This is a genomic window from Mesorhizobium sp. M0910, assembly GCF_040319465.1.
In the GTDB taxonomy this organism is placed as follows: Bacteria; Pseudomonadota; Alphaproteobacteria; order Rhizobiales; family Rhizobiaceae; genus Mesorhizobium.
In genome coordinates, this window is the sequence record NZ_JAMYNZ010000018.1 from 1 (window position 1) to 57,186 (window position 57,186).

Below are 57,186 nucleotides of genomic sequence, written 5' to 3' on the forward strand. Positions count from 1 at the left end.
CGTGCCGCCGCTGGAACTGGCGGCAGGGGCGGCGCACCATGGGTCACGGTCGATACCCGCGCCATGTGGCTCGTGCTGGAAGCCCTCGGCCCAATGTCAGCTATACAGATGACGGGCACCGGAGAGCATTTGATGGGACTTATCCAAGCGTTGTGCCCGGGTGCGCGAATCGAAACCGCGCGGTCCGCGATCTGGCGGATGACCTTCGACAGCTTTCTGCCAGCATCGGAATTGTCGGCATGCTGACTGGCGCATTCATGGCCGCCAAACGACATGGCTTCGGACGCACCTTCGGATGCTGGCTCGCCGACGTCCTGCTGGCGCAGCGGTTGGGCTGGGCCCATGCGGTGCCGTTGCTGGGCGCGGAGGTGGCTTTGGGCTCAGGACCCGGCCGCTCCCGCCGCTCGACAATTGCCATTGCGGCAAGCACCGGGGATGAAGCCGATCGAGCGAAAGGACTGCTTGCCGCCCAGGCGCGCGCTGCGTTGCGCGCAATTGATCTTCACGCCGAACTCGGGCGCCGCGCGGACCGGCTGCTTGCCGTCGCCCCGAAACTCAGGGCCAAGGCGGCAGACGCCGTTGTCGGAAAGCTCCTGTCCGACGATGCGATCGTCGCGTCCGAAAAGATCGCCGGCATGAGTGATCGCGGCCTGCGCCGACTGTTCGACCGGCTGGTCGAACTCGGCGCCGTGCGTGAACTGTCCGGCCGCCCAACCTTCCGCATCTACGGACTGTGAAGACCATGGTGGAAGCGGCGCGCAGACGAGGGAAGGGCCGGTCAGATGACGGTCGATCAGGCGACCGCCTGTTTGATAAGGAACTGGATCACCTACCGCCGGAGGCGCGCTGGCGCGAATGGATGCACCGCGTCGAGGCGACCATTTTTGCGGCCAGCGAGCCGGTCAACCACGAAACGCTCGCCCGCATCGTCGGCAAAAGCTGCAGCATTGATCTCCTCATCGGCGACATCCGCGAAGAACTGCGCGGTCGGCCCTATGACCTCGTCGCCGTCGCCGGCGGCTGGAAGCATCTGACGCGGCCGGCCTATGCCGATGCCATCGCGCGGCAGACCTCACGCAGTCAGAGGTGCTCGTGCTGATGTGCATCGGCTACTTCCAGCCGATCACCCGCGCCGAGTTGTCTTCGTTCTTCGGCAAGGAGATCAGCCGCGATCTCATCGGTCATCTGCGCGGCGCGAAGCTGATTGCGTCCGGTCCGCGCAGCCCAACGCCCGGCGCGCCTTACACCTATGTCACGACCAAACAATTCCTACTGGAGTTCGGGCTCGACACACTGCGCGACCTGCCGGATTTCGAGGCGCTTGAGGGTGCAGGACTGCTAAGCAAGGAAAAGCTGCTGGCTGGCGATATCATGCCAGGGTTTGCCGATGACCGCGATCCTGGCGCTAGCGCCGTAGGGGACAAATAGTCCCCGCGCCAAGACAGGAGGGGCCGCCGTCAATCCGTCAGGCTTGTGCAACTCCAACGTTGTGGTGTGGCTTTGACGTGGTTCGATCGGCGACCACGCGCAGATAGGCCGTCAGCACGTCGGCGGGAGTCGGCGAAGCGAGCAATTAATTCATCATGGCCGCTCGCTGCCAGGATCACTCGGCGCCGTTGCGAGTGTGGGTGCCGTCGGTCCCTGTGGACCTGCGATGCGATACTTCCCAAAAGGGCGTGGGCTAGACCTGTTCGGTCGTGAGTATCCACCAAGACCACATCGATGCGTTTTGTTCATCGACCACGATGCGAACCAGGTCTCCTGCGTCGCCACAGCGGGATCGGTCGATCCGGCTCGTCGATTTTTCCTCGATGCCATATCCGCGACAGCAGATAGCGGCTTGCGGAAGCTTGTCCGGCTTCAGCAAGCGCGTCTACAGATGGAACGAGAGCGTTGTCGCGGCGAGTCGTATCCGCGACTATGGTGTCGACGATGGCGAAGGTGACCCAACGTGGCGCGCTCAATCTTATTGCCGATTTGGGGGTGCGGGAGATGACCGGGAGAGGGCGGTATCGAGCATGGGCAATTATCTGGACTCTCCCTCGTTTGACGATAGACCGAGAAATACTCGCCGCGTAAAGTTGCATTCAGTGGGGGATAATAAATGCCATCGTTGAAGACAAATCTCGTCAAAAGAATTGATCGGCTTCCCAAGCCGACCAACGCTGCAGACGCCATGCAACCACTTTCGAAGCGGTCAGTAATTCGATTCACAGCACACAGGACCGGTTCAAGGAAAACGTCGCAACCAAAGGGAAAATCATTGTCACCCTCACCATGGCGCGCCGACAGGCGCCCGCAAAGATTGTGGTCGAAGACAATGGCATGGGGCTCGACGGCAGAAACTATGACGCTTTCACCACTACCGATACGGACAATAAGATTGCGCGCGGAGGCAAGGGCGTAGGGCGTCTATTGTGGCTGGATTGCTTTGACGCGATCAGCGTGTCCAGCACTTCGGTAGAAGATGGCGACCCGAAGCGCCGGAAGTTTCGCTTTGTCCTATCGCAATCCGACCAGATTCAAGACTACGAAGAGAGCAAACTCGACGCCACGGCACCGGACACCGGGGTAATGGTCGAGTTTGATGGGCTCCGTGACAATGGCTATCGTGCCAAATTCCCGGGTCGCCCAGCGTACGTCTTTCAGCATTTCACGTCGCATTTCTTGCCGACCTTCATCGGGTCGCGCTCGCCTCGCATCACGGTGCACTGCGGTGACGAAACCCGCCACTATCCGGATGAGATCAATTCGATCATCTATCGTCGGGAGACCATCGAGGACATTCCAACCGCTGACTATGGGCCGCTCACACTCACGTTGATGGAGTGCGATAAGGTTGCGAGCGCGGATCTGCAGAGGTCGCACTTCGTCCATTTCATAGCGCACGACCGAACGGTTCATTCCCAAAAGATCGACGGCAAGCTCGGCCTAAAGTACTTTGGGGTAAACGAGGACCGGGTCTTTCACGCTGTGCTCACCGGCAAATTCCTGGACGACAACGTCAATCAGGATCGCACGAAGTTCCAGTTCGAGGACGCGATCCTCGATCGCATCATGAGCGATGTCTGCACACCACACATCGAGAAGGTCCTGGCAGAACCGCTGCAAGCACTGCGCCAGGATCAGCGAACCAGGGTCAAGGCAATTACCGAATCCCTACCCATCTGTTGCATTCGGCGACGTCGATGAACTGCAAGAAAAGCTCCCTTCGGGGGAGCTAAACGATGATGCGATCTTCGGACATCTGTCGCGTGAGCGCTATCGCCGGGATCAGCGCCAAGCGGAGAAAATTCGCGCGGTGCTGGAGCGATTGAAGGAGCCGTCCGTCGATGTCAATTCGTTTGCGAGCGCAATCGAGGCCGCCGGCAAGGCAATCGAAGAGGCGGAGCAGAAGAGTCTCACCGAGTACATCGTTCGCCGAAAGGTCGTGCTCGATTTCATCGAGATCCTGCTGGAGAAGGTCCGCGACGATACGCGTGACAGCAGCTATCAGCGCGAAGACATTTTGCACTCGTTCATCTGTCCTCTGCGGGTCAACACCCTAGCCGATGGCGCCAGAAAGGTAGTGCCGGCGGCGTCGCACGACCTCTGGATCATCGATGAGCGATTGACCTTCGCCCAGTATTTCAGCTCGGATGAGGAATTCCAGAATCTCTCTGATGCAGTCGCCAGCGACGAGCGGCCGGATGTTCTGATTTTCGATCACGTACACGGCCTGCGCCAGACCGAGGATCCCTCGCGCGTGCTGCTCGTTGAGTTCAAGCGCCCGGGACGAACCAGCTATGCCGCGGACGAGAACCCCCAGCATCAGGTCGAGCGCTATGTGCGCCGGCTGCTTGAAGGGGGGAAGCTTGACGTCAAGGGGCGCCCCATAAAGCTGAAGGAGGACACGGTTTTCTATTGCTTCATAGTTGCCGACATCGTGGGCAAAATGGACGACTGGACCTATTCGTGGGACCGCACTGCCGACGGGAGAGGGCGCTACTACCAGCCCCGTTCGGGTTTTAAAGGGTCGATCGAGCTCATCGGGTGGGACACACTCCTCAGTGACGCCAGAGAGCGGAATCAGGCATTCTTCGATCGCGCCGGCATTTCTGGAAAGAGCTTCTTTGTGGAAACGCAGGAAACATCCCATCAGCGTCTTCGGGCCGAGGACGAACACGCTGCAAACGCGATCTCACTAGCTGACGCGGCAACGGTTTGATCGTCGTCTCTCCACCGTGCTGCCAGATAGCTCGAGTCCGATGAACGCTGCGGGATTTTGTGTTTGAGGGAAGACAAGATGGGCTTGATGAATCTCAGTGACCGCGAGAAACAGGCTATTGGAGCCATCGACAGCGGGGCGCTTCACGACCTGGTTGACCAGGCCATCAGGTCAGAGCAACTCGGAAAACTCAGCAATCTACCGCTCTACAACTGCGGAGAATACGTGGCCACCAAGCTCCGATACTTCGATCAAGCGCTTGCGGCATACAGGATCGCGAAATCTGCGAAGAAGCGGGAAGGAATTCTACATTCTATTCGTAAAGCCGGCAGTGATCTGACTTTTGCATTCGGTCAGATGAAGCAGCGCTTGGAGGTCGAGGAACGCGAAAGCCAGTTGTTCTTCATCTACGATCCGACGATTGCTCCGTTTCGTCTGACCCAGGACATGCAGGTTCGTGTCAGCTACAAGTGGCGCCGAACGATCGAGGATGAGTGGACTTCCGGTTCCATCATCTTCAAACACAAGGTCCAGCCCCGTTTCGACTATCATACGATCGCTCAGCCCAAGTCTAAGCGCAAGCCGAGCGCCAGGGAAGCTTGCGGAGGACCGCGAGACCGACCTGCTACGCGAATGGGAGCACCTCGAGCAGCTGGCTCATTGGTCAGTGCGCGACTATTTTCGGGCGGGTCATGACAGGGGGGGTATCCCCGGTGAGTTTGAGGTCAGGCTCGGTGACGGTGACCACCTGAACAATTTCAGCGCTGATTTCTGGGGCGCAAAGCCAACACTTGAAGCTTAGTCAGCTCTCCATGGCCTTTTCTGCCGCAAATTTGCCAGCTCTCCACGTGTTGTGGACGAGCCAGTCTTCGGCAAGAAAGAACTCTCCACCCAGCACCTCAGCCCCCTCGGTCACGAGGCGCCGCTTCATTGCATCCTCGCCTACGATCGCCGTCTTGGCGTTAGAATACGGTGCGGCATCTGGGACGGGATGAGGGTACTTTATCACCCACTTGAATTGCCCCTGTGGGTATGCACTTTGGATCTGGTCGCGACGGGCCGCGGGGCTGCGGGAGAAACCGACCTTAATGATGGCGCGGCCATCAACGTCGGCGGGTGAACGCCCGAGATAGGCCGATGTATCGCCGCTGAGCTCCAATATGTAGAGATGCTTGGGGCCATCGGTTTCGCCAACCCAGTACGGTTCGGTCGCGGGTGGGATCGCGCGACTTGGCGACAAAGCGGACTCGAGCGTCTGGATTGTGCCGTTGACGCGGCTCCCTTGGCCATAGACGGGCACCTCATAGACATCGAGTTGCATGAGATGCTCGGCTTCAACTGCGTCAACCTGGACACCACTAGATCCGATGTATTCGGCGTGCGCGCTCGCATACGCGGCTGGAAACAACTGCTCGACAGGTTTCCAATCCTCCTGGACGATCCGCCATGCGCGGGTTGCCTGCACGGCGAACAGCCATTTGCCTCTCGAGGCAGGGTCCATTTCCTTCTCGGCCCAGCGGTCGCCGGCGATGAACTGACTGGCATGGCCGGCGTTGTGGGAAACCTCGAGGAGGCCCACGACCTTGCCCCGCATCTCCTCGGGCCCCTTGCCCTTGGTGACGTAGATCGCCACCAATGCATTGGGAGTGGATAATCTCAGATAGCGGTTGCGCTTGGCCTCGTCGGCAAAGCCGATGCAGCCCCAACTCGCGGGGTCAAACCCCCAAAAAGAGGTCAGCCAAATATCACGGCCGCTCGGAAGTCTGTCGACGTCAGGAGCCAGGTCTGGAATCGATCGCCAGTCGAAGGCGAAGACCTCACGTTGTGCGGCATCGATGTCGATATCGCCCAAGGCTCCGCGGATATACGCCATGGCGTCAGGCTCCGGATGCCTCTCGCCGCGCTTGACTAGAATCGTCGTGAGCGGCGGCAGTCCGCGATCATGCAAAGCGTGCAGGACGACCTCCAGATTCTTGCCCAGACCGCGACCTGTCGGATGGTTCCAACCGACGGCGTCCCCCACCTGCTGATATGTCGCACGCGTTTGCCGCACCGCTTTTTCCGCAAGGAAGCGTGCAATTTCGGCTTGCATAGAATCCATCGATCCCCCAATCGATCACTATGGTAAGTGTGCTTCAGGTGCCTACGTCCCGACGGCCAGCGGCTACTAAGCCTTGCCTATGCGTTCAACGCAATCTATATTCTGTTCAACACAGGAGGTTCTCATGGCTGCGCAGACACGGACGGCTGCAGAAAGCGAAGCAACGGTCGCATCGACCCGCAATAAGCTTGTACTCGAGCAAGCGAAAGCCGCCGGACTGCTCGGCGCGGCGAAGAATACCCGTCTTTCGGGGCGAGTGCCTTCGGAGTTGATCGAGGCGGCCAAGAAGCGCGCTCATGTCACCTCGGACACGGAGCTGTTGGAACTGGCGCTGTCGCGCCTGGCCCTCGAAGATGACTTTGGCGCCCGCCTGGTCGGACGTAAGGGCAGCATCCCGGCGGACATAGATCTTGGGGTTTGATCTTTCCGAAACCCTCCGATCGCTAAAGCCCCAAAAGCACAACGGAACGCTGAAGCGCAGGGCCGACGACGATCTCCCATGGGTTGCTGACGAACCTGCGATCGGGGGACCGCTGTTTCTGGATACGAGCGTCTATCTGGATGTCCTGCAGGGACGAGCACCGGTTGAAGTCGATACGCTGCTTACCTATCGCCGATGCCACCATTCCGCGGTCTGCCTTTCTGAGCTGACCCACGCCTTTGGCCGGCTCGACCCAAAGCATGCCTCCACAAAAGCTGTCCTCGAGACAATCAAAGCCACGGTGGAGGACATTCCGGACCACCGTCTTCATGACCCGGATGCAGCGATGTGGGGACAGGCCGGTGTGTTGGCTGGCTTGCTCTGCCGGCTGAGCAATCTGCCCAAGGGGGAGGGGCACGAGCGCCGCTTCGTAAATGACGCCCTCGTATTCCTGCAGGCGCGTCAGTTGGGGGCGGGCGTGCTGACCGGCAACGTCCGCGATTTTGATTTCCTTACCCAGATTCTGCCGACCGGACGGATCATTCTCTATCGAGCTCCGCCGGGACCGCAGACATCATGAACGTCACGGTCGGCCCTCCTGTCGATATTCTCCACGAACTGGAACAGCTGGGTCGGGCGCCGGCGACTGACGTTAATCACCTGCAGAACACTCCGGCGTTTCTGCGTTTTGCGGAGTTATGTCAAACTCGATACCCCCAGATTAGATCTGGCTCCATGCTGCGACTTTCGCTTGCCTCAGCATTGCGGCAGCTCGGCTTGGCCTGTCTCGTCGGTGGCCAGGGTTCTGGGTTGGCAGCGAGTGCGGCCGAAATATCGGATGGCCTCGACAAAGCCATCCGGAGCACGGCATCGAGGCGACTGCACCTGTGCCCGCTCGATCTGGCATCGCGCCTTCCGACGATCTCCTTCGGTCCAAATCAGGTGCGGTGCTTTTCGGCGACGGAGCTTGAGGAGCTTTTCGACGTTTTGCGTCTTCATCGGGCGAACCAGAACTGGTCGTTCGATAGCAAACGCTTCTCCGAGTTCAATTGGCTCGTCGTCGACGAGAAGGTTTCCCACGACGACATGGGTCCCGACGGGAGAACACTGCCCGGCCTGTTCGTGAATCTTAGCCAGGATTTTGGACGAATCGAACCGCACAAAACTAGCCTCCCTTCATCTGTCGAAGCTGCGCTTTTTGGACTCCTCACAATCCCCTGGGAGCAGATCGCTGAATACAAGGACATGGAATGGCGTGGTTTTAGAGTTCCTTGGGTCTACACCGTCGACTCTGACGTGTTTGCTCGTCGGGTTCCGCCACCTTCTCCAGACAGCCTGAGCTGGGAGCCTGCATGGCAGTTCGATGTCAATGGCGACGAGCATGAATATGAAGCGCCGGTCGCCTATCCGCTAAATGATGACAGCGACAGCGCAATTACCTGGCTGACCGACGACGCGTGGAGTGACATTGTAGCGGCGCGCCGGACGACGTTGTTCGACCGTCCTGTTGCGCACTTCTTTGTCCGTGGATTTCAATCAGAAGCCATCGACGAGTTTCTTGCCCATATTTCAACGATCGAGGCGGCGCTCGGCTTGCCTTTGGACCATGACCCACGCGCCCGAAAAAAGATCGAAGGAAAGAATCCCGGCGCGACGCGCCGGGCCACGCTTCGCATTTCCGGACTGCTCAACGATGGTTCGTTTGGGAACGCCTATTCCAAGCTTTTCGGGCTTAGGAGCGATTTCCTACACGGGAGGCCGATGGCGGACATATCCGGGAACGATAGACGAAGTGCCAGAGAACTCGCTCGCAAGGTGGTGTGCGGGCTTATTGGCGCCGTATCGTCGGATCCGATGGTGAACCGCGAACAACTCCTTGATGGCTTCCTGGATAGGGGGAGCCAGCTAAGCCAGCACGGCGGACCGCCCGCAAGTGAGGCTGCCCATGGCCATTAGCGTCTTGCCCCCGAGCCGCCAGGGCGTGCAGAGTTTTGCAACAAAGTTCGCGCTGCAGCAGGACAGATGGAACGATTTTTCCTTCATGACGCTGTATCACCTCTACTATCAGGTCGAGGGAAGCCCTCCTACTTTGATCGGGCCGGTCAAGATTCTACGGCGAGGCCAAACCACGCAAGACGGCATCCTGATCACCGAACCATTCGACCGGCTTCCGCCTGACTTCGGCTCTGTTGGCAGCTCACTCGACTATTACCAGCGGCTCAATGAGATTGCTGGGGAGGACCGAGATGAGATTCTGGGCTCGTTGAACGACGTCGTTGCCAACTCGCAACTAGAGCCGCTATTCAGCCAGGAGGAAGGCTGGCGAATATCTCTGTTCCGCGACAATCCGGAACCCGAGGGCTTCCTTTCCGATGCTAGACAGATTCACTCTCGCAATGCCAGCGAGGTTCCAGACCTCCATCTGTCGTTCACATTCCATCCGGCCGGATGGGCGGCGCCGATCCAGCTCTATTTCGATGCGCCGAGCCCACTGTTTTATTTCGGCCCGACACGCGAACTTGGCCCCAGCAAGCGCAAGGTCTTGCTCCCACGGCGAGTGATGGTGCTGATTGGACGCAACGGATCGGGCAAGAGCACCTTCCTATCGCGCATCGCACGGGTCGCGTTTGCGTCGCCATCGGACAGAACGTGGCCTCAGTTGACCGCCGTCGGCGTGTTCGATCCACCGTCAATTGGCTTCATGCGCATTATCGCGGTTTCGTACAGCGCGTTCGAGAACTTCTCCGTGCCCGGGTTGTATGAGACTGAGCTCGAGCAGATCGCATCGGACATGGAGAGGGGAGGCGGTCGCTACGTCTACGCCGGCCTTCGCGACGTCGTTGCCGAAGTGCGAGAGCAATTGTCATCCGCACGGGCCAAGCCGACGGACGTGGATGAAAGAACTGTCCTGGACATCGAGGATCGACGATCGAGTACGAAACTGAAGTCGCTCGAGCAGCTCGCTGACGAGTTTGTTCGCCTAATCGGGCAGATCGCGGAGCATGGAGATGATGCGCTGTTCGATGCTGCTCTTGCGCTGGTGCTCGCCGACGCCTCGTTTGCCGATGTTGCCGGGACGGATCGACAGGCTCTGCTTGGTGCCAATCCCCGTTCAAGCTTTCTCGGATGGAGCACAGGCCACAAAATCACGATGCATGCGATCGCCTCGCTGGTGGCACATACGACGAGAAAATCCCTCGTGCTCTTCGACGAGCCTGAGACACACCTTCATCCCCCGCTCATTGCAGCGGTCATGCACGCCTTGAGATTGGTACTGGAAGAAAAGAACGCGTTCGCAATCGTGGCAACGCATTCACCGGTGATCCTCCAGGAGACGTTGGCACTGCACGTGAGGGTCATAAGGCGGATCGGATCGGAATTTGAGGTCTTTATCCCGCCACGAGAGACATTCGGCGAGAACGTGGGAACCTTAACCCACGATACCTTCGGTCTGACTTCTGCCGCGACAGACTTTCATGGGATTCTTGATCTACTCATTCAGGCACACAATACAATCGAGGACGTGAACCAGCATTTTCGGCCGGGCCTTAGCGGGCAGGCGCTCGCATACGTGCTTGCGGGCCTCGCCCGGAAGGCTCGCCAGTGAGAACCCTGCCATGTCCTTCTCGCGAGGAGGCGCAAGCCTACCTCGTGCGCGCTATCGAGACCTACGTTCACGCCGGTATTGCGAAAGGCTATGCTGCGACCCAAGCTGAGATCGACAGCGTGATTGCCATCTACGACGCTTATGACGCGGGTTTGGGGGGCCCCGCGGAAATCCTAAAGGGCGGCGCGCTTCTTCAGCAGTTTCGCGACGCGATCTATAGCGGGTATGACTTCACCCAAGCGGGTGGCAAGTTAGCGTCGGTTCGAGCGTCGCTAATGGCAGGAATTGAGCTGTGCCCGATATGTGGAATTGCACCGCCGCGCCAACTGGATCACCATCTTCCGCGGTCAGATTACCGTCCGTTGGCTGTTTATCCTCGCAATTTGGTGCCCCTTTGCCAAGAGTGTAATCAGTCGAAGAGCAAATCGGCTGCCCTAGAGCCTGCCCAGCAGTTCTTTCACCCCTATTTCGAAGCGGTTCCGGATACGTCATTCTTGCGAGCCGGCGTCACAATTGAAGGGGGCGGCCTGGTTGCTACGTTTGACATTGATCCAGCCGCTCCAATCGAAGCGCTAGTTAGCTCGCGCCTCTCATTTGTCTTGCAGCGCCTGAAACTCAACGAACGCTATGCGCGGGAGATCAATATCTATCTGACCAGTCAGGCGACCGCAGTTAGAATCCTGTTTGATAGTGCTGGCGCTGAGGGTGTCCGCAGCTATCTTCTTGCACAGGCAGATGTGGAGAGCCGAGAGTTTCACCTCAATCACTGGCGGCCCGTTCTGCTCCGAGCACTTGCAGCCCATGTCGGGTTCTGCGGTGGGGAATTTGCAGAGGTATTGCCAGCTTGATCCAAACAGTTCCCTTTTCGATCATGTCCGGCTTCCCGCGACGGCTGACCAGATCAGTTAGCTCACGTGCCACCCGGCGATCGGAGATCGAGCGAACACTTCGGCTTCTGACGGCCGCAACGGCGAGGTCGGAGCGTGGCGCTTCTCTACCGTCCGACGACTTGGTGGTGTAAGATCAACGGGCGCAGTTCACCTCTCCTGTGATAGGTCTCTCGGCAATTGCTGTCATACGGCCGATTGGAAGATTGCTTCATCTCGCCCGGCGCATCCATGTCTAGGTCCGCGAGACGCGTTCCGATTGCAGCCGTGATCGCAGCGAATGCCGAAGCGAAGTTGCCATCAAATACGTATCCGAGCATACCGCCATGCTTGACGCGCTTGCCATACTGGCCCGTATGAATCGCATCATTCCCCGGGTGACTGCCAACCTTAAGCCTTAAGCCACACCTTCCCTCATAGGCACAGGAGCCGCCCCGGCACTTCTTGACGGGTGGCCCAGACAGGCCCCGGTGGCGGTAAGCGTCGAATTCCGATACGCCCGTTTCTGGCCTCTGCAATGAGACCGCCAGGCAAGTTGGATGAGGGGCTGACAAGGCCTTTGGCCAAATAAGGCTGCCTAAGCGAAATTCTCCAATTCTATCAGCCCCAAGCTGAGCATCTCGTCGACGATCACCGAACTGATTTGGAGTTGAGTCACGTCTAGTTTGCGCAACCAGTCCCGCGCGTGCTGGACGCTCAAATCGGAGTTTGGGAAATGAGGCTCAAGCGCAGCGGCAGCGATCCGCGAAAGTCCAAGTTCCATGAAAGACCAACCAGACCTCGTACATACACCGAGCTCAAGCGCCAGTGAGAAGTCAAAGATTTCTCTGATCCGCGCTTCGAATCCGCAGTGCCGCAATGCCAAGGCCAGGACATCAATGTAGGCTTTTCCGAGTTGCACATACCGGAAGCGGATGACGTCCTCAATGAGGTCGAACTCCTTACGGATCACATCATTGATGTCGATCGGTTTCGGCCGACGTTTGCGTGACTTCGCATTCGATGCAATTTCATCCTCATAGGCCTTGATCTTTTTCGCAAGGGTTCGCTCTTCGCGCCGGATAGCGTCGGCAAGAAGAACGGGGTAGGGCGTGCCCTGCATCCATTTGACCGCGACGCCGGCGACCAATGCGGGGAACCTGCTGGCGGACAGATTCACCAGCCTCTGTGCACGCATGAAAATCGACTCATACGCTTTACGCGCCGGTAGATAGTCGTGCGGGTTGACTGGGATCAATCCGTCGATTTCGCCGGCTACGATCTTGCTGACCAATTCATTGAACAGGCGTTTCAACCCGAAAGGATCTACGGTCCAGTTTGTGGACAGCAGCGTCGCGGGCAGGCCGATCCCATCGCTCGCAGCTTGGGCCGCGACGACTAGGGCGTCGCGATCTTTTGCCGCGAACGAGGACAGGGATCGTGACGCAAAAAGAGCCACGTCGCCTCTGGCGGCTCTTGCTATGAGCAGGCCCGCAGCGGCGCGAACCTTCCCCGCCACCTCATCGCCAGGTACCATCCTTGGCAGTTCGCCGGCCAGAGCTTGTAGTATGGCGGATCCATGGTCGGCGGCGGCCTTTCCGAATGCAGGTTCGATCCGGTAGCCGACGAAGCTGTTCATCGGCTTATCCGGCCACTCGTCGTAGTCAACGAGAAAAACATTTCCAACGATGTCGGCCTTCATCCGACCTGCGCGTCCCGCAAAATTCCATAGAGCTGCCGGATCCAGCCGCGAGTTAGTCCCCCGCGTAGGCGTGTCGATGAAAACGTTGCGGGCGGGAAGGTTTACGCCTTGAAAAAGGGTCGTGGTACAAGCAAGGAATTTCAGCGCGCCGGACTTGAAGGCACTCTCAATAGACTCCCGCAGCAGCGTGGGCATCTTACCGTAGTGAAAGGCTACGCCACGCCGGACCAAGGCGGCGAGAGCATATCGGGGATGGATGTGCTTTTCAATGAACTGCGCCAAATCTTCGAGCACCTTATCGCCGCTATCTCGGCAATCTTGGTGTAGCTGTAGTGCGACTGTTTCGGCGTCCTTGGGTCCCGTCGCATACACCAGAGAACCGCCTGTGCGTCCGAGCTCCAGCGCGACCGCTGCGAGACGGCTGGCGGGGTGGTCAAACCCTCGATGGCTCTGAACCACGCCTAACGATGTCGAGCCAAGAGCGGTTAGGAGTCGCAGACTGAGGGTCCTCGGCTCGGCCGCCCGGCTCACGAGGATGCGGTTCTGTATGACGGACGGCAGAAGCGAAACAGATGCTTTCAGTCCCTTCAGGCCGATGGAATCGGCGACGGTTTCGAAACCTTCCGCACCCGGCGCCAACAGGACCAGACGAGTGTCAGCCCGTCGGGCAATTGCCTGTTCGAGGCATTCCTGCAGGATCATTCCCCGGGCGCCGTCCGAAAAATTCTGCGCCTCATCGACGATCACCAAGTCGAAATCTATAGTTGAGACCGCCAGCAGAACTTGCAATCTTTCCTGGGTCAGAACGAATATTTGACGCTCGGGGGCCGCAGGGTCGATCGTTGGCACCGTCGAAACGCGAATGCCGACTTCATCGTTTAGCCGGCGCTGGATCGAGGCATAGACTTCCGAGAGAAGCGCACGTGTGGGCGCGACATAGACCGCCCGGAAGATGGCGGACCGTTCTGCGGTCCTGCAAAGGTGCTCGATGACTAGAAAGGACTTACCGGCCGATGTCGGCGCGGAAATAGCCAGCGCCGTATCCTGGCCAAGCCGATCCCAAGCACGTTTCTGGAAATCGGTAAGGGCAATTCGCTCGCTGCCGACGTCGATGCCATTTACCTCGCGTGAGATCGCCGCCCGTAGGGCCTGCCGAATTGTGGCGACTGGCTCATGCCGGGCTTCCGCGTACGTTAGGGCGGGGAAATTGCCTAGATCGGTCAAAAGGCGAAGGCTGGCGTCCACTGGAATGTCGTCGCGACCGATAAGAAGGGCGCCCAACGAGATCGCCTGGGCAAGCGCCCGCAGGGTCTCGTCGTCGGTCTGGGCGAACACCCCGGCGCAGTACATCAGGCGTAGTACATCCTGCCGATCCATCCCGCCACGGCGCGACTCTATCGTGTGGGGAAGTGTGGCAAAGGCGGCTTCCGCCTGAAGACGGTCGAAGTCGGATCGGAAGGCCTGGTGGGTCTCAAGCCGACGGGAAAGGTCCAGGGCGAAGGTCATGCGTCGGTGCTCTCGACCGGCGCGACGACGTCGAGATCCTCCGCCGACCCGGGTGCGTTCTCCTCCTCATCTTCAGACGCGGCTGGAATATCTTCGTGAGGAGGCTCCACTCCCATCGCCCGGTAAAAGGCTTTGCGAAGCACATTGACGTCCGGAACCGCCACAAGGAACAAAAGGGTCTTCGCGGTGTCAGCTCCTGACGCCTTGATATGCTTATTCGCCGCGCTGCGATGCCGTTTGTGATCTGTTCGGTAGAGGCCCGCGAAATGCTCCTCGTGCGCGTCCACGGGACCATCGGAGACGGGCAATTTGGCATTGAACCGGCGTTCGGAATAGCAGATCACTCCGACAGAACGTTCGCGTCTCGGTAGATCGGGTTTGCCGACGATGTCGAAGAAATCGAGCGCCGCTTCTCGGGCCGCGCCCTCCAGAGAGTCCAAATGCCCAAGGTCCGATACTAATTCATATTCGCGAAGGTACTGTTTCCGGTTGGCGAGAAATCCCGCGGCGGATTTGGCATAGTCCTTAAGGCCGGCGTTGGCGCTCCCGGCGAGCTTCGATTCCAGGAAAAAGATTGTCAGGGCGTCGCCTTCAAAAGTTGCGTGGATCCCGTCTAGGCCGTGGACCGGCATATTAGCGGAGGTTTTGAGCGCCATCTTTGCCGCGACCTGTGCCGCTGAAAGATGATGCTGAACGACGCAATAGGCGAGCACCTCGCCCAGTTCGCTAGCGCGCGACGGGCTGGTGGCGTTGAAGGTGATGAAGACGTCCCGCACGGCCTGATGCACCCGGGCGATCAATGTGAAATCCTTCTCGATCGCCGCCGTGTACTCGAGCCGCCGCTTTCGCGGCAGGGCATAGTACATGCACTGGCCCCACAGAAACTCCGCAAGGGCATCGATCTGCGGTTCGTCTTCGTTGAAACGCACATGAAGTAGTGCAGTCCGTGGCCCGTCGCCCTCGCATGGCGCGTCGTGCGCGACGGCGCAGGCGACATGCGCGCCTAACTTCGATGGATTGAGGAGGCTAGAGATCGCCTTTTGGATGTTCATGCCGGTGTTGCTGTCCAGGAAATAACTTGCACGCAGTGATTCGGATTACAGAATTCTAAAGGAGCGCAACAATTATCGCACTTCTATTCGCGATATGCTTCCGACCTGAGGCCTGTATTCGCAGGAAATGCGAGCCCCAAACGGAGTTTAGACTGCTTCGGGGAGGGCCCGACTCGAAAAACCGTGCTAGATGAAAGAAGTTCGAAGTCGTCCAGTTTAGTCTAGATACATCAGTGCGGGAGCGTAAAACAAGGTGGGGAAAAACATTGTCGTCTGCTGCGACGGTACGGGCAACCAGATCGAGCGCAATCTCTCGAACGTTTTGAAACTGTTCCGCATCCTGAAGAAGAATGAGGAACAGCGCGTCTATTACGACGCTGGCGTAGGCACGATCGGCGCCAGCAACGCATGGGCCCGTTGGCGGCAAAACACCAAATCGGTGTTTGAACTGGCCACGGGATATGGGCTCGACGCTGAAATCGCGGGCGCCTACGCATTCATCTGCCGGCACTACGTCGAAGGGGACGCAATTTTCCTCTTTGGCTTCAGCCGCGGTGCCTACACAGTCCGCGCCGTTGGGGGCCTGATCCACATGATCGGCCTGCTGCAGCCGGATCAGCTTAACATCGTTCGATATGCTGTAAGCTCCTATAAGCAGGCCAGCGACGAGAACGACCTAAACGTCGCCTGGCACTTCTCCAAAGTCTCTGGAGCCCGAGACGCTCGTATCAAATTTCTTGGTGTCTGGGATACGGTTGCGTCGGTCATCGTGCCGCGAAGGGACCGACTTCTGCCCCAGCTCCAGACACTGCCACATACAAGGACCAACCCGAGCGTCGAGGTCTTTCGCCACGCGATTGCGATCGATGAGCATCGTCGCATGTTCCGGCTGAACCGGTGGGTCGAACCACAGCCGTTTGTCGAAGATCCTTTCGACAAAACTGCGCCAGCAAAAGAGCAAGATATCAGGCAAGTCTGGTTCGCCGGGTGTCATTCGGATGTTGGTGGTGGCTATCCTGAAGAGGACGGCGCTATCTCTAAGTTTCCGCTCGACTGGATGATTGATGAAGCCACGGCGTTTGGACTGCAGATCAACTCTCGGATGCGGGAGCGCCTCGTCTTCGGAACAGGGGAGGGCGAGGGGAAGATGAACTTCGTGGGCCCGAATCCACTTGGGGCCGTGCACGATTCAGTGACGTGGGGCTGGAAGCCGCTCGAGTGGATTCCAAAATCGGTCAAATTGCGTGAATGGAAGCGAAAATCCGCCCTCGGTTTCTATCTTCCGCAGGCCGAGCCTCGCATGATCGAGAAACAGGAGCCGCGGCCGTTTGTTCATCAGTCGGTTCTGGATCGGAAGGCAGCCATCTTGGGATATAAGCCAGAGAATTTTCCAACGGCGTTCGATGTTGAGCCTTATGGTGACCTTATGAAAGATCGCCTGGCAAAAGAAGCCGGCAGTTAGGGTAGAGAGTCGTAACGTCTCCAAGTTCACGATTGCAGGGGGATGCAGATGGCGAAAAAGAGCAGTCCCGTTAAGAAGGGTGAAAAGGCTGTCGCGGTGGCCCTGTCACCTGCTGAGACGCGAGACGTCTACGCCTCTCGACGGTTCCTGGATGGGGTGACGCAGAAGAAGCTCGGCCTCAAGGTCCGCTTCGACACATATTACAAGGACCCCCTTGTCGCGAAGAATAATCCCGGCCTGGAAATCGATGACGATTTTTATGTGCCTTGGGAGCCACGCATTGGCGACGGCCCCACAAGTGCGAGGTTCGCTATTGTCGATTACGACAGCACCAGAAATACGTTGGAAGAACCGGCCAAATGGAGCGTCGGCGAGAAGGTTTTTCTCGATCCGAAGGGGCGTAGGATCGATCGAGCGTTAAAAGAAACCGCTCACTTCCGCCAGGTCAGCACTTGGGCAATTCTGCAAAGCACACTTGATTTCTTCGAGAGCCCAAGCGGCCTCGGCCGGCGCATCTCTTGGGCGTTCGAAGGCAATCGGCTTCTGGTCACGCCAAATGCCGGTTACGGCGCAAATGCCTATTATGATCGCCAGAGCAAATCGCTCCAGTTCTACTATTTTGACGACGACAACGGTCAGCGTATTCACACCTGCTTGTCCAGCGATATCGTCAATCACGAGTTTGGTCATGCACTGCTGGATGGCATTCGGCCTTATCTTCTGGAAGCGGTCTCACCACAGACAGGTGCCTTTCACGAATTCCTGGGGGACTTGACCGCAATCTTGATGACGCTGCGGAACAATTCGTTCCGTAAGGAGCTTGCGGCCAGGACCAAGGGCCACTTGAAGACGAAATCCGGTGACGAACTCATCGCATCTGTCGCCACAGAGTTCGGCAACGCCGTGTCAGGACAACCATACCTTCGTAGTGCGGGTAACGAGCATTTTCTGGGCGAATACAAGGATGAGATCGAACCTCACGCGCTCTCGGAGGTGATGACCGGAGCGATGTTCGACATCTTCGTTGCCTTGACCGAGCAATATCTCAAACGAGAGCGCAGCGACGGGGAGACACACACTCCGGCTCAATCGCTACAATATGCGGTCGCTCAGATGCAGATAATTGCCATCCAGGCGCTTGATCTTTTGCCGCCAGTCGAGGTTACGTTCAACGACTACGCGCGCGCTGTCTTGCGCAACCTCGCGATCGCAAACCCAACTGATCCCACCAACTATCGCGAGATGATCGCGGACATTTTCGTCCACCGCGAGATCATGACCGCAGAGGAGAGAACCGACCTACTGGTGCGCGCGCCCTTGTACGATCGGATGCCAGGAACAATTTCGCACGACCCGGAGCTTATCGGGAGTTCGCGTGCAGCGGCCTATCGCTATCTCGATGACAACCGCGACAAGCTCTTCATTCCCGACCATGTCGACATCATGGTCGATGAGGTCTTCACCTCCGAGAAGATGGTCGGTCCAGGCCTCTTCCAGCCCAAACAGATCATCCTCCAATATCTGTGGCGCGAGAACTTGGCGTTAGCGGGCACGCAGTTTGGCTCCTTTAGTGGCAAGACGACCAGCCTGCTCTGTGGCGGGACGATGGTCTTCGACGTCAATGGCAGCCTGCTTTATTGGGCGCGCAAGCCAGGCAGCGAACCCTTTGCCACCGCAAGCGTGGCGATGGAGAAGATAAAATCGCGCAAAAAACTCTTTGGCACCGAGCAGGTAGCCTTGGCTGAACTCGAGGCTGGCAAGCAGCGCAGGCAGGAGTATCTCGATGCACTTGCCAGACGCATCGAGGAGGGGATGGTTGGTGAAGAACTTGCCGGCCCCGAAGGTCTTGTTGGAAGCCTTACACCGCCACTGATCGCGCGCGAAGTTGACGGCTCAGTTCGGTTTGAGCTCTCGCCGCACTTTCATGTTTATGATGCCGATGATTCCAGCCTGGGAGCGCTTAGATGGCAAATGAGCTCCTGATCCGCCTTTATGATGTCGGTCTGGGCGACTGCATCTATGTTCGCATCCCCGGCAAAACCGACAAGAAGGAAGATGCATTCCATATGCTGATCGACTGCGGCACCTGGAGCGAAGGGAAGCTTCTTGCCGCAGCGATGAAACAGCTCGAGAGCGAGTTGCCAGACGCACAGGACGGAAAAAAGCGGCTCGATCTTGTCGTTGTCACGCACGAGCACAAGGATCACATAGCGGGCTTCGATCCCAAGCTATTCGAGAACATGAAGGTCGGCGCGGTTTGGATGAACTGCGCCATGGATCCCAAACATCCGCAGGCGGGAAAGACCCGAAAAATTAGAGGGGTCGCTGAGCAGGCCATGCGGGGGCTTGCCGCGCTTGGGCCGAGTCTGAGCCCTCGCGCAAGCGAGCTCTTGTCAGTTTTCCAGATTGACAACAAAGGCGCCATGCAGACCTTGCGCAAGACGCTGCTCGATGGCGGAGAGCCGACCTATGTGCATGCCGGCGAAACCAACGAAACACATGGCATTGAACTCCATAAAGCGAAAATCAACATCCTTGGCCCGGAGGCTGATTTCGATCGTTATTATCTCGGCGCGACCGCTCAGCGAACATTGAAGGGCGTGCTGGGAGCGGCCGCGTTCGACGCGGAAAAAGAGTTTGATGCCACTGCAAAAGCGCAAGAGCCGCCTTTGCCCCGCAATATCAGCCCGGCCTCTTTTCGCGCCCTTCGTGCCCGCATGCAGTCGAACGCTTTGGCATTCGCGGAACTGGATGGCACTTTGAAAAACAATTCCAGCATCGTTCTGCTGATCGAATGGAACAAGAAGCGCCTGCTGTTTATCGGGGACGCCGAATGGCACGGCGACTTCAAAGAGGGCAAGATGAATGGCTCATGGAACGTGATGTGGAACGAGCGCCGAGATCTGCTCGGCAAAACAGTCGACTTCCTCAAGATCGGCCATCATGGCAGTGAAAACAGCACACCCTGGGACATGGGCAAAGGAAAGCCCAGCGAAGCGACTGCGATCCTGGATGCAATCCTGCCGGTACCGGCGGCCGGCCAGCAGTCGAAAGCGACAGCGGTCGTGTCGACCGAACGAGGGAAATACCGCACGATTCCGCGTGGCCTGTTAATGACGGAAATTGCTCGGCGGGTTGGCGATACCCGAATTTACAAGCCTGATCTCGAACACTTCAAACCGAAGGATCCCGCGGACTTTGAGACCTATGAGAGGGAATGGCTGGATAAAGCTCAGCCATTACGCACTGACTTCGAGCGGATTAGGGAAGGAAAGGGCTTTATCGACGTGGTTTTGAGCTGACAATTACGGCGTGCACGCTGGTCAATTTTGTCAGCTATTGCACATGAACATAGGACATTTCGGTACCCATTGGCAGCTTCGCGCGTGAACTCGACTGAAGCCGATGTGCCGGCTGAAGATGCATCTCAGAACGGGCGATTGAACCCGTCATGGCTCTATCGATTATCGACTAGATTGAGCTTGTCGAAGAAAATACGATTACGCTTTTTGGCGTCGCTGAGCATCTTCGTGTAGTCCATAACCTCGTAGTAGACCCTGTGATTGGCGTGATAGCCGTAGAATCCCTGCTTGTCCGGCGTCATTGTGGCATTGAAGTCAGTGAGAACTTGCCTGAGTTTTGGCGTTAAGTCTGCCACCACGAAAATCGTGGCCGGAATATCTGCGTTCGCGATTGGGATCGCTCGACCCTTATGTAGGTACTTACCGCCGCGGATCGCGTTGATCACTTTTGCGGCCTGAAGAACGGGGTTCTCATCACCCGCATACTTGTTGCGCCCCGGTTGCTTGAACTCAATCACAATGATTGAGTTCAGCGGATGCTCGTCGTCGGGCCGCTCACCGCTGAAAATAATTTTTTCATCAAAGATGACGATGTCGCCTCTCTGCTTATCCTTCGAATCTACGACTGACAGCGCGTTGTTTCGCTTATCGGACGAAATGAACGAATGGAATGTGAGGCGCTCGTCGATCATCCAGAGATTCTGCTCGCTGGAGGGGATATCTTCAGAGCTATGCTGCATTGGAAATACGAGCTGATGCACGACCTTTTCGAGCGGGTAGTTCTTCTTGTCCTCAGGCAACTTGACTGCGCGTTCGAGGAAATCAAGGATGATCCGTCTGTGCTGAACGTACTGGGCTAAGGCTGACACTCCAAGCTCATTGTACCGGTCCAGGAATTCGGTGAACTCCTTGTGGTATGACTCGTAATCGGTGATCTTGCTCGCCTCGCGAATGATGCGAGTGCTGTCTTTCTTGAGTTCAGTCTCCCGCAAGAACAGTTCCCGGTGGAGTATGCCTTCCATCTCAGACCGAGACGGTGTCGGAGTGATCTTGTTTAAGAAGCTGCCGGCGTGCTTGAGAAGCATCCGATATTGTGGCGCCTCTTCTTGCACGTACCGACGAATCCTATCGAGCTTGACAGAGTTGATGGTCTCGATGACATCCTTCAGATCGTCCTCCACGAACGCTAGTGCCGAAGCGCGTATATCCGTTTTTGGAATGAGCTTGTGATCCGAGAGGGGAAGTTCAAGCTCGGCATCATCAGGATTGCCGAACTCGAAATCGGTACGATTGGTGTTGACGTGTTCGGTGAGGTAAGGGCTCTGGACGATGCCAAGGTAGAAAAACGCCTTGCCGTCGTAGTCCTCAAGCCGGGATGTCAGATTTGGAAGATGGTCTGCTAGGCGGTCGCTGAGGACTGACCGTTGATCCGCAGCGTAGACAAGCTTGTGCTTGGTCGCCCGTGAGGTGGGAAGTCGGAAACCATGTAAAGTGAATGAGTATCCACCGACTTCGAAGGGATAAGCCGAAGCCGTGGCCTTATAGTCTCTTTCAAAAATTTCTTTGAGGTTATGCTTGAGCCCAAGGTCGTTAACCTGAACCGCCGGACACTCCTCGTCCATCAGTACAAGGATGAAGTGTTCGATGAGTTTCTGGATAAGCACTTCCGAGGTGCGGGGGCACTGCCCGTGATATTCCGGCCTTAGTTCCACAAGCTCGATTGTTGTGCCTGTCGCATGTCGCGTGACAGATTTGGGGAGGCCGCGCAGGTCGTCTACATCGTAGTTCTCGTCAAAGGTGAAAGCTCGAGTGAGCAATGCGCCGTCGTCATCCTTGAACGTGCTTTCGATGCGCGCAAATGCAAAGGCCTTGAGCCAGGTGAAGCGACCCAAGCCCTTGCCGCCTCGGCTCAGTTTGTGTGGCGAGAACGCAGTATTAAAAGAGTCGTAGTTGGCATCGTCGAGACCGATGCCGTTATCAATGACTTTGAACCCGCTGATCGGCGGAACTTCCAGGTCGAGTTGACGGCCGTCGCGAACGACCTCGACCGTCATGCGTCCGGGCGTACCCGTCGGCAGTTTCGCTTCCTTGATTGCCTGAAACGAGTTCATGACTGCTTCGAACAATGGCAGCAATGGGCGCCACTGCAGTACGGTGGTCTGCCGTACCTGGTTAGCGATATTTACACGGATAGACATTAGCCGCCGTTGCCCCTTGCGCCGTATCCTACCACTAGATGAACATTCAGGCCGCGCAAGTGATACCAGGTTCTCCTTTTACACACAGCGGTGTCATCAAGACAGAACCGGGCGGAAAGACCTCGGACCCTTATAGGCATCTCAGTGCGAGAATGACGCGAACCATACTCGATGTTCATGCTTCGTGCTTCGAAAGTCGCATAAGATTGCAGTGTGGAACTCAACGGCGGCTCATTGGTTTTGCGGGTTCAGCTCGTGGAAAAGGTCCGTCGGCCTTCCGTGAATGCGGGTTTCCGCATCGCCTACCTCGATTTGGTCGATGACCGCCGGACAGGCGAGGCGGAGCCGTATCTCGCCCGAGAGTACATTCGCGCGCATGATTTCGACGAACGCGCCTATCTTTTCATCCGCAGTGAGAAACCTGCGTTTGACGGATGCAGTGGTGCTACGCTTGTGGAGCCCGGGGCGTCTCTATGCGGCAATCCTTCATCGTGAGCCGATGCTATTGTGCAAGTTTCGCAGCACTGCGGGTGGCGATATCGCCCAAGACAGCATGAAGAAGCGTTCCAACTTCCTGTTCGGCGACCCCGGGTGCAATTCCTGATTCGGACAGTTGAACGAGAATTGCCTTGGCGGTGTTGCGCCAGAAGGCGTTCGCGTCCTTCCCGTTCTTGGATTCCAGGACCCGGGCGATCCCTTCGACCAACTTCCGCCGCCGATGCAGCGGAAACGCGCTTATGTTTGAATCACACATCGATCACCTCACCCCTTCAGTCGCGCGAATAAGCATTGGCGGGTGAGAAAATTTGGTTAACAGCGCTTTTGGACAATGGTCAGCAATGGAATAAAGCGTCTACCCAACAAGCCAAGAGGTGTGCCACGTGTTGATGATCGGCGCGTGCTGAACGGCATCTTCTGGGTGCTGCGCTCCGGTGCTCCATGGCGCGACCTGCCTCAGCGCTATGGCCCGCGCACCACCTGTTGCAACCGCTTCGTCCGATGGCGAAAAGCAGGTGTGTGGCTGCGCAGTAACGAGTCTACGGCCTAAGGTTTGCGGAGCCTCACGCCGGCGCGGCTGCCGTTCTCCGGGATGAACTCGACGCCGGCGGCCTAGAGGGCGATGCGCAAGGCAGCAACGGTTCGCTCTTGTGTGGAGCCCTGTCGGGCCGCGACATCTACTTAATGTCTATTTTAGACAGTCGCCGCGACCATAACTTTTGATAACAGGTCAGGGTCGCGGGATGCCGAGCCGCTTGAAATACCGGGTTACGTCCGGATGCTCGCGATCGTCCCGCCTCAACCGCGCAAGCGCGTCATCATCGCCGGCGAGCGCCATAGCCAAACCGGGAGCGCTTATTCTCCACGGAGCACCGGGCATTGTCTGGTTGTGAAGACGGTGCTTGATCACCAGCCGCCTGAGTGTGTCTTCGCTTACGTTGTAGTCGTACCTGAACAGATCAATGGCCCTCTGGACCGTGATCCCTCTGCCCGTGGGATGTAGAGCGGCCGAAGCCGTTCGCCTGTTGCCGGCGCTGTTTTGACACGGCGCGCATTGGTCATTCGGCCCATCGCGCTTTTCTGCGGCCCGCCGTTTCGCCCGACATCAGGGAACGATATCGCGCCCCATGTATTAGAAACCCATGGACACTATGGAACCCCACGGCCACGGGATGGCGGCCGATCTTTTGACATCGGAAGTTGCCAATGCCAGGCAGCGCATCCGCCAGACCGAGCTCGCGCTTCAACGCACTGAAGAAATGCTGGCCGAAAATCTCGCGCTGTGCAGCAGGATACGAACTGCGGTCGAGGCTGCAGACGGCTTGGTGAAGATCGATCCCGCCAGGTTTGAAGGACGTCGCGCGGGTTGAACTGGGCCGGCGTTCATTCGCCTTGCGGCACCCTGCCGCAAGAGCCTGCCCGTTGGCATCACAGCGTGAGCAAACATTGGACAGAAGCATTCCAACGTTCACGATGTGCAACGCCGACGCTAGATAGACACGAATTTCAGTTCAAAGAGCGAGGTTAATGCTGCGGCAAACGAAGGGGGCACGGGGGGGTCTTCGCGCGAGCCAGTTATCCGATCTCCCGCTCAGAAATTTCAGCCAAAATATTCCGACCTCCTGATGGAACCCGTTCGTTGCGGGCGAGTTACGGCTCATTGGGGACGGACTTCCCGAACATGACAACGAGCAACAAAGCAGACCATCAGTCTGTCTCCGGAGCGTTTCGGAAACTGATCCGTTCCGAAGGCTATCGTCATAACGTACAAACGTTCTTAAATCTGGAGATCGAACCAGAACTGCCGCCAGCCCTACAGTCATTACTTGCGGCTATTGATGGGGCCAAACAGGGGCCGACGGAAGAAGGTCCCTAGCCGGCTGGCTGAGCGCCAAAGCGGAAGAGTACAGAGGCTCGCTCCGTACTTGTTTCTCTGGTTCCCGCTCAGAAATTCCGGCAAACATTTCTTCTTGATTTTTCCCGACAGAGGATCATGAATGTCCCCTTGGGTTCTCGCTGAGGTGGGAGGCCTTGTATGAACGTTTGGACGAACTGCCGACCCGACAAAGTGACTGCCAAACACCTTGTTCACGAGCTGATCCTACAAGCCCGTCGCGGCCAAATCATCTCCGTCAAAGAGACTATCGCAGCGGTGCGCCGAGACGGGCCACATCTGGCGGAAACTGACTGCGAGCTGGTGGAGTTTATTGTCAATGTTGCCCCAGCCTTTGGCCTGTTCGTCGGGTTCGATCTTCGCGAATAGCCTCATGGCAACCCATTGGTTCTCGCCTGCGGTGTACGTCAGGACAGACCGACCTGGGATTGTGGGAGAAAGGCGGCTCGAGGCGCGTCAATAGGATCGAGGAGGAGCATGAGGGTCTTCGCGAGCTGGTGTCCGATTCCCACCACAGAAATTCTACAGACATTCCTGACTGTCGCGGCCTAGCACCGTGCCAATTTGTACGATTCGTACATGGCGTTGATGTCCGTCAGGAAGTGAGTAGATTCCCCTTCGGCGTGTCCCTGGGGAGGGCTGGATGAGCGTCGCGCAAAGGGTCGGTCCGCTTCTAGAGCAAGCAATCACTGTACTCCTCAACAGGGCGGACCGTCGCGATACGGTCTCGATCAAAGCGGCACTACGCGAAGCGCGGGAGGCTGCGCCTTATTTGGTGGCCTCCGACGAAGAACTAACCGAGGCAATCGTCGAGGCAGCAACTGCCATGGGCCTCTGCGTGGCTTTCGACGCCCAGGAGTAGCTGTCAGCCAACTTCAGTCACTGTGGCATCGCAACGGAAGCGCGCAGTCCTGCGTCATTTTCAATAGTCAGAGGTAATCCGCAATTACCGTCGCAACCTGCTCACTCTGCCTGTAGAACGGGAACTGGGCTGAGCAAAAGTATTTGCTGGAGGAACTTGATCGGGCCGACAAAGAGTGACCGCATGGCTCTCCACTGGTTCAACCCTCCGGTCCCGGTCAAGACCGAACGTCCCGGGATCATCCACAACGTCAACAACGCCGAGACTGCCGGCGAGGAGCTGATGAAGTGGACCAAGCGTGGCCCTTGCTGGGACCTCGCGGTGCGCGTTTGCATGGCCGTGATTTTCGACGAGATGGAACCTGAGGAGGCCCGCAAGGCATTCCTGGCTGCTGCAAAAGAGGAGGGGACATTACTCCCCCCAATGACAAACTAACTAAATTGGATGCGGTATAAAATTCTAGGTGTCTCTTACCAACACCGCCTTCGGGAAAGGAGCCCGCCGCCGGTGAGGGAGAGGCGACGGACCCCCCACAGCGGCTGCACATCCACGAAGAATCCCGCTGCCACCTCTAAACCCGCGAGGGCCTACATCGTTCCCTTAGCTGCGGCTAAAGCGGGGTTGGTCGGCGGGCTCTTGCCGCTCTAAGTTCCCCCTTATGGGTCCTCTCTGGTTCTCTCCACCGGTCTACGTGAAGACGAAACGTCCGGGCATTCGCAATGGGGTCAGCCACGTCGAGGGAGCCGCCGAGGAACTCATGGCGTGGGACACAAACGGCCCCAAGTGGACCAAGGCGGTCCAATCCTGCGTGGATGCGTTCGAGGGCAGAGCCTCCCCCCATGAGGTCCGTGAAGCCTTTGAGGCGGCTGCCAAGGAGGCCAACGTGTATCTCTCCCCTGAGTAGGAGGTATCATGGCGCCCATCTGGTTCGTCCCTCCGGTGTTCGTGAAGACTGAAACCGGTGTCAGGCATGGCTGCGACAATGCGAAGGAAGCCCTTGAGCACCTCAAAATGTGGACCCGCCGGGGGCCTCGCTGGCATAAGGCGGTGACCCTCTGCCTGTCAGCCTTGGAGGGCGATTCGATTGACCCCCACATAATACGAAAGGCCTTTGAGGCTGCCGCTAAGGAGGCCAACGTGTATCTCTCCCCTGAGTAGGAGGTGTCGTGGTAACCCATTGGTTCTCCCCTCCGGTGTACGTTAAGACCGACCGACCTGGGGTCACCTACGGTTGCAACAACGTCGAGGGTGCCGCCGAGGAACTCATGAAGTGGACCAAGATGGGACCTAAGTGGAGGAAGGCTGTGCAACTGTGCGCCGACGCCCTTCAGGACCGTGTGACTCCGGAAGAGGTCCGTCAGGCTTTCGAGGCTGCTGCCAAGGAGGAGAGGGTGCTGCGTGAGTAGCAGGCCGGTGCCCATGGCTATGTTGGGAAGGACCCGTTAGGCTGTCTAATGCTGACCAAGTCCGCGCTGCTCGAAATAGACCCGGATACGAGAGCATTCACTCTGGTCGGCGCATTCATGGGCATTTTGCACTTCTTGAAACTGGCATCGGAGCTGCTCTGGGCGAGGTACTTGGCCTCAATGGGGCACGTCGAGTAATCATCAATCGTAACATGGGGTTCGACGAGAAGATCAAACCGTACCCACAGGGGACCGGAACCGGAATGTCAGGCTTCTAAAGCCGATGGCAGAAACCGGATACGCTGTGGCGGCATTTGAGGGCACGTTCCTGCTCTTGATTATTGCCTGTGAGCTGTGCGCGAAAATCGGGAATGGAAGGGCCGGAGGCAGGAAGCACGGCCTCAGGCCGAGGCGATAATCAAGCGGGTCGGCAATGATCGCGAAAGCTCAACTCGGCCGGCAGCGAAACTAAAGAAGTAGTCGCGCGTTGGACGGCGGATAACGCTGTTTCGTCTCTGAGCATGGTTTAAGTCAGAGTGGTCAAGCCAACATCGCATAAGGCAATCAATGCGTCGAGCGCTAGTCAAGCGAAGTCGCCCGCTCGTGACGAGGTCACTTTAGCGACGCCCGCTTTCCGGCCGGTCCAACTCGCAACGCTCGTGGACACGGTCCCTGCCGGCGATCGTTGGATCCATGAAATGAAATACGACGGCTATCGTATTCTCGTTGCCGTCGGCGGTGGCGAGGCGCGAGCCTACACACGATCTGGTCTGGACTGGTCTAGCCGTTTTCCCTCGGTCCTCTCCGAGGCTCGCAACCTCAAGGTGCGCTCCGCCCTGATTGACGGCGAGGCCGTGGTTGTCGATGCGGAAGGAAGATCTAACTTCCAGGCGCTTCAGAATGCATTGAAGGGTGCCCCGGCGACTATCGACTTTTATGCGTTCGATCTGCTTCAGCTCGACGGCGAAGATCTGACAAGGCTTCCTCTTCTTGAGCGCAAGGCGAAGCTGGAGGCGATCTTGCCTGCGAAAAATCCGGTCCTTCGTTACTCCGACCATATCCTCGGCCGCGGAGAAGAGCTGCTCGATCGCTTCTGCGCAGCCGGCCTTGAGGGCGTCATCTCAAAACTCGCGGATTCGAGTTATGTGGCGGCCCGCGGCGCAAGCTGGCTGAAGATCAAATGCATCAGGCGGCAGGAATTTGTGATTGTCGGCTGGACGCCGTCCGACAAGGTCCGCGCGTTTCGGTCCTTGATCCTTGGCGTTCATGACGGCGGCAAGCTGCGTTACGCCGGGAAAGTCGGCACCGGCTTCGATACCGCTGAACTTCTTCGTCTCTTGAAGATCATGGCGCCTCTCGAGCAGAAGGCCGCCACCGTCGACGCACCACGCGCCGAAGTGCGCGGCGCACACTGGCTCCGTCCGAAACTGGTCGCTGAGATTGCCTTCACCGAAATGACAAATGAAGGGACGTTACGACATCCGAGCTATCTTGGTCTTCGCGAAGACAAGAAGCCGGAGGCGGTCGTGCTCGAGACGGAACGTCATGCAGCCGATCTCGCCGCGTCTGCGACAACCGCCATCGCGATAAGTAACCGTGACCGCGTCATCTATCCGGAGTCCAGCATCACCAAGGGACAGCTCGCCGACCATTACGCAGCGGTCGCGGCGATCATGCTTCCTTGGGTTGGCAGCCGGCCGATCAGTCTGGTTCGATGCCCACAGGGCCGCGCGAAGAAGTGCTTCTTCCAAAAACACGACGCCGGCAGCTTTGGCGACAAAGTCCACCACGTCGGCATCACGGAGAAGGACGGGCACGAGGAACCATATCTCTATGTCGACGATGCCGACGGACTGATGACTTGCGTCCAGATGGGAACGATTGAGCTGCATGGATGGGGGGCTCGGATCGAGGATGTCGAAAAGGCCGACCGCCTCGTGTTCGACCTCGACCCCGATGAAGGCCTCGATTTTGAGGCCGTCCGCGCCGCTGCCTTTCAGTTCCGCGCTATCCTTAAATCGCTGGGACTTACGACTTTTCCGATGCTGACGGGAGGCAAAGGAGTGCACGTCATCGCGCCGCTCACCCCTGACGCCGAGTGGCCAGAGGTGAAGGACTTCGCGTCTCGCCTGGCGCAGGCGGTCGCCCGGAGCGATCCGGCCCATTTCACGGCCGTGTTGTCAAAGGCGCGCCGCAAGGGTCGCATCTTTGTGGACTATCTACGCAATCAGCGCGGGGCGACCGCGATCATGCCCTACAGCGCAAGATCACGTCCGGGCGCTCCTGTCGCGGCACCGATCACGTGGGCGGAGATGAAGACAATAGATGCGCCCTCTCATTTCCACGTGGGCGATGCTCCTGAATTGAAGAAACGCGCAGCCTCCAAAGCTCTGGCTGGATGGGGTCGCGCTGACCAATCCTTGCCCAATCTGTAGCGTCCGACGCGTGGACAGGCAGTAAAGCCGGGGTTCAAAGGGCAACGCGGCGCTCATGGCCTTGCCTGATTGGAACCTGCGGAGATCGGCCTCGTTTGGCTGAAGCCATGGCAAAAATCGATCCGAGGACCGTCGCCAGTCTTTTGAGGGAATACGCACAACGGGCGTCTATGCGCGGCGACAATCCCTATCGCATAAAGGCATACTTGCGCGCGGCAGACAGTCTCACGGCGCTGTCGCAGCCGCTTGATCGGATCATCGCCGCCGGCGCCCTCACCAGGATCCCGGGGATCGGTGACGCGATCGCAGACATCGTGACCAAGCTTTACCAAACCGGCACGCACCCGAGCCTTGAGAAGCTGCGCGAGGATCTTCCAGCGGGCGTGATGGAGCTGTTTGCCATACCCGGGCTTCGTCCCGATAAGATACTGAAGCTTCATCAGGCGCTCGGCGTGAACTCGCTGGCGGAGCTCGAGGCCGCAGCAAGAGAAGACCGCATACGCCCAGTCAAAGGCCTCGGCGCCGCGCTTCAGACAAAGCTCCTGCAGAACCTGGCCATCGTGCGAAGTGGCGAAACGCAACTTCACCTGCACAAGGCCGCCGCCCTTCTCGAACATGCGGTCATATCGGTGAAGCAAGAGCATCCAGAGTTTTCGCGCGTCGAAATTGCAGGCGACTTCCGGCGCGGTTGCGAGCTCGTTTCCGACTTCGCCCTGGTAGCGCAGGGCAGAAAGTCGACTCGAATCGAGGATACGACGCTCAGGCTTGTTGTCACGGACAGGAAGCACTTTGGCGCGAGCCTGCTCGAAGCAACCGGTTCGGCAGACCACCTTGAGCAACTGAAGACGTTCGCGGCCGACAAGGGATTCACCCTAAACGCCGACGGGCTTCATCGCGGGAGAAAGCTGATCGCGTCAGCGACAGAAGAAGAAATCTACCAAGCTCTAGACTTGGAGTTTATCGAGCCTGAATTGCGCGAAGGCAGGGACGAGATTGAGCGGGCGGCAAAGCAGAAGCTACCCGCCCTCGTTCGGGATGAAGATCTGCATGGCATCCTGCATTCTCACACGACCGCATCCGATGGCACCGAAACGCTTGAGGCAATGGCGGAAGCCACGCGCAAGCGCGGTTTCGAATACTATGGTGTCGCCGATCATTCGCAGTCCGCTCACTACGCAGGCGGCCTTTCGTTGCAGGAGATTGCTGAACAGCACCGCGAAGCTGACCGGCTGAACAAGGCATACAATGGAAAATTTCGCATACTGAAGGGCATCGAAGCGGACATCCTGGCGGATGGCTCGCTCGATTACCCGGATCATATCTTGGAGCAGTTCGATTTCGTCGTCGCGAGCGTGCACAGCCGCTTCAAGTTGCCGAAGAAGGAGCAGACGGAGCGTATCATTGAGGCGGTCGGAAATCCTCGGACGACAATCATCGGGCACATGACCGGTCGCCAGCTGTTGCGGCGGCCCGGTTATGATCTCGACGTCGAAAAAGTCCTCAAAGCGTGTGCGAAACACGGCGTCGCTGTCGAAATCAACGCACATCCGTGGCGACTCGACCTCGACTGGCGCTGGCATCAAAAGGCACTCGATCAGGGCTGCATCTTCAGCATCAATCCGGACGCTCATTCGATCCGCGAGCTCGATCACATGCATTGGGGTGTCGAGATGGCGCGCAAGGGCGGTGTCCCTGCGAAGCGGGTCCTGAACGCGATGCGTTTGACGGCCCTCCTTGCGCATCTCGCACGGCGCAGGCAAACGTCCTAACCTGCTTGTGCGCCCGGCCTATCAGCGCAGGAGTCCGTCCTTCTCAAAATCTTCCCAGCCGCGCAAACTGGCGTGCGAGTTTTCATCGGGGCCATAGCCAGCTGAAGCTGCAGTTCCGCGACCGCTTCTTTGAGCGCGTTTCATAGCGGCCTTCCCCGCGGCTCGCCGCCTATTCTCTGCAGCTGTCGCTGCGTCCTGTTCGCGCCAGACCGTAACCAGGTCGCGGTCAAGCACATCCTCCACGTACTGCGGGTCGAACACGTGAAAGGTGATGTTCCTTGCCCGCCCGCGGAGTTTCACGGTTTTCGTCCCGGCGCTCTGCAAGCGACCATCTTTCAGCCAGCGGTGCCGTTCGGCCGTCGAGATCGTCAGAATGTCCTCGATTTCACGGGGGATTACGGGCAGGTCTTCGATATTCTGCAGTGCTTTGGATATGATCCCGAATACCACCTGCCCATCATTCTCGGCGCCCTCAGACAGGCGCAGGGTAAGCACGCGGGACTCGATATTGAGCAATTTCCTGAACTCCGTTGGAAGGCGGGCGCGTATTTCGAGAAAAATACCCCTCGCTCTGACCGACGATCCAAACGTTGCAGCCGGGGTTAAAGGCCACTCTCCAATCAGCTTCGCTGTTGCATTGATTTTACGGCGCGTGGACATGCCCCTTTATATAGGTCCCCGATAGTCGGCAGCGATGAGCCGATCGCAAAGCCAATATGAGTTCTAATCCGCCAGCGGTCTGAACCACGATGCCCAAAGGGGCAACCACGATTGTGAGCGGGGCCGTTTGCAACTTCGGCTAACAGGAAACGGCAGAGTTGATCTCGAAGTGCGATATCAGGCGCGTCGCCGCCTGGCGGCTTTTTGGGGGCCGTTTGCTGTCCGTCCGGTTATTGCCGAAGGACCAGTTAAAGCCGCCGTTCGGCTCACGACCTCTTCGCGGAATACAAGGCAAGTTCAGATCCCGCGGAAGCCGACATTGAACTGCCTCTCCGTTTACACGTTTGGCAAATGTTGCGAATGGAGGGAGTTGCATGTTTGAAGGTTTCTCGCTGGAGCAGATCAAACTTCCGGAAGCGACGCTCAGAGTGCGGGTTGGTGGAAGGGGCCACCGCTTCCTGATGCTGCACGGTCATCCTCGCACCCATGCCACTTGGCATCGCGTGGCGCCGATTTTGGCTGAGGAATACACCGTAATTTGCCCTGGTCTTCGGTGCTCGCCCTTGCGGTGTGTCGCAACACAATCAGCGCGTCCGGTTTGCCGTGAACAGATCTTGCTGATGCACCAGTTCGTCCGCGACGGGCTGACGGAGGCGGCGTGTGCCATTCGGGTGGATGGCCGAAAATAACCCCACCTCTGCATGACGCGAATTGTCCCAGCCCGGGTAGGCCGTTATCGGGTACAGGCAAATACCCTCGAATCGATGCTCCGACACCCATAGCGGCACGCACCTCGTCGCGGCATACATAGTGGAGCCAAGCCGGCCCGCCGGATCCCTCTGATCCGGTCTCGGCAATGAACATCGGCTTACCGCACCGATGAGCAACCTCGAGCAACATTTCCGACAAAGCGCGGTACTCATGGTGTCCCATCGATATCGTCGGCCCGTTTATTTACCATTGATTGTGCGGCTAGAAATTCAGGCCCACGACAATCGACAACATCTTCGCTCCCGCCCAACTCAGGTTCGACGCGGCCCAGCAACATGTCGTAAGCTTCGAACTGCCCCTGACGGGCGTTTTCGGCCCGACCCCGTTCGCTGCGGGTCCGGTCACGAGGAGCGATTTGGATAAGGGGCTCGGCCCAGACAAATCTGCAGGCGGGGTCGATCTCCCGCATTACACGAACACCCGCGATGGCAGCCTTCACGAGATGCCGCTTGAACCAGCACGTTTGTTCGGCCCCACGCGGGAAATAGCCGACCTCAACAGCCCATGCGAAAAAGGAGATCTAGTTGATGGGACACAACAGAGGCGGTGTTCCGGCGATCGAACGCTGTACCCTCACGGCTTCTGCCGCGAACGAGGCATAGGCATCGATGAAATGCAGCGATCCCTGATCGACATGGTCTGGAGATCCGTAATGGAAGGTGTCCCAGATAACCTGGACACCTGCCGATCGGGCCGCCTCGACCATTGGCGCCCAACTTGACCAGTCATAGGCGAAGCTTGCGGAACCGGAGCCTCCACCTGGTGCTCGTCCATACGCCCCACTTCGCTCATTCGAAGTCTTCTTTCAGCAGTCGGCTTCGAACTCGGCCGCCTTGTTAGGACCGGGAACCGCGTTGGCGAAATACCGCATCCAATGGGGCGCGCGCCATCTTCGTTGCTCAGTCCAGCTCGTCCTGGCGTGACCGGGTAATGCCGAACCGATTTGGTCGAGCCTTTGTTCCTGTGGTGGACTGTCCGGAGCTGGGTGGCGAAGGAGGAACAAGGAGGGCCGTGCCAAGTTCGGGGCGATATACCACCGCCGCCGATCGACTCGAGCGGCTGCTCAGCAACAAGAGAGGCACGGGATCACATGACCGTTCAGATTCGACTTTCCGAGATCGACCACGCCAGGCGCGAGGATCGTGGCGACGGCGCTTGGAGCATCGCACCGGACTTGGGCTATTTGCGCCTAGCAATCGTCAATGTCGTGTTCTTCGGCGCACCGGGCAGCGGAGATCGGAACTGGATGCTGATCGATACCGGGTTGCCGACGTCCCGCGGCAGCATTCTTGCGGTCGCGGAAAAGCGGTTTGGCACGAACGCACGGCCGGCCGCGATCATCCTGACCCACGGCCATTTCGACCATGTGGGAACGGTTCTAGACCTCGCGAATAGGTGGGACGTGCCTGTCTTCGCGCATCCACTCGAGCGCCCCTATTTGGACGGAACCGCATCCTATCCGCCACCGGATCCCTGGGTCGGGGGTGGACTGATGGCGCTGCTTTCGCCGCTTTTTCCACGGGGGCCAATTGATCTTGGCAACCGTTTGGAACTCCTACCTGCCGACGGATCGATCCCCGGAATGCCCGGATGGCGATGGCTACACACACCCGGGCACGCTCCTGGGCATATCTCGCTCTGGCGCGAGGAGGACCGCTCGCTGATCGTAGGGGACGCTTTCATCACCACCGGTCAGGAGTCAGTCTATGAGGTCGCCGTTCAGGATCTTGAGATGCACGGTCCGCCGCGCTACTTCACGCCGGACTGGGATGCGGCGGAAAGATCCGTGAAGCACTTGGCTGCCCTGAACCCGCACATGGTCATCAGTGGACACGGTGCGGCTGCCCCGGGAGTGGGCATGCGTCAAGCTCTTGACAGCCTGGCTGAGCGGTTCAGGGTGTTCGCCGTCCCGCCGAAATTGAAATTCGTGCGCGAGCCGGCGGCAGTCCAAGGTAGCTGAGGCTAACCGAGCCGCCGTCGTTCTGAAATATGGTCAAATTGGGCAGACTCTGTCTCTCGACCCGGTAGAGTTACCCCGTCGGGTCGCGCTCTCCATCGTCGCCGACAAACTCTGACAAGCGGAACAAACCCGGAAGGCGCCGGGTTAGGGCGTTCGATCAGCGTAGGGCGACTGCGGGCCAAGCGCCCCGAAATTCTGCGTCGGGAGAAGACGTCAGATGAAAACGAGTAACCCGAAGGACGCGTCCTCTCCGCCGGCGAGCCGACCGGCAAGAAGTTGTTCGAGCCCACACGGGTCGTCATCGGCCAAGACTTGGCTTCGATTCGCTCATCGGCCAAAACCGTGGAGGAGATCAAATGGCAAATCTGGGAAGATTGGCGATCGCGATGCTTGGCGTTCTGGCATACCAAAATCGCGACAAGCTCTGTGAATTGATTCCGGGAGCGGGGTATCTTAACCCAAACGACCCGCAACGCAGAATTCTGGCTCAGATAACGAATGGCGTGTCGAGGGCTGACCTTGGTGAGATCCTCGACCGGTTCCGGGAGGTGGGGGCAGGATCGAAGGTCGACTCGTGGGTTGGCAGCGGGCCAAACCAACCGATTGAGCCAAGGGACGTCCAAGCGGCAATGGACGAAGGTACACTCACGTCCATTTCGATGCAGACGGGTCTTTCGCGCGAGGAGCTAATCAGAAGGATTGCGCGGGATCTACCCGAGACAGTCAACGAGATGACGCCGAATGGTGAATGGCCGCCTGAGCCGACACATGGCTTGGATAAGTCGACCCTGCTCGACAATGTATCCTAGGGGACACAGTCAGGAATGCAGCCGGCCAAGGCGAGATCCAGGGTGGCAACTCTACACGGGGGACGCTCCTGCGCGATCGCCTTCATCCGCTCGCGAACCAAGGGTCTGTTTCGAGCGCGCCGAACGCTCAACTGGCCGCCATCCTGAAAATGCGGCACCGCTGCATCGCGGCGCCCTCGCTCGCGTATATCGGTGAGCGGAAGAAGGCGCGTTCCTGGCTGGCCAGAGCGCTGGCGATCGATCCGGACGACTTCGTGACGCAGTACAACGCCGCTTGCATGTATTCCGTGCTCGGGGAAGTGGAGGAAGCGGTGCGGTACCTGGAAAGAGCCGTCGGAGGAAGCGTGAGTCAGAACGTACTGGAACGAATCCGTCACGAAGTCATTTCGACGCCATTCGCGATCACCCGCGGTTCGTGCAGCTTCTTAGTTCACTTGCCTTGTGACGCCACGACGATTCGATCGGGAGTCTTCATCGGTCCGTTCTTGCCGCCGCGCCTGGGCCTTGCACTGGCGGGCTGCCGGCCTTGCCTGCCGCCGGTGGTGTTTTCCCCCACATTTTGCTGCCGCTGCTTGTGCTGCTCACCTGGCCGCTCGCCATGGGCAAGTATTTCGCCCCGGCATCGTCTCTGCAGGGTTTGCTTCGTCGGCAAAGGACATCGCCAGCGGCCTCACAGCTGCGGTCGATCGCGGCCGAATCGGGATTGATGCTGGCCGACGCGCTGGCCGGCGGCCGCTTCACCCTGTTGATGCCTGCCGGCATTATTGCCGGCGCCGGCGACCGGTTGTTCGATGCGAAAGCCGAGGCTCTTAGACTACAATAGGAGATTCCTGGTTCCTTTGTCGATATCATCCCGCAGGCCGGCCACATGGTCCACCACACCGCACCGCTAGCTGTTCTCGCCATGGTGGACAGGGTCGCTGCCGCGGCCAGCATGAAGTAGGCCGGCACTGGCGCGATCCCGAAGAAGTGGAATCGCGATTTTCGGAAAAGATCATGCTCAAAAGCAATAGGTAGAACCCCGTCCCGACTCTATCGGGTGGCGAATCCGATGATTTACTTCACGGCGGCACGCACTTCAGCGAACCGCATCCTGTGCATCCATCCGCGCCGGTTCGGCTAACATCGACGTCGAGGTCCCGTATCTTGGGGATTTGGCCAGGGGAACGGCCCCAATTCCGTGTTCGGCTTCTGCCTCTCTTTGTGGCTGCCAGCATCTAGTCGTCTGCAAATCGAGGCCACGGACTGACAAGCACCCCCGCACTACAAGGAGCTGGCGGTCGGAGAACAAATGTAGACATGTCGCACCATCCTTGCGGGTACGGCTTGCGATGCATACTGACGGTCGAGGGCTTAATGTAACCAAATCAACGGCTCGGCGTTTCGGTCAGCGCCGTTGCAATGAGCGAAGCCATAACCTCTGTCACGAGCATAGACTGGCGATTTCATGAATCGCAATTTTCTGGTGATCGAACCTGAGGAAGGCATTGCCGTGCTCAAGGGGCTTGCCTCCTCGGCGCGGATCTCGATGCTGAAACTGCTGCATGAGAAGGGGCCGATGAATGTCAACGAAATCGCCGCCGTGCTGTCGCTTCCGCAGTCGACCGTCTCGACCAACATCCAGGTGCTGGAGGATGCGGGGCTGATCCGCACCGAGAGAGCGAAGAAAGGCAACCGGAAAATCTGCTATCCGACCGCCGAAAAAGTGCTCGTCGTGTTCAAGAGCGAATATCGTGCGGTCAAGAACGACGCGATCGAAGTGTCGATGCCGATCGGGCTTTACACCGGCTTCGAGGTTACCGCGCCCTGCGGCCTTTGTTCGCCGGACGGCATCATCGGCTTGCTCGATGTACCGAACACTTTCCTCGATCCGGATCGTATGAAAGCCGGGCTGTTGTGGTTCACCCGCGGTTTTGTCGAATACCAGTTTCCCAATAATGCCAAGCTCGCCGATGCCGAGATCACCGAGCTCGAAGTGGCGATAGAGCTGTCTTCGGAAGTGCCGGGCACCAGCGCCGATTGGCCCTCGGACATCACGCTGACGATCAATGGCGTCGATGTCGGCACCTGGACGTCGCCGGGGGATTTCGGCGACAAGCGCGGCGTCTTCACGCCGTCCTGGTGGAAACTCAAGGGTTCGCAATACGGCAAGCTCAAGAACTGGCGAATTGCCAATGACGGCACCTATGTCGACGGCCTCAGGATTTCCGAAACCGGCCTCGCCGCACTCGATCTGAAGAGCCATCATTCAATCCGCGTCCGTATCGGCGTCAAGGACGACGCCAAGCGCCCCGGCGGGATCAACATTTTCGGCAAGGGCTTTGGAAATTACGATCAGGACATTGTGCTCAGGATCAAAACCGCGTGAATCGACTGGCCGCGTTGCTGCGCTCAGTTACAGTTCATTGCTAGGCTAGGCTTGCAGCTGGCACCGCCGTCCATGAGGCGACCGGCTTGCCTGACGTGTATAGATCCCTCGTCGCAAGCTTTGCCCACTGGCTGCGAATCCCCTGCTACCCTCAATCACCAGTACAAAGGGATCCGTCCCACCAACCAACAGCCAGATTATCCTCCGTTCCGGCAAATGCCGGAACTTACCATCTAGGCAACTCTCGAAAGTATATGCCGATCCAGGTCACACTTAGCCAACCCGAACCGCCAGCGATGGTTCGTAGCCTCACGCCTGCTCTGGTAGAACAAGGTCAGTTGCCGGCCGTCGATCATCACCGTCGAATGGCCATTCTCGCCGGGCTCACCAGGGTCGAGAACGGGGCCAACGGAAACGTAGGGACCCTTGACATCATCGGCGATGGCGAAGAAGACGCGCTGCCGGCTGCCGCGCGGACCTTCGGGGAGGAAGCAGGTGGCGTTGAGAAGCACGCGACCGTCCGGCAGTTCGACGATCTGGGCGCCTTCGATCCCCCATTCGTAATCTGGGTGCTCGCGCGCATTGTGATGCGGCACGTCGAGATGATCGAGTATCTTGCCGAGACGTTTCCATGGCCCGAACCAGGAATCGGATTGGCTGCGCGCCAGATAGACATCAGGCTGAGGCACCCTGGTGAATTTGGGCATGCCTGAATAGACGATGTAGCGCTTGCCTCCGATGATTGCGGGGTGGGGATCGTAGATGCCGTCCTCATCGGTGTCGGGCAGCGACAATATCGCCGCATTGAGCACCACCCAATGAAAGCCGTCATTGGACACCGCGTGCTCGCAACGTCCGCCGGACTTCATGAATTCGGTCTGGATAAACATGTGGAAGACGCCGCACTCATGAATGACGCCGGGTGCCGCAACGCCCGATCCGGTAATCGGCAAGACGATCGGCTCGTGCTCTGTCCAGGGTCCATAGAGATCCGGCGCCGTGGCATGGAGTATTTTCCAGCTTTCGGTCGTGACCGTGCCGCTGGAGCCGAAGACGTGCCAGAGCGTGCCGTCGAAGACGGGACAGGGGTCCTTCAGGTCATCCACGGCCTGCGGGTGAAACAACGGAAAGACGTTGGTTTCAAAGTCGATCTTCATTCGCCAACCATTCCTCGATTCCTCGCGGGCTCCATTCAAATGAACCATCTGCGCGACTCAGATGAATCGATTCGCAGGCCTATTTATAGCTCCGCTGATGAACGGTTGTTGAACGATTGAAGGATTTGAACCGCTCTGTGGCAAAGGGCCACATTTGGGGAGCCCGACCTGACGCGATGGGCTTCATCATGTGGATCGAATGGGGGCGGCCGGCTCGCCCCTTCTCTGTCGAGCCGTCGCAAGTGGAGCGGACGGCTGGTCTCGCCCGAGACAGTTTGGAGCTATGGAACAACTTATCGGGATGGAAGTTATATAGAAGGCTGCGAACTTCATGTCAAAGCTGCCTCGATTGACTTTTGTTAGTCGAGGCATTTTGTAACTATATCGAAGGATAATCTACATGGAAATGGCGGCGGGCCGGGCCAAAACACCAAAAAACCCTGTACAACCGTCTATTTTAATTTGCTTTTCACACCTCCGATGGAACTTCGTATATCAGAGACCACAACACATTCTGACCCTGGCGTCAAAACAGCAACAGCTAATTTACTTCGAAGAGCCGATCTTCGATGAGAGGAACCACCCTTCGATGCGGGTGCACAATATTACCCCCAAGATCAGAATAGTGACGCCGCTGATCCCAGTTGGTACTTCCGCGACCAGGGCGGACGCAATCCAGCGCAGGTTCGTCGATCAGATCCTCGCCTCCACGCCGCATGACCGATTGACGACCTGGTATTACACGCCCATGGCGCTACGCTTCAGCGATCATCTCGCCTGTGACGTCTGCGTCTACGACTGCATGGATGAACTCTCCGCGTTCAAAGACGCTCCCGCAGAGTTGACGCAGTTGGAAAAGGCGCTGTTGCAACGTGCCGATGTCGTCTTCACGGGCGGGCAGAGCCTCTACGAGGCCAAGCGCAGCTTGCATCGGGCGATCTTTCCCTTCCCGAGCAGCATCGACGTTACCCATTTCCATCAGGCTAGGGCGCCAGGTGAAGACCCGTTCGATCAGGCCGACATACCTCACCCGAGGGTGGGGTACTTCGGGGTCATCGACGAACGGCTCGACCTTGAACTTATCGCGCATGCGGCTGCGGCAATGCCAGACGTGCATTTTGTCATGCTCGGCCCTGTCGTCAAGATCGATCGGGCGAGCCTTCCCACGGCAGGCAACCTGCATTGGCTGGGCGGCAAGTCCTATGCAGACCTGCCGAACTATCTCAGGCATTGGAGTGCCGGCTGGATGCCGTTCGCGCTCAACGAAGCGACCCGCTACATCAGCCCGACCAAGACTCCCGAGTTTCTTGCGGCAGGGCTGCCGGTGTTGTCCACGGCGATCGTCGACGTTGTGCGTACCTACGGCGTCGAAGGCCTTGTCGAGATTGTCGAGGCGGAGGACATCGAGGCCAAGCTTCGCTCGATCCTGGCCCACCCCCGCGATTTCCTGGTGAAGAAGGCCGACGCCTACCTCGCCGACATGTCCTGGGAGAAGACCTGGAGCGCGATGGCTGCCCACATCGAGCGCGCCCATGCGATGAAGAGCGTCGTCCCATTCCTGAGGAGGGCGTGAGCGTGTTCGACTGGTTGATCGTAGGGGCCGGTTTCGCCGGCAGTGTGCTGGCCGAGCGTATCGCATCGCAACGGCAGGAAAGCGTCCTGATCATAGACCGACGAAATCACGTCGGCGGCAATGCCTATGACTGCTACGACGAGGCGGGAATACTAATTCACCGTTACGGGCCTCACATCTTTCACACCAACGCCCAATCGATCGTCGACTATCTGTCGCAATTCACGCAATGGCGGCCTTACGAACATCGCGTGCTGTCGCTTGTCGATGGAAAGCTGCTGCCGATACCGATTAATCTCGACACCATAAACCGCCTCTACGGCCTTGAATTGACGTCCGAGCAGCTGCAGGACTTCTTCGCTTTCCGACGCGAAACGGTCAAAGAAGTCCGCACCGCCGAGGACGTCGTGGTGAGCACAGTAGGCAGAGAGCTCTACGAGAAATTCTTCCGCGGCTACACGAGGAAGCAGTGGGGTGTCGACCCTTCCCAGTTGAGCAAGTCAGTGACGGCGCGAGTCCCGACCCGGACCGATCGCGACGATCGGTATTTTGGCGACAGCTTCCAGAACATGCCGGCAGGCGGGTATACGCGCATGTTTCAGCGCATGCTGGATAGTCCCAAGATCAAGATCATGCTGCAGACCGACTACCGCGAAATTCGCGACAAGATCGCCTTCCAGCAGATGATCTATACCGGTCCGATCGACGAGTATTTCGACTGGAAGCTTGGTCGCTTGCCCTACCGTTCGCTGCGCTTTGAGCACACGACGCTGGATTGCGAGCAGTTTCAACCGGTCGCCGTCGTCAACTATCCGCAGACGGAAAAATACACACGGATCACCGAGTACAAGCATCTGACCGGTCAGCAGAGTCCGAAGACCAGCCTCACCTACGAATACCCCACCGACGTCGGAGATCCTTATTACCCGGTGCCGCGGGCCGAAAACGAGGCTTTGTACAAACGATACGAAGCTTTGGCCGCGGCGTGCCCGGAGGTCTGGTTCGTCGGACGTCTTGCAACATATCGCTATTACAATATGGATCAGGTGGTCGGCCAGGCATTGGCTACGTTCGGGCGCATTCAGACACGCCTGCCAGCAAACGGGATGCTCGTCACGCCGACGCAGCGCGAGGCGGCCGAGTGAATGATGCGCCGGCCTGACCGGCGTCGGGCGACCCACGGCCAAAGAGACCAACGATGTTTCTCGGCTTCTCGGCGAACAGCTCTAGATATGCTGTGCTGTTGATGCAGCTGAAAAGCGCGCACTGTTCGTATCAGCGAGGCTATAGCGCGCTTGCTTGTTGTTCCTCAAACGCCAAGAACGATTGGCGCTGGCGCTCCAACTCGTCCGCAAGTGGCTTGCGAACAGTGCGCGAGCCGTCCGCATGAATGGTGGAGAACAAGCCGACTTCGGCGTGGCGCGAATTGTCCCAACCTGGGTAGGCCGTCACCGGGTACAGGCATATACCCTGAACAGGTGCACCGAGGCTCGTCGCATCGCGCACTTCGTCGCAAACGTAGTGAAGCCAGGCTGGCCGGCCTGAACCTTCGGCGCCGGTCTCGGCGATGAACATCGGCTTCTTGTATCGTTCGGCGACCTCGACCAGCAATTCCGAAAGTGCACGGTATTCGTGGTGCCCCATCGGTATCGTTGGGCCATTCAAGTACCATTGGTTGTGCGGATAGAAGTTGAGGCCGATGACGTCCACAACGTCCTCGCTGCCGCCCAACTCCGGTTCCACGCGCCCGATCAGCATGTCATACGCCTCGAATTGGCCCTGGCGAGCATTTTCGGCGCGCCGCCGCTCGGGGTGAGTACGGTCACGAGGAGCAATATGGATCAGCGGTTCAGCCCAGATGAACCTGCAGCCGGGTTCGGCCTCCCGCATGGCCCTCACGCCGGCGACCGCTGCCCTGACAAGGTGTCGTTTGAACCATCCACGCTTGTTCGGCCCGACGCGGGGGAAATAGCCGACCTCCACAGCCCATGCAAAAAACGAAATCTCGTTGATCGGGCACACCAGGGGAGCCACCCCGGTAGCGGAGCGATGAACCCGAACAGCTTCCGCGGCGAAACGGACGTAGGCCTTGATAAACCCCGGGCCACTTTGGTCGATATGGTCTGGCGAGCCATAGTGGAAGATATCCCAGATAATCTGCACCCCGGCCGCCTGGGCTGCTTCGATCGCCGACGTCCAACTCGACCAGTCGAAGACTCCGGGCGCTGTTTCAATCAGGTGCCAGCGCAAGCCGTCGCGGATCGTGCGAAGCCCAAGCTCGGCACAACGGCGATAGTCGGCATGTGCATGGATGTCATGTGAGGTCGCGCGGATCAGATCAAGACGGGCCCCGTCGGCGCGCCTGTGGGAGGAACACTCGAAACCAGCCATGAAAAAGCTGTCGAACCCGGAAGAGCCTGCCGTGGGCCGACGAGCGGTATCCTCGTTCATACCAACATCCTGTCGCCCAAGGCGTGGGCAAGTAATCGCATTCGCAGTCCCCCATTGTCAGTTCCGGTGGGCTAGTTGAAACCGGTCGGCCACCACCACGTCGACGGCTCGGCGGCTGCGGTGTACACGTGTGCCTGGATTGGCGAATACAACCAAGCTCCAATCCAGTCTGCCGGGGGCCGCGGTCGCGTCGATTCGATCCGAAGTTATGCGGCCTGTTGCATCGCCCGTTCGTTGACGCCTGTTTCGCCTAGTCGGGTGAGCGCCTCATCGGTTGCTTTTTCTTCCTTGAGCGTCTGTTCGAGTAGCGGGACGGCGTCTTTCAAGCCAAGTAACCCGGCCCATGTGACAAGAGTCCCGTAGCGCGCTATTTCATAATGTTCGACGGACTGGGCTGCAGCCACGAGACCCGCGTCCAATGCCGGAGCCTCCTCGAATTCCTCCAAAATCTCCTGTCCTTCTTCGATGATGCCGTCGATCGCCGGGCACGTTTTCCCTTGGGCTCTCTTGCCAAAGGCGTCGAAAACTTGCTGCAGGCGCTCGATCTGCCCTTCCGTCTCGTCACGATGTTTTTCGAACGCCGCTTTCAACTCTTCGGACTCCGCGCCCTTTGCCATTTTCCGGAGCGCCGTCAGAATTTTTTGTTCGGCGTAGTAGATGTCTTTCAGACCATCATAGAAAAGGTCTTCCAAGCCCTTGGAGCTGCCCTGAGAGCTTTTTTTCGTCGCCATTGTCATCTCCTCTTTCATTTCTATCGACGCATGCATGGCTCTAACTGGACCAGTCTCTTGTTGTTCCTTCGGCGACGGCACACCGGCAGCCAACAGCGAGCGACGGTCGGGTTGACCGCTGATTTCAGTCCGCCGCGCCAGCAGCGGCTTGAGCATCTCGGCTGCGCTCCATTGCGGAAGTTCCGGAATGAGGATCGTCTGCCTGAAGGGTTTCCGCTGTCATCGAGTCCTTGCGGCCGCATTTTTCGCAACGGACCTTTGCCCGCACCTGATCAAGGTTCCCGATCTCTTCTCGGAGTTCGAGAGGGTTGGAGAAGCGCTTAAGGCGTTGGCGTCCCGGATCATTGCAAATTACATGGCCGGACTAGTGGACGAGGAAGAACTACTGTCGGCTTCCCGGCAGGCGCTTGGACGGCAAGTGCAGACCTGAGCGAATCCCCTGGCTAGAATTGGTCCGGAACCGTACAATAGCAAATCGTCAGCAATACAACATGGCCGCTGACGCTTGGGAGCGACTGTCGCACTCTTGGCCCAATACGAGGCATTGGTGTAATGGCGGAAGAACAAGGGCGGCTCGGCCCGAAATCTGAAATCGTCAGCGAGCTCGCGCGAGAGTCAGGCGTATCCGAACACCACATACGCGAGATAATGTCGCTGGTCGGCTTCGATCGCGGCTCAATCCTGAGGGAAGCTCGTCTCCTCAAAAAGAACAAGTAGGGCCGGCGGTTTTGCACGGCGTCGGCGGCATCTGGTCCACCGGAAATGCATTCTGGGCCGAAGCATCCTTCTGGTTGCTCGGCTTTGTCCTGTTGATGAGCGCTGCCGCGGCGCTGGCCGGCTTTACCGATTTTCTTGGAAATTCAAGGGTGCGGTCCATCAATGCAGCGAGGCACCATATGGTCGGCAATGTCGTGGCCATGGTGCTGGCGCTGGCCAGCTTCATGCTGCGCCTAAGCGCCGGTGCCGCCGAGGGCGCCTTGCCCTGGGGCCTGGCGCTATCAACGATTGTCGTTCTGCTGCTCGTCTACACCGGCTGGAAAGGCGGAACGCTTGTCTACGAACACAGGGTAGGCCTCCATCCCGAAGAGGGTGAGGATCTCAACTCCCGCCCGGAATTATCCCGATAGGTTGACGAATGGCCGAACTGCGGGGAGCCGTCGTCGTGGTCGCCGGCGCCTCGAGCGGCATCGGCAGAGCGACTGCTCTGGGTTTGGCGCGCAAAGGCGCACGGCTAGTGCTGGTCTCAAGAAACGCGGACGCACTCGACAAGGTCGCCAAGGAGTGCGCCGGCTTGGGCGGTGAGGCGCTGACCTTTGCCACCGACATGGCGGACGATGCGGCCGGTGGAGAATGCGCAGCTTTGCCGTGTCGCGTTTCGGCAGGATCGACGTGTGGGTGAATTGCGCCGCAGTCCTGCTTTTCGGCCGCTTCGAGGAAATCCCGCCGCATGTGTGATCAGGACGTTTCTGGTGGATGGCGCCGGTACTGAACAAAGCTTGTGACCAGTCGGATGCGGTGAGTGGAAGAGCCCGCCGGCTTCCCCAGCCCCCTTGGGGTGCAACCTGTAGTGAATGGACTGGAAGACAATCTTGCCGTCCTGAATGACGGAACTGTCGGCGCCCTCAATGGCGTCGGACCTGGACGAAGTTGCCGACCAGATCAGCAGTGCATAGGGGCCGCGGACCTGTTTTGCGATGTAGTTGAACTCACCTTGAGGCAGCTGCTCGCGCAGGCGTTTGGACGACAGGCGGACGGCATCATGGCCTCTAAATTCGAATTCGCGGTCAAGAGGACCACGTCCACAGCATAGTTGCGCCTAAGATCCTCCTCGATGTCGCCAGCGGCGCGAAGCCTCAGATGGTCTTCGAAAACCCCCTCTGCGGCCGAGCACGTCATGTCTCCTTTGCAGTACCGGAAAGGCCGTGGACAGCCGTCTCGTCCTTCGCGATGCTGAACGGATGCGACCGCGGTTTGTTCCTGAGGCCAACATGCGCTGGAGCCGGATTGCCTTGTACCCCCGATCACAAACGAATGAGAACATTCAATCGGGGTCCTCATGGCTTCCGCCATCGACATTCTGGCATGCTGACCAGCGACGAGGTCGGCAATTGTCCAGGACTAGAGCGGCCGGCCAGGTGCGCTTGCAGCGGTGCCGGGGGGACCTCACGCTCCAAGGCCGTCCTGGCCTTCGCCAGCGACAACCACAAGGCCTGCAAAAAAGCTTCATCTGCTTGCGGTGTTAATCCGACCTCCTTGCAATGTTCAACGATCCTGTCCTGAATCGACACTGCGGTTTCATACCGTTGGACAACCCTTGCCAGAACGTCCTGACAGGTGCCAATCGCCACCTCCCGAATGTGGTCAGCGACGGGAGAGAGGGCAGCACGGGTGACATCATGAGCAACGGGGCGTCCCGATCAGTCGGATGTATTCCGCCTCGGGCTGCCCATAAGAACGATCCGCCAACGCGCGTCTATAGCAATAGCTTCAGCCTTCAATTGAACAAGCAATCGTGCGGGGACTGGTCCTCACCCATGACCAGGGCTGATCCGGTCATACCGTCAAAGCCAATAATGCCAACCTCGGCCCCGACCTCAGCCCGAAGCTTCGCCACCATTGACCCGAGACCGCTCTCGAAGAAATCGAGGTGTCAATCGGGACCGAGGCCTGCTCCAGGTGCGTGGTCAGTCCCAAGTGACGGCCTTCGAGGTGAGGCTGCAGCAATGTCAGATCCGGCGCGCTCAGGCGCCGCAACAGTTCGTTCTTGAACGAGGTTTCCATCTGCGCTGTCTCCCGATCGGGGCGGAAGCGCGATGGTCGCTCACAGCTGACGACGCCCTAACAATTGTCGACAGTCAGGGGAAAGTATACCTAAAAGGGCCGGGAGTCTCAAAAAGCTACTATGCTGACCAGAGAAGCTCGTCACTTTGGCGATCATCAAGATGCTGCTAACAAGCAGTGTCCACCTCTACTGGTCGAAGGTTGCCTTCGCAATCTGGTGTGCGTCTTTTTTCGAAGCATACGGCCCCAAACTGATTCATCCTGTGGGGAAGCCAAGCGGTATCGACGCTGCCTGAAAACTTACGCGCAAGCGCTCCACACTTTCGGGCGGCGCTTTGTCGATCGCCCAGAGTAGCCAAGCACCCCTTCTTTATCCCATAGTATTCGTCTTCGCCTATTGCTCCGGAACGGCAGAGGTTTGCGGACGATTTCGTGCTGCTTCGGCAATTTCCGGGATGTATTTCGTCGCGGTGCAGCTTCGGTTCACATTGGCGCGTGCGTCGAATACCTCTTTCTCGCAGACCCGCTTGGCGAGCTCGATAGGCACATGAACTGCCAGAGGCACTTCCACCTCGGAGATTCCAAGCTCCCGTGCGATCTGCTGTTTCACTTCGTGCCTGCCAAGCGAAACGTCGACGCCGACATCCTCGGCATCTTCGGTTGTCGATGATGCGCCTTGCCCCGGAAGATCTTGCTGCTCGGTCTGAGCAAATGACTGCACGGCAAAGAGTTGCAACGCGAACACGGCGAGCGGCAAAATTCGTTGGAATACTCTCATGCCTGGCTCCTGCAGGTGCCTTTAACAACGGCAAAGTGTTTGAAGCGTTCCAGAGGCGGGGATGCGCGCGCTTAGCGGCAGTCGAGGCGGGTTTTTTCTGTTGGCGTGGAATACGATATGGCGACCATGGTTGGGTGCCGACAGCCGACTGTGCTGGCACATCGGAGTGTAGGAAGTTGCCTACCGAGAAAGAAAGACAAGCCAGGAGACGAGCGCGCCTCGGATGCTGCACGAGGATTGACCGACATTGAGCCTGCGGCACGAGACGCAAAGACCGCGGCTTCGGGAGCAGCGCCTGAAGGCCGCACTTGCTGTGACGTCGGCCCGCGGCATCTAGGCTCTGCAGCTCTCTAGGCTCAGAACGTCGTGCACCCAAGTTAGATCCTGCTGCAGCAGTCAGGACTACCCCAGAACGAATATGGCCAGCAGGGCAACAAAGAGAACAAGGGCGATCGCGGCGCCCCAGATGAGGACCTTTCCGGTGCCGCGTTGCTCTTCCTCGCGAGAAACGTCTTTCGCCATTCCATGCATCCTTTGCGAAGGTCCAAACTGAGCAACGTGCCGTGCCAGGCTGTTCCCAACGCTCTCGGAGCCAACTTGGTGTCAGTCCAACTGCCGGTTGCCGTAGGGCTTCTTCGCTCCAGCGCTATCGGCAATACAGCGCGGCTCTCCTCTGAGCGCGACCGCAGCTCCCTTCAGGCAAGATGCGCGAGCAGACGGATATCTATCTGACCGAAAGCAAAAGAAACCACGCGTGCCCCACTGAAAGCACAAGCAAGCGCAAAGGTTCCTGAACTGATGCTCGGCTGGCGGGAACTTGCTCGCCAGCCGAGTTGAGTTCAGGCGGTGGTCGGGGGAGATCAGCCAGCCACACGCTGGTGATTCCAACCTGAGCCGATGTGCCAATCAGCAACCTTCGTCGGTCTTTTTCACCTGGCCCGGCGCGGCGGTGTTGGCTGCCGTGTCCTGCTGACCAGGCGCCGCCTGCTGAGCGCTGCCAGTCTGCTGGCCGGGCGCGCAGTCCCTGGCCGAGTTCGGATTCGTGGTGCCGCTGGTGGTCGTCGTGTCGGTGCCTTGATCGCCGGACATGTTGGTCCCGCTGCTCGTCGTGCCGGTGCCCTGATCCGTCGTGCTGGGCATGGTCGTCGTGGTCGAGGTTCCGCTCGTCGAGGTTCCGCTCGAAGTTCCGCTGGTCGTCTGGGCAAAGGAAAGCCCGGCCGACACCGCCAGCACGGCCGAAGCCAAAAGGATGCGTTTCATCTTCTTTCTCCTGTCTGAATGCGCGGGATGCGCCTGGCAAATTGAACAGGCAGACAGAAGGAGTGTTCCCCGATGACGTTCAACTTTTGTAACTCTGGTCGTAGGTCAGCCTTAGGATGGCCGGCGTATATTAGAACCTCATGACGGCGGCTCGAGTCGAAAAGCAATCAACGAGCGGAGAGGCCGTCGCGTTCCTTGTGACTGCGGTGGCGCGGTGAGGCACAAGGCTCAATGCGGAGCGCCAGCGGCCGCGATCAGCGCCTCGTCGAGAATCCACTTCAGCTTCGCCGAGCGCTGGTAGCTTCATCTGCTTGCCGTTCTTACTTGCCGGGAACGACATGCAGCGGTCGCAGTATGCCATGCGGGACCTTCAATATGTCGCCGTATGTCGCCGCGTCGGATGGCCAGGAAGCGGCCAGTGCCAGTTGGACTTTGTGATGGAGCGGCGCAGCGGCGAGCGTCCACGGGCCGTTTTCCTTGCGCCGATCTTCCGCGATCTTGGCCTTTTCCACGCATCGCTGCAGGATTTTTCGCGAGGTGAATTGAGACCCGCCACGACGCTGATCTCTGCGACGGTCAAGGCCCGTTCGGCGGGCTCTACTCCGGAACAATGTCCTCTTCTGAAAGTTTCCTTAGATCGCAAAGGAGATTCGAGATGTCAGAAAGCCGCGAATGGTTTGTCCAATGGCTTAGAGATGCCCATGCCATGGAAGAGCAGGCCGAAACGATGTTGAACGGGCAGTTGGGTCGCATCGAGAACTATCCCGAGCTGAGCGACCGGATCCGACAGCACCTCGACGAGACGAAGCAGCAGGCTGCCCGGCTGAAGACTTGTCTCGATCAGATGGACGAGGGTTCATCCACGATGAAGGACGCTGGCGGTAAGCTGACGGCGATGGCGCAATCGCTGAGCGGCGTCTTCGCTGGAGACGAGGTGATGAAAGGATCGCTCGCGAGCTACACGTTCGAGCACATGGAAATCGCCTCCTACACGATCCTGATTGCCGCTGCTCGATCGCTCGGCGAAACGGAGGCTCTTCGGGTTTGCGAAGAGAATCTGCGAGAGGAAGTCGCGATGGCGGATTGGCTGAAAACCCGTCTTCCCTCGACGACCGAGCAGTTCCTTGCGCGGGCCGAAGCGGACAGCGACAGCGCCAAGCGGTGATCGGGTAGGAACGTAGTGACCGTGAACTGGGTGATCGGGATTCGTCCGCTAGCGCGTCCCCTTCGTGAAGGCTGGACGACGAACACGCCTGGCTGTAGCAGGCGGTTGTCGAGCTGCGCATTTCGAGAAATTGCAACGACGAGCGATGCTAATATTGCGGCGTCGTCACTTAGAGAGTTGAAGCGTTCGTCTGCGCAAGCCTGGTCGAATACGCATTGGCACCAGCCAAGATCGGAAGGGCTAGCGCAGCGCTCGGCGAGATCAAGCTTGAGGGGGCGTGTTAAAACGTTCGAAACGAGGTCGCGATAGCGGAATGCCCGAGAACACTCGTCCCTGATCACTGAGCAGTGCGTGCGCGGGCACCGGCAGCGCCAAGCCGGATCGAAGAAAGTTCGTCCTGACAGCGGACAGAGCGCGCCGTTGCGCTCACGTTATGGGGTCGGCAGCACTTGCACGGTTCGGGGTGAATTCCGCTTCAGCCGGTCGCTGGCGGTTTCGCTGAAGGCCGTGACCGACCGGCCGACGATCATCATGCTCGAAGGGGTTGACCGCTTTTCGATCTTCTCCGCCGTGCGCATCGTCATCGCGCCGTCCGTGGTTCCAGAATATGCAATCCGATGGCTGAACTCGTCGGGACTCGATAAATGTGAGCGCGGCATCATACTTTGCCTTCAGGACGACTGTTTCTCTGCAATGACCTCTGTCTACGCTCATCCAGTTCGGTCGGTGTCCATCCGGTCATTCAGACGTCGTTGATAGGCAAAGCCGACAGCCGCGGCGACTGCCAAACCCGCCGCCGCCAGAAGGAGTTTGTCCTCGGTATGCTCATTGCCCGATGCGTCTTGAACAGCTAACGAAGCTTCATCGAAGGGTGCGGATGCTTTTGCGACAGTCTCGCCCTGGTGCGGCCCAACGCCGCTATGGCGGATACCCGCAGCCAGACGTTCTGTCTTCTCTTTAACAGTTTCCTTGGCCACGCCGGTCAACTCGGCAGCTTCGCGTTTTATTTTGCCAGCCGTTTCAAGAGCGAAATCACTGACGCTTTCCGCCAAATCGCTAGATTGCTCCTTCAGGCGCTCCTTGGCGTACGATAGGTGATCAATCTGCTGCTCGCCGGGTGGCCGGGCTGAATTGGTCCGCAATAAGCTGATCAATCCCGCTCCGACGAGTGCGGTTGCGATCGGCGGATGGCGGAGGAAACGCCACCCCAAACCGGCCCCTATCGCCAAAGCAGCGCTCGGATTGGCAGCCGCCTTGGCCTTGAGATCGTCAATAATCGCCTGCGCCACCGATTGCATTGAGGATCTTGCTTTCTCCACCAGCGCATCCTTTGTCTCAAGCGCTTCGTGTTTCAAATCATCGGTAAACTCGGACAGCATGTTTGGCGACCGAAGTGTCGACAAGTCGTCGGCGAGCTTAGCCCGGGCAGCCTCAACTTCGTATTCAAGATGCTCAAGTTGCGGATCCGCCATCATAAATCTCTCTTGCCACCGGGGCGGGCAGGTTTGCTCGACCGAGCGTTGCCCGCCCGCTGCGATTTGGCCGTTATTCCTTCCGAAGGGGTGGCGCTGCCCGGGTGCAGCTTGGCGGCCGGACTGGATGGACCGCTAGATCCACGTGGGCTTGGCGAAGACGGCTGCACGGATTCACTTGATTGCTGTTCTGATAAGGCGCTTCCAAAGGTGCCCGCAACGTCCTTTGCGACCTCCTTGAGGCCGTCCGAATTCAGCCCATGTTCCTCGGCGGCGCTTTTGAGCCGTTCGCCCGCCTTTGCTGTCGAGGACTTCAAGCGTTCCCCAGCTTTTTCAGCAGCATCCGTCAATCGCTCTCCTGCTGGGCCGAGCGTGCGCCTCTCGAGATCGCTGGCCGGCAAAGCAGCAGCTATAGCGGCACCAGCTGCGAAGCCGGCCAGAACAAAAGCCAATGGCTGTTCTTCCACCATGCGGCCAATCGTGTCTTGCAACGTTGATTGGGCTTGCTGCACCACGCGCCCTGACTTCTCGGATACGGAGCGACCGGCCTGTTCTGCGTATGACGCGGCGGATGATGCGTACTGACTTGCGGTTTCACTCACCTTCTCCCCAATGCCGGCTAAATTGTCGCGCATGGCCTCTGCTGTCTCGCTAGCCTCTTCCTGCGCTTTGGACGCCCCGCCGCTGGCGGTGCGTACGTGCGGAGCATTTTGGCGCCCGTCGGTTGCACGGGATTGCTCGCGATGCCCGGCACTTGAACTGCGGCTGCGCATTAGCAGCGCGCACCCTGCTGCGACGAGCAGAAGGCCTTCGGGATTGTTCCTAGCGGAGCTGAGAAGCCATTCTTTCGTTCCAAAATCCTGGACCTGTGAATTGCGGCTCATGTTAATTGCTCCTTGGTTGTCGCAATATCCTGCTTTATTTGGCTTATGGAGTGTGTCGGCAGAAGTTCTTTTTGCGCATCAGCGCGGCCCCGATAGTAGGCGAAAGCAGCGGCGAGGGCCGTTGCGGCCGCGACGATCAGACACGACCAGTGCAGGGCCATCCCTAAGCTGGCTATTCCAAGTACGAGGGCTTGCACTAGAAGCAGAGCGGCGACCACTCCCAGCACGCCAGCAGCAGACATCCACACACCTGCTTGGAGCTTCGTTGAGACGTTGGCGGACAGCTCCGCATGCGCCAGGCGCAACTCTTTTTGAAAGAGGTCCGCGACGTCCGCCAACACTGCCGACAGTGCTTGAGGGAGAGGCGAATTCTTCAGTTGTTCCTGTGCCATCAGATCAGTTCGCTCCCTGCCGCCTTCCCTTGTTGGACTCTGGTGCGGGAGGCGCGCTCTTCAGTGTGCGGAACGTCAAAAAGCCCGCTACGGCGGCCAGCCCAAACACCAAACCCGGCTTGCGCCTCGCCAAATCGGACGCTGCAAGAACCAGCTGATCGACGGACCTGTCTCGCAGGTCGTCTGCGTATCCATCAAGCCTATTCGCGAAGGTGCGCACGACCCCAGCGACTATCGGTGCGTTTGCGTCGAGGTCCTCGGCCGCACGCTTGGTCGAACTCGCCAGTTGGCCCATCACCTCGGCGCCGCTGCCGACCTGACGGTCCAACATCTCCTTCACCTGATTGGTCACGGTGGACGCGCCACCAACGGCCGCCCGTTTGGCGGTTTCCGCTGCCCCTTGCGCTATGTCGGACGCTTTGGATAACGTGCCGCTTACGGTCGCTCCTATGTCTTCCGAGGTACCGTCACCAGCTCTTACCGCAGTCGGGGGACGCCGTTCAGAATTCCGGTTGTTCATGGTTTCCTCCATTCGAGGAGCAAACGGAGGTAAGGCCCGTTGGTTCCCAATGAGTGACTATCTGGGGTGTCAAGTTGCGTTTGCGAACTCGTGGCGCGCATCGCGTGCTTTTGCATTGGGAATGATGGGTAGCTTGCGGGCGGGCGCAATGCGAATAGTCATCTTTTCCTTTCCTGTCTGAAGGCGCGGGGGGATCATATCTGGCGACGGTGAGCGCGATGAGGAAGAGGCTGGAGCGCGGACCTTTACGGCCGCCGCGCACCGGTCTTCGACCGCTGCGTCTGCCGCTGTCATTGGCGATCGGCGCCAAGCCCACGAGTTTGGCGATGGCCTTATTGGAAAGGTGTCAATCTCGGACAACTCGGCCATCAGGAGTACGCGGGGCCCTTGACCGAACCGAAGGCCTGATCGAGACAGGCCCACAGCGGATCGTCGTCGAGTAGCGAGGCGATCTCGCCCTTCAAGTCGGCGGCTCTGACGCTTGAGCAGAACAATGAACCTCGTCGAGGCTGGCGAGGTTTCGGCATCGGCGACGATGCTTTTGCGTTGCTTCTGGATGGTGAGACGCCAGTCACCTGGGCAAGCCGGGCGACCAGCGCCTTGAGCCGTTGCTCACGCTCGGCTGCAGCCGCTTGACGATGGCGTGCAAATTGATCTGCGCGCTACGCGTTGCGCTCGTCCAAACGCGACTGCTGGTCGGCGGCATCGGCCGGTCCGCCCAGTGTGTCGGCGACCGTGGCACCTCGCGCACCCATCGGCTGCTGCGCACCTGTGGTGGTGTCCATCGCTGTCTGATGCTCCATCTCGGAATTCAGCTCCGCACCTACAACCAGGATAATCACAGAAATCCAAGTCCACATCATCAAGCCGATGACTGCCCCAAGAGCTCCATACGTGGCGTTGTAGTTGGCGAAGTTTTCAAGATAATAGGAGAAGCCTATCGAGACTGCGATCCAGACCACAGCGGCGAGGAAGGCGCCCCATGTCGCCCATTGCCACTTTGCCCTTTCCCGGCTGGGTCCGTAGCGGTAAATCAGCGTGATCCCGACGCCCACCATGATCAGCATCATCGGCCACCGAAAGATCCGCACAAGGGCTTCGGTCCAGCCGCCGAGGTTCAGCAGCACAAGCATGGCCGGCACAATCCCCACCGAGATGATAAAGCCGATACCAATGAGGATGGCGCCAAGTGTGAAGCCCAAGGCCAGGAGATTCAGGTGGATGAAGCCGCGCTTTTCACTCTCCTCGTAGGCGATGTTCATGGCTTCGAATAGCGTCTTTATGCCGTTACTGGCGCTCCACAGTGCGACGGCAAGGCCGAAGATGAAGCCGAAGCTGAGCGCGCCAGCCTTCTGAGCGGCCAAGGACGCAAGCTGAGATCTGATAATATCCAGACCTCCCGAAGGCAGTACGCCGCCTAGGAACGCAATGTGCTCAGCGATGGTCTGAGGGTCGGCGACGAAACCATAGATGGACACGAACGCGGCAAGCGCTGGAAAGAGGGCAAGAAGCAGATAGAATGCAGCCCCCGCCGCGATCAGCATAACACGGTCCTCGGTTACCTCAGCAAAGACCCGCCACAGCACGTCCTTCCAGCCGCGGCTGGGAATCTCTGACGGCCATTCGGCATTGCGTCCGCGGCTCTCCCGTTCGGCCCGCCGCTCAAGTTGCACTTGACCTTCGTAAGCGTCCTCGGTTGGTTTCTTCGACATGGCCGCCGGTCCGGAGCATCTTCTTCGCGGGGCAAACGTATAATAGCGCCAAAGGATGCAGGTGCAGACCTGCGCTTACAAATAAACATCCGCCGGCTGCAGCAACACCTGCGCCATCCCCACTTGGCCCTTCGGCTCCCATGCCCATCGGCTGAGCGTGCATGTTGTCGGGACGACGCAGCCTGATCTAAATCCTCATTGCGCTGGATCACTTTAACGACACCCACGTTACCAGCCATGATCTCACTCGCGCCTGAACATCAGTTCGTCAACGCCGGAAGTATTCGGCTTCATGTCGTTCAGGCCGGGCCTGCCGAGGGTAAGCCGGTCATGCTCCTGCACGGCTTCCCGGACTTCTGGATCGGCTGGAGACGGCAGATCGGTACGCTCGCTTCCGCCGGATATCGGGTCATCGTTCCCGACCAGAGGGGCTACAACACCAGTGACAAGCCAGAGGGCATCCGCGAGTACACCCTCCCCAAGCTCCTCGGCGATGTCGTCGCCCTGGCCGACGCGCTCGGCATCGGAAGGTTTCACCTCGCCGGCCATGACTGGGGCGGCATCGTCGCTTGGGCCGCCGGGGCAAAGTTGCCTCATCGCCTGGACAAGCTCGTCATCCTGAATGCGCCCCATCCCGAGGTGCTGTTTACCCATGCCCTGCGATCTCCGACGCAGTTTCTGCGGAGCAGCTACGCGGTTTTCTTCCAGAGCCCCTTGCTGCCCGAAGCCGTTTTGGGTGCGCGCCGCTCGGCCTTGCTCGCACGAGCACTCAGGACATCCAGCCGGGAAGGCGCCTTCGAAGAAGAGGAGATTGCAGAATATCGGCAGGCTTGGGAGCGGCCGGGGGCGCTGACCAGCATGCTCAACTGGTATCGCGCCTTGCGCTTTCGCCCGAGCCTGAAGGAGCGGATCACGACGCCTACTCTTGTTATGTGGGGGATGCAGGACCAGGCTCTGGAATCCGGGCTGGCCAAGCGCAGTCTCGCCCTTTGCGACGATGGCCGCCTGCAGACTTTCGAGGAGGGGACGCATTGGGTTCAACGCGAAGAGAGCAACGCGGTGAATGCGGCGCTTCTGGCGTTCCTGGAGGGCTGAGGAACTCAAAAATGGATAGAAACTGGGGGCAGCGTCAGATGGAGCCGGAGGAGGCCTGCAGGGCATTCCTGGCTGCTGCAAAAGAGGAGGGGACATTACAACTAGCTAAGTTGGATTGCGGTATAAGGTTCTATTATCTCCGACCAACACCGCGCTTTGCGGAGCCCGCCGCCAGCAAGGAGAGGCGACGGACCCCCGCCACAGCGGCTGCACATCCGAAGAACGACCGCTGCAACCTCTAAACCCGCGAGGGGCCTACATCGTTCCCCTATCCGCGCCTACAGCTGGGTTGGTCAACGGGCTCTTCCCGCCTAAGTTCCCCCTCATGGCACTCCACTGGTTATCCCCTCCGGTCTACGTCAGGGCCAACCGACCTGGGCTCACCTACGGGGTGAGCCACGTCAAGGGAGCCGCCGAGGAACATGAAGTGGCCGAAGAGGGGACCGAAGTGGAAGCTGGCGATCCAGTCCTGCGCCGACGCATTTTAGGGGCGGCTGACCCCGGTGGAGGTCCGTCAGGCCTTCGAGGCTGCTGCCAAAGAGGCCAAGACGTTCCTTCCTGCTGATTAGCCATCGAGAACGATGCAGAGTGCCCCTCTTTGCGAATGCCGACGCCGGCACAGTCCCGGTTATCTTCGGTTCTCGTGCCGACCTGGCTGAACCATCTGACGGCCACCACCAGATTAGTTGCCACCGCCGCGACTTGGGTCCTGGCTGTCCCGGACGAAGCCAGGGCCTTCTCACGTCCAGGCTAATAGCCCGTTTGAGGCGTTTCGGCTGCCGCGGGAGAAGGCAGTATTTCGGGCTTCAAGTGGGGCGGCTCTTCAGTGTTAGCGAGGCCGGCATGACCTCACATCAGATCTTCAACCATCCGCGCAATTTTCCCCAGACCTGCGGTGGTCCCTCTTGTTCTAAGGAGTCCCTGTTCAGCCGCCGCCGCCTTGAAGGCCTCGAGCGCAGCTTGCTGGCTGCAATGCCCGGCGAGGGACTCCTCGACCATTCGGATCGCGTTGAGCCGCCCCGGCTTTCCCATTCTAGGCCATGGTTGCTGAAGCACCTTCATTGCGTCGGCTATGGACGCGACCACCGTCAGGTTGCGATTGAGGCAGATTGTAATTGGACTGAAGGCCCGCATTCTTGTCGCTCCCCACGATTGAACGCAGCTAAACGCGAAGACAAGGGCAGTTGTTGCATGAATGTGGATTACCGCGAATTCAAAGAACCGCTGGCCGATGCGATTGAGGCTGAGCAGGCTCTCCTTGGGCCCGGCTCTTTGCCTCGCCGGACCATCCTTCTCGTCGAACAACAGGACCCGACCGGCAAAAAGCATCTGTGCACCGTCCGACGCCGCGAACTATTT

The 57,186-nt window shown here is 58.7% G+C and carries 54 protein-coding genes and 4 pseudogenes; 37 read left to right on the forward strand and 21 right to left on the reverse strand.

Annotated features, from left to right (window positions below; translation table 11 throughout):
* From NKH78_RS29165 to NKH78_RS29190, 6 genes and pseudogenes are all read left to right on the forward strand, one after another.
* The coding region (locus tag NKH78_RS29165; RefSeq protein WP_352884883.1) for a hypothetical protein at positions 1-246 on the forward strand (246 nt) is incomplete at its 5' end.
* Positions 180-737 (forward strand): annotated as a pseudogene (locus tag NKH78_RS29170) (DUF1403 family protein); the annotation flags it as partial. The gene NKH78_RS29165 and the pseudogene NKH78_RS29170, both read left to right, overlap by 67 nt.
* Positions 738-742: 5 nt before the next feature.
* Positions 743-1,428 (forward strand): annotated as a pseudogene (scpB, locus tag NKH78_RS29175) (SMC-Scp complex subunit ScpB).
* Positions 1,429-1,932: 504 nt separating this feature from the next.
* Positions 1,933-2,079: a helix-turn-helix domain-containing protein gene (locus NKH78_RS29180; RefSeq protein ID WP_352884855.1), complete on the forward strand. Its 147-nt coding sequence runs from the start codon at positions 1,933-1,935 to the stop codon at positions 2,077-2,079.
* A 985-nt stretch (positions 2,080-3,064) separates the two neighbouring features.
* The gene (locus NKH78_RS29185) at positions 3,065-4,207 is read left to right on the forward strand and encodes a hypothetical protein (protein WP_352884856.1); all 1,143 of its coding nucleotides are present in this window, start codon (positions 3,065-3,067) and stop codon (positions 4,205-4,207) included.
* A gap of 78 nt (positions 4,208-4,285) precedes the next feature.
* Positions 4,286-4,903, forward strand: a complete 618-nt coding sequence (locus tag NKH78_RS29190; RefSeq protein WP_352884857.1) for a hypothetical protein — start codon at positions 4,286-4,288, stop codon at positions 4,901-4,903.
* Between the two features lie 106 nt (positions 4,904-5,009).
* Here the strand turns inward: NKH78_RS29190 and NKH78_RS29195 are convergent, their stop codons facing one another.
* On the reverse strand, positions 5,010-6,308 hold the full coding sequence (locus NKH78_RS29195; RefSeq protein WP_352884858.1) for a hypothetical protein: 1,299 nt from the start codon (positions 6,306-6,308) through the stop codon (positions 5,010-5,012).
* A 124-nt stretch (positions 6,309-6,432) separates the two neighbouring features.
* Here NKH78_RS29195 and NKH78_RS29200 point away from each other — a divergent pair, with 124 nt between their 5' ends.
* The 5 genes from NKH78_RS29200 to NKH78_RS29220 are packed head-to-tail and all read left to right on the forward strand — an operon-like array spanning position 6,433 to position 11,184.
* Positions 6,433-6,729, forward strand: a complete 297-nt coding sequence (locus NKH78_RS29200; protein ID WP_352772514.1) for a hypothetical protein — start codon at positions 6,433-6,435, stop codon at positions 6,727-6,729.
* On the forward strand, positions 6,719-7,309 hold the full coding sequence (locus tag NKH78_RS29205; RefSeq protein ID WP_352884859.1) for a type II toxin-antitoxin system VapC family toxin: 591 nt from the start codon (positions 6,719-6,721) through the stop codon (positions 7,307-7,309). The genes NKH78_RS29200 and NKH78_RS29205 overlap by 11 nt, the downstream gene beginning before the upstream one ends.
* Positions 7,306-8,685 carry a hypothetical protein gene (locus NKH78_RS29210; protein WP_352508299.1) on the forward strand — a complete coding sequence of 460 codons (1,380 nt, stop codon included), beginning with the start codon at positions 7,306-7,308 and terminating at the stop codon, positions 8,683-8,685. The genes NKH78_RS29205 and NKH78_RS29210 overlap by 4 nt, the downstream gene beginning before the upstream one ends.
* Complete coding sequence (locus tag NKH78_RS29215; RefSeq protein ID WP_352508300.1) at positions 8,675-10,336, forward strand: AAA family ATPase; 1,662 nt, start codon at positions 8,675-8,677, stop codon at positions 10,334-10,336. Before NKH78_RS29210 ends, NKH78_RS29215 begins: the two co-directional genes overlap by 11 nt.
* The gene (locus NKH78_RS29220) at positions 10,333-11,184 is read left to right on the forward strand and encodes an HNH endonuclease (RefSeq protein ID WP_352884860.1); all 852 of its coding nucleotides are present in this window, start codon (positions 10,333-10,335) and stop codon (positions 11,182-11,184) included. Before NKH78_RS29215 ends, NKH78_RS29220 begins: the two co-directional genes overlap by 4 nt.
* 616 nt (positions 11,185-11,800) lie before the next feature.
* On the opposite strand, the gene NKH78_RS29225 is transcribed toward NKH78_RS29220, so the two are convergent.
* Together NKH78_RS29225 and NKH78_RS29230 are read right to left on the reverse strand one after the other, a co-directional pair.
* Entirely contained in the window at positions 11,801-14,410 is a 2,610-nt protein-coding gene (locus tag NKH78_RS29225; protein ID WP_352884862.1) for a DEAD/DEAH box helicase, read from the reverse strand.
* Positions 14,407-15,462: a HamA C-terminal domain-containing protein gene (locus NKH78_RS29230; protein WP_352508304.1), complete on the reverse strand. Its 1,056-nt coding sequence runs from the start codon at positions 15,460-15,462 to the stop codon at positions 14,407-14,409. The genes NKH78_RS29225 and NKH78_RS29230 overlap by 4 nt, the downstream gene beginning before the upstream one ends.
* Before the next feature lie 253 nt (positions 15,463-15,715).
* On the opposite strand from NKH78_RS29230, the gene NKH78_RS29235 reads away from it, so the two are divergent.
* Genes NKH78_RS29235 through NKH78_RS29245 form a run of 3 tightly spaced genes read left to right on the forward strand, consistent with a single transcriptional unit; the run spans position 15,716 to position 20,226 of the window.
* On the forward strand, positions 15,716-16,924 hold the full coding sequence (locus NKH78_RS29235; protein ID WP_352508305.1) for a T6SS phospholipase effector Tle1-like catalytic domain-containing protein: 1,209 nt from the start codon (positions 15,716-15,718) through the stop codon (positions 16,922-16,924).
* 48 nt (positions 16,925-16,972) lie between these two features.
* Complete coding sequence (locus NKH78_RS29240) at positions 16,973-18,907, forward strand: gluzincin family metallopeptidase (RefSeq protein ID WP_352619023.1); 1,935 nt, start codon at positions 16,973-16,975, stop codon at positions 18,905-18,907.
* A complete protein-coding gene (locus NKH78_RS29245; protein ID WP_352508307.1) occupies positions 18,889-20,226 on the forward strand; it encodes a ComEC/Rec2 family competence protein in 1,338 nt (445 codons plus the stop codon). The genes NKH78_RS29240 and NKH78_RS29245 overlap by 19 nt, the downstream gene beginning before the upstream one ends.
* Positions 20,227-20,381: 155 nt before the next feature.
* Here NKH78_RS29245 and NKH78_RS29250 read toward each other — a convergent pair whose 3' ends face one another.
* A complete protein-coding gene (locus tag NKH78_RS29250; protein WP_352619027.1) occupies positions 20,382-22,337 on the reverse strand; it encodes a hypothetical protein in 1,956 nt (651 codons plus the stop codon).
* A 300-nt stretch (positions 22,338-22,637) separates the two neighbouring features.
* Here NKH78_RS29250 and NKH78_RS29255 point away from each other — a divergent pair, with 300 nt between their 5' ends.
* Positions 22,638-22,919: a hypothetical protein gene (locus NKH78_RS29255; RefSeq protein WP_352686003.1), complete on the forward strand. Its 282-nt coding sequence runs from the start codon at positions 22,638-22,640 to the stop codon at positions 22,917-22,919.
* A gap of 7 nt (positions 22,920-22,926) precedes the next feature.
* On the opposite strand, the gene NKH78_RS29260 is transcribed toward NKH78_RS29255, so the two are convergent.
* Positions 22,927-23,178, reverse strand: a complete 252-nt coding sequence (locus NKH78_RS29260) for a DUF6074 family protein (RefSeq protein WP_352457909.1) — start codon at positions 23,176-23,178, stop codon at positions 22,927-22,929.
* Positions 23,179-23,253: 75 nt separating this feature from the next.
* Between NKH78_RS29260 and NKH78_RS29265 the strand changes: the two are divergent.
* From NKH78_RS29265 to NKH78_RS29310, 10 genes and pseudogenes are all read left to right on the forward strand, one after another.
* Positions 23,254-23,451, forward strand: a pseudogene (locus tag NKH78_RS29265) (transposase); the annotation flags it as partial.
* Between the two features lie 643 nt (positions 23,452-24,094).
* A complete protein-coding gene (locus tag NKH78_RS29270) occupies positions 24,095-24,292 on the forward strand; it encodes a hypothetical protein (RefSeq protein WP_352643113.1) in 198 nt (65 codons plus the stop codon).
* A gap of 665 nt (positions 24,293-24,957) precedes the next feature.
* Positions 24,958-25,185 carry a hypothetical protein gene (locus NKH78_RS29275; protein ID WP_352457911.1) on the forward strand — a complete coding sequence of 76 codons (228 nt, stop codon included), beginning with the start codon at positions 24,958-24,960 and terminating at the stop codon, positions 25,183-25,185.
* Positions 25,186-25,459: 274 nt separating this feature from the next.
* Positions 25,460-25,678 (forward strand): hypothetical protein, encoded by a 219-nt coding sequence (locus tag NKH78_RS29280; protein ID WP_352457912.1) that lies wholly within the window; start codon positions 25,460-25,462, stop codon positions 25,676-25,678.
* Between the two features lie 183 nt (positions 25,679-25,861).
* The gene (locus NKH78_RS29285) at positions 25,862-26,113 is read left to right on the forward strand and encodes a DUF982 domain-containing protein (RefSeq protein ID WP_352884863.1); all 252 of its coding nucleotides are present in this window, start codon (positions 25,862-25,864) and stop codon (positions 26,111-26,113) included.
* 223 nt (positions 26,114-26,336) lie between these two features.
* The gene (locus tag NKH78_RS29290; RefSeq protein WP_352479083.1) at positions 26,337-26,582 is read left to right on the forward strand and encodes a DUF982 domain-containing protein; all 246 of its coding nucleotides are present in this window, start codon (positions 26,337-26,339) and stop codon (positions 26,580-26,582) included.
* Between the two features lie 8 nt (positions 26,583-26,590).
* Complete coding sequence (locus NKH78_RS29295) at positions 26,591-26,836, forward strand: DUF982 domain-containing protein (protein ID WP_352638187.1); 246 nt, start codon at positions 26,591-26,593, stop codon at positions 26,834-26,836.
* Positions 26,837-26,844: 8 nt separating this feature from the next.
* On the forward strand, positions 26,845-27,084 hold the full coding sequence (locus NKH78_RS29300; protein WP_352884864.1) for a DUF982 domain-containing protein: 240 nt from the start codon (positions 26,845-26,847) through the stop codon (positions 27,082-27,084).
* A gap of 536 nt (positions 27,085-27,620) precedes the next feature.
* Positions 27,621-29,519 carry a DNA ligase D gene (ligD, locus tag NKH78_RS29305; protein ID WP_352884865.1) on the forward strand — a complete coding sequence of 633 codons (1,899 nt, stop codon included), beginning with the start codon at positions 27,621-27,623 and terminating at the stop codon, positions 29,517-29,519.
* 107 nt (positions 29,520-29,626) lie between these two features.
* Entirely contained in the window at positions 29,627-31,288 is a 1,662-nt protein-coding gene (locus tag NKH78_RS29310; protein ID WP_352884880.1) for a DNA polymerase/3'-5' exonuclease PolX, read from the forward strand.
* 21 nt (positions 31,289-31,309) lie between these two features.
* Here the strand turns inward: NKH78_RS29310 and NKH78_RS29315 are convergent, their stop codons facing one another.
* Positions 31,310-31,948, reverse strand: a complete 639-nt coding sequence (locus tag NKH78_RS29315) for a hypothetical protein (protein ID WP_352884866.1) — start codon at positions 31,946-31,948, stop codon at positions 31,310-31,312.
* A 374-nt stretch (positions 31,949-32,322) separates the two neighbouring features.
* On the opposite strand from NKH78_RS29315, the gene NKH78_RS29320 reads away from it, so the two are divergent.
* The 5 genes from NKH78_RS29320 to NKH78_RS29340 all read left to right on the forward strand — a co-directional run bounded on the left by NKH78_RS29320 (position 32,323) and on the right by NKH78_RS29340 (position 37,856).
* A complete protein-coding gene (locus NKH78_RS29320) occupies positions 32,323-32,637 on the forward strand; it encodes an alpha/beta fold hydrolase (RefSeq protein WP_352467863.1) in 315 nt (104 codons plus the stop codon).
* 1,172 nt (positions 32,638-33,809) lie between these two features.
* Positions 33,810-34,679, forward strand: coding sequence for an MBL fold metallo-hydrolase (locus tag NKH78_RS29325; protein WP_352884867.1), 870 nt, complete (start codon positions 33,810-33,812; stop codon positions 34,677-34,679).
* 356 nt (positions 34,680-35,035) lie between these two features.
* Complete coding sequence (locus tag NKH78_RS29330; RefSeq protein ID WP_352503351.1) at positions 35,036-35,488, forward strand: YidB family protein; 453 nt, start codon at positions 35,036-35,038, stop codon at positions 35,486-35,488.
* A 526-nt stretch (positions 35,489-36,014) separates the two neighbouring features.
* Complete coding sequence (locus tag NKH78_RS29335; protein WP_352884868.1) at positions 36,015-36,311, forward strand: hypothetical protein; 297 nt, start codon at positions 36,015-36,017, stop codon at positions 36,309-36,311.
* A gap of 624 nt (positions 36,312-36,935) precedes the next feature.
* Positions 36,936-37,856, forward strand: coding sequence for an ArsR/SmtB family transcription factor (locus NKH78_RS29340; protein ID WP_352884870.1), 921 nt, complete (start codon positions 36,936-36,938; stop codon positions 37,854-37,856).
* Positions 37,857-38,089: 233 nt separating this feature from the next.
* Here NKH78_RS29340 and NKH78_RS29345 read toward each other — a convergent pair whose 3' ends face one another.
* Positions 38,090-39,013: a glycoside hydrolase family protein gene (locus tag NKH78_RS29345; RefSeq protein ID WP_352884871.1), complete on the reverse strand. Its 924-nt coding sequence runs from the start codon at positions 39,011-39,013 to the stop codon at positions 38,090-38,092.
* 400 nt (positions 39,014-39,413) lie between these two features.
* On the opposite strand from NKH78_RS29345, the gene NKH78_RS29350 reads away from it, so the two are divergent.
* On the forward strand, positions 39,414-40,586 hold the full coding sequence (locus NKH78_RS29350; protein WP_352884872.1) for a glycosyltransferase family protein: 1,173 nt from the start codon (positions 39,414-39,416) through the stop codon (positions 40,584-40,586).
* Between the two features lie 2 nt (positions 40,587-40,588).
* A complete protein-coding gene (gene glf, locus NKH78_RS29355) occupies positions 40,589-41,731 on the forward strand; it encodes a UDP-galactopyranose mutase (protein ID WP_352884873.1) in 1,143 nt (380 codons plus the stop codon).
* 139 nt (positions 41,732-41,870) lie between these two features.
* On the opposite strand, the gene NKH78_RS29360 is transcribed toward glf, so the two are convergent.
* Positions 41,871-43,037, reverse strand: a complete 1,167-nt coding sequence (locus NKH78_RS29360) for a glycoside hydrolase family 1 protein (RefSeq protein WP_352884874.1) — start codon at positions 43,035-43,037, stop codon at positions 41,871-41,873.
* 206 nt (positions 43,038-43,243) lie between these two features.
* Positions 43,244-43,768, reverse strand: a complete 525-nt coding sequence (locus tag NKH78_RS29365; protein ID WP_352884881.1) for a YciE/YciF ferroxidase family protein — start codon at positions 43,766-43,768, stop codon at positions 43,244-43,246.
* 187 nt (positions 43,769-43,955) lie between these two features.
* Here NKH78_RS29365 and NKH78_RS29370 point away from each other — a divergent pair, with 187 nt between their 5' ends.
* From NKH78_RS29370 to NKH78_RS29380, 3 genes are all read left to right on the forward strand, one after another.
* On the forward strand, positions 43,956-44,198 hold the full coding sequence (locus NKH78_RS29370; protein ID WP_352473700.1) for a hypothetical protein: 243 nt from the start codon (positions 43,956-43,958) through the stop codon (positions 44,196-44,198).
* Between the two features lie 298 nt (positions 44,199-44,496).
* Positions 44,497-44,895, forward strand: coding sequence for a DUF2231 domain-containing protein (locus NKH78_RS29375; protein WP_352473698.1), 399 nt, complete (start codon positions 44,497-44,499; stop codon positions 44,893-44,895).
* A gap of 8 nt (positions 44,896-44,903) precedes the next feature.
* The gene (locus NKH78_RS29380) at positions 44,904-45,167 is read left to right on the forward strand and encodes an SDR family NAD(P)-dependent oxidoreductase (protein WP_352473697.1); all 264 of its coding nucleotides are present in this window, start codon (positions 44,904-44,906) and stop codon (positions 45,165-45,167) included.
* 1,154 nt (positions 45,168-46,321) lie between these two features.
* Here NKH78_RS29380 and NKH78_RS29385 read toward each other — a convergent pair.
* The 4 genes from NKH78_RS29385 to NKH78_RS29400 form a co-directional block, all read right to left on the reverse strand.
* Entirely contained in the window at positions 46,322-46,549 is a 228-nt protein-coding gene (locus NKH78_RS29385; protein WP_352884875.1) for a hypothetical protein, read from the reverse strand.
* 394 nt (positions 46,550-46,943) lie between these two features.
* Entirely contained in the window at positions 46,944-47,327 is a 384-nt protein-coding gene (locus NKH78_RS29390; protein ID WP_352473695.1) for a hypothetical protein, read from the reverse strand.
* Between the two features lie 906 nt (positions 47,328-48,233).
* Positions 48,234-48,587: a hypothetical protein gene (locus NKH78_RS29395; RefSeq protein ID WP_023680319.1), complete on the reverse strand. Its 354-nt coding sequence runs from the start codon at positions 48,585-48,587 to the stop codon at positions 48,234-48,236.
* Between the two features lie 320 nt (positions 48,588-48,907).
* Positions 48,908-49,099: a hypothetical protein gene (locus NKH78_RS29400; RefSeq protein WP_023680339.1), complete on the reverse strand. Its 192-nt coding sequence runs from the start codon at positions 49,097-49,099 to the stop codon at positions 48,908-48,910.
* 143 nt (positions 49,100-49,242) lie between these two features.
* Between NKH78_RS29400 and NKH78_RS29405 the strand changes: the two genes are divergently transcribed.
* Positions 49,243-49,752 carry a ferritin-like domain-containing protein gene (locus NKH78_RS29405; protein ID WP_352457928.1) on the forward strand — a complete coding sequence of 170 codons (510 nt, stop codon included), beginning with the start codon at positions 49,243-49,245 and terminating at the stop codon, positions 49,750-49,752.
* A 431-nt stretch (positions 49,753-50,183) separates the two neighbouring features.
* Here the strand turns inward: NKH78_RS29405 and NKH78_RS29410 are convergent, their stop codons facing one another.
* From NKH78_RS29410 to NKH78_RS29440, 7 genes and pseudogenes are all read right to left on the reverse strand, one after another.
* Positions 50,184-50,336 carry a hypothetical protein gene (locus NKH78_RS29410; RefSeq protein WP_352884876.1) on the reverse strand — a complete coding sequence of 51 codons (153 nt, stop codon included), beginning with the start codon at positions 50,334-50,336 and terminating at the stop codon, positions 50,184-50,186.
* A 126-nt stretch (positions 50,337-50,462) separates the two neighbouring features.
* Positions 50,463-51,227, reverse strand: a complete 765-nt coding sequence (locus NKH78_RS29415; RefSeq protein ID WP_352457929.1) for a hypothetical protein — start codon at positions 51,225-51,227, stop codon at positions 50,463-50,465.
* A complete protein-coding gene (locus NKH78_RS29420) occupies positions 51,224-52,108 on the reverse strand; it encodes a hypothetical protein (RefSeq protein ID WP_352884877.1) in 885 nt (294 codons plus the stop codon). Before NKH78_RS29420 ends, NKH78_RS29415 begins: the two co-directional genes overlap by 4 nt.
* Complete coding sequence (locus NKH78_RS29425) at positions 52,105-52,500, reverse strand: phage holin family protein (protein WP_352457931.1); 396 nt, start codon at positions 52,498-52,500, stop codon at positions 52,105-52,107. The genes NKH78_RS29420 and NKH78_RS29425 overlap by 4 nt, the downstream gene beginning before the upstream one ends.
* Positions 52,501-52,504: 4 nt before the next feature.
* Positions 52,505-52,852, reverse strand: coding sequence for a hypothetical protein (locus NKH78_RS29430; protein WP_352457932.1), 348 nt, complete (start codon positions 52,850-52,852; stop codon positions 52,505-52,507).
* Between the two features lie 237 nt (positions 52,853-53,089).
* Positions 53,090-53,634: pseudogene (locus NKH78_RS32745) on the reverse strand (transposase); the annotation flags it as partial.
* A gap of 48 nt (positions 53,635-53,682) precedes the next feature.
* The gene (locus NKH78_RS29440; protein ID WP_352473691.1) at positions 53,683-54,732 is read right to left on the reverse strand and encodes a YihY/virulence factor BrkB family protein; all 1,050 of its coding nucleotides are present in this window, start codon (positions 54,730-54,732) and stop codon (positions 53,683-53,685) included.
* Positions 54,733-54,969: 237 nt separating this feature from the next.
* On the opposite strand from NKH78_RS29440, the gene NKH78_RS29445 reads away from it, so the two are divergent.
* A complete protein-coding gene (locus NKH78_RS29445) occupies positions 54,970-55,827 on the forward strand; it encodes an alpha/beta fold hydrolase (protein WP_352457935.1) in 858 nt (285 codons plus the stop codon).
* A gap of 849 nt (positions 55,828-56,676) precedes the next feature.
* On the opposite strand, the gene NKH78_RS29450 is transcribed toward NKH78_RS29445, so the two are convergent.
* Complete coding sequence (locus tag NKH78_RS29450) at positions 56,677-57,156, reverse strand: DUF982 domain-containing protein (protein WP_352457936.1); 480 nt, start codon at positions 57,154-57,156, stop codon at positions 56,677-56,679.
* Between the last annotated feature and the right edge of the window lie 30 nt (positions 57,157-57,186).

Coding starts and splice junctions, on each gene's coding strand:
- NKH78_RS29225 (WP_352884862.1), bottom strand. CDS start 14,410: ATGACCTTCGCCCTGGACCTTTCCCGTCGGCTTGAGACCCACCAGGCC.
- NKH78_RS29215 (WP_352508300.1), top strand. CDS start 8,675: ATGGCCATTAGCGTCTTGCCCCCGAGCCGCCAGGGCGTGCAGAGTTTT.
- NKH78_RS29240 (WP_352619023.1), top strand. CDS start 16,973: ATGGCGAAAAAGAGCAGTCCCGTTAAGAAGGGTGAAAAGGCTGTCGCG.
- NKH78_RS29210 (WP_352508299.1), top strand. CDS start 7,306: ATGAACGTCACGGTCGGCCCTCCTGTCGATATTCTCCACGAACTGGAA.
- NKH78_RS29450 (WP_352457936.1), bottom strand. CDS start 57,156: ATGCTTTTTGCCGGTCGGGTCCTGTTGTTCGACGAGAAGGATGGTCCG.
- NKH78_RS29415 (WP_352457929.1), bottom strand. CDS start 51,227: ATGATGGCGGATCCGCAACTTGAGCATCTTGAATACGAAGTTGAGGCT.
- NKH78_RS29405 (WP_352457928.1), top strand. CDS start 49,243: ATGTCAGAAAGCCGCGAATGGTTTGTCCAATGGCTTAGAGATGCCCAT.
- NKH78_RS29340 (WP_352884870.1), top strand. CDS start 36,936: ATGAATCGCAATTTTCTGGTGATCGAACCTGAGGAAGGCATTGCCGTG.
- NKH78_RS29325 (WP_352884867.1), top strand. CDS start 33,810: ATGACCGTTCAGATTCGACTTTCCGAGATCGACCACGCCAGGCGCGAG.
- NKH78_RS29200 (WP_352772514.1), top strand. CDS start 6,433: ATGGCTGCGCAGACACGGACGGCTGCAGAAAGCGAAGCAACGGTCGCA.
- NKH78_RS29260 (WP_352457909.1), bottom strand. CDS start 23,178: ATGTGTGATTCAAACATAAGCGCGTTTCCGCTGCATCGGCGGCGGAAG.
- NKH78_RS29390 (WP_352473695.1), bottom strand. CDS start 47,327: ATGAGAGTATTCCAACGAATTTTGCCGCTCGCCGTGTTCGCGTTGCAA.
- NKH78_RS29190 (WP_352884857.1), top strand. CDS start 4,286: ATGGGCTTGATGAATCTCAGTGACCGCGAGAAACAGGCTATTGGAGCC.
- NKH78_RS29245 (WP_352508307.1), top strand. CDS start 18,889: ATGGCAAATGAGCTCCTGATCCGCCTTTATGATGTCGGTCTGGGCGAC.
- NKH78_RS29230 (WP_352508304.1), bottom strand. CDS start 15,462: ATGAACATCCAAAAGGCGATCTCTAGCCTCCTCAATCCATCGAAGTTA.
- NKH78_RS29380 (WP_352473697.1), top strand. CDS start 44,904: ATGGCCGAACTGCGGGGAGCCGTCGTCGTGGTCGCCGGCGCCTCGAGC.
- NKH78_RS29310 (WP_352884880.1), top strand. CDS start 29,627: ATGGCAAAAATCGATCCGAGGACCGTCGCCAGTCTTTTGAGGGAATAC.
- NKH78_RS29420 (WP_352884877.1), bottom strand. CDS start 52,108: ATGAGCCGCAATTCACAGGTCCAGGATTTTGGAACGAAAGAATGGCTT.
- NKH78_RS29345 (WP_352884871.1), bottom strand. CDS start 39,013: ATGAAGATCGACTTTGAAACCAACGTCTTTCCGTTGTTTCACCCGCAG.
- NKH78_RS29250 (WP_352619027.1), bottom strand. CDS start 22,337: ATGAACTCGTTTCAGGCAATCAAGGAAGCGAAACTGCCGACGGGTACG.
- NKH78_RS29440 (WP_352473691.1), bottom strand. CDS start 54,732: ATGTCGAAGAAACCAACCGAGGACGCTTACGAAGGTCAAGTGCAACTT.
- NKH78_RS29360 (WP_352884874.1), bottom strand. CDS start 43,037: ATGAACGAGGATACCGCTCGTCGGCCCACGGCAGGCTCTTCCGGGTTC.
- NKH78_RS29330 (WP_352503351.1), top strand. CDS start 35,036: ATGGCAAATCTGGGAAGATTGGCGATCGCGATGCTTGGCGTTCTGGCA.
- NKH78_RS29350 (WP_352884872.1), top strand. CDS start 39,414: ATGGAAATGGCGGCGGGCCGGGCCAAAACACCAAAAAACCCTGTACAA.
- NKH78_RS29320 (WP_352467863.1), top strand. CDS start 32,323: ATGTTTGAAGGTTTCTCGCTGGAGCAGATCAAACTTCCGGAAGCGACG.
- NKH78_RS29195 (WP_352884858.1), bottom strand. CDS start 6,308: ATGGATTCTATGCAAGCCGAAATTGCACGCTTCCTTGCGGAAAAAGCG.
- NKH78_RS29185 (WP_352884856.1), top strand. CDS start 3,065: ATGTCTGCACACCACACATCGAGAAGGTCCTGGCAGAACCGCTGCAAG.
- NKH78_RS29275 (WP_352457911.1), top strand. CDS start 24,958: ATGAACGTTTGGACGAACTGCCGACCCGACAAAGTGACTGCCAAACAC.
- NKH78_RS29285 (WP_352884863.1), top strand. CDS start 25,862: ATGGCTCTCCACTGGTTCAACCCTCCGGTCCCGGTCAAGACCGAACGT.
- NKH78_RS29425 (WP_352457931.1), bottom strand. CDS start 52,500: ATGGCACAGGAACAACTGAAGAATTCGCCTCTCCCTCAAGCACTGTCG.
- NKH78_RS29280 (WP_352457912.1), top strand. CDS start 25,460: ATGAGCGTCGCGCAAAGGGTCGGTCCGCTTCTAGAGCAAGCAATCACT.
- NKH78_RS29180 (WP_352884855.1), top strand. CDS start 1,933: ATGGCGAAGGTGACCCAACGTGGCGCGCTCAATCTTATTGCCGATTTG.
- NKH78_RS29395 (WP_023680319.1), bottom strand. CDS start 48,587: ATGAAACGCATCCTTTTGGCTTCGGCCGTGCTGGCGGTGTCGGCCGGG.
- NKH78_RS29270 (WP_352643113.1), top strand. CDS start 24,095: ATGGCGGCCGATCTTTTGACATCGGAAGTTGCCAATGCCAGGCAGCGC.
- NKH78_RS29370 (WP_352473700.1), top strand. CDS start 43,956: ATGAGGATCGTCTGCCTGAAGGGTTTCCGCTGTCATCGAGTCCTTGCG.
- NKH78_RS29290 (WP_352479083.1), top strand. CDS start 26,337: ATGGGTCCTCTCTGGTTCTCTCCACCGGTCTACGTGAAGACGAAACGT.
- NKH78_RS29315 (WP_352884866.1), bottom strand. CDS start 31,948: ATGTCCACGCGCCGTAAAATCAATGCAACAGCGAAGCTGATTGGAGAG.
- NKH78_RS29410 (WP_352884876.1), bottom strand. CDS start 50,336: ATGACGATGCGCACGGCGGAGAAGATCGAAAAGCGGTCAACCCCTTCG.
- NKH78_RS29295 (WP_352638187.1), top strand. CDS start 26,591: ATGGCGCCCATCTGGTTCGTCCCTCCGGTGTTCGTGAAGACTGAAACC.
- NKH78_RS29385 (WP_352884875.1), bottom strand. CDS start 46,549: ATGGAAACCTCGTTCAAGAACGAACTGTTGCGGCGCCTGAGCGCGCCG.
- NKH78_RS29445 (WP_352457935.1), top strand. CDS start 54,970: ATGATCTCACTCGCGCCTGAACATCAGTTCGTCAACGCCGGAAGTATT.
- NKH78_RS29365 (WP_352884881.1), bottom strand. CDS start 43,768: ATGGCGACGAAAAAAAGCTCTCAGGGCAGCTCCAAGGGCTTGGAAGAC.